We start from the raw sequence: 44,807 nt of genomic DNA on the forward strand, positions 1-44,807 counted from the left end.
GGAATCGTGACCGTGCGGTCGAACGACCACATCCGTTGAGAGTTCTCAAATGGCTGTGGCCACGCTTCGTCGAAAGAAGCCCAGTACGATGGGATCATCCTCCTCGGCCTCGTGATCGTCCTCGCCGAGCGCCTGGCCGAGGCGCTCGGCGAGAATCTCTTCGGCGTCGGCAGGCCGACGCGGATCCATCGGGCGCGGCTTCGCGTAGTTCATGCCGGCAGCTCGAAGCTTCCGGCTCAGGTGTGCTGGGTGGTACGTGACGCCGTAGCGGTCTTCGATGAGCGNGGATCCATCGGGCGCGGCTTCGCGTAGTTCATGCCGGCAGCTCGAAGCTTCCGGCTCAGGTGTGCTGGGTGGTACGTGACGCCGTAGCGGTCTTCGATGAGCGAATGAATCGCTCGCGGCGTCCACGGCTGGCCCTCTTCGAGGATGTCACAGAGTTCGTCGAACTGCTTGTTGGTGAGCTTCGGCGGCCGTCCGCCGCCGAAGCCCGGACGGAGGCCCTCGACGCCTCCTTCGTTCTACGCGCGTGCCCACCGCCGCGTCGTGGATCGGGAGATCCCGACGCGGTCGCCCGCTTCCTCGCGCGTATCGCCTGCGTAGAGATTCTTCACGTAGCAGAGCCGCCGGACGAGACGCGTCTCGTCCGCCTTCTGAGCGTCTGCAATCGCTCGATCAAGCTCACCTCCCGACAGATGCCTCACTAACAGACCACGCCGATTGTTCTTCATCACCGTAGAGAGGCGCTCTAAGGGGTCAACTCTTTCGCAGACCACTCGCGGACACCTACCTCTTCGACTCGTGGTTCGCCCACGACTCGGACCTGATCAAGCACGTCGAATCCTACGGCAAGGACTGGATCGGACCNGCGCGTCGATGCGCTGGAAGAGCGCATCGACAAAGTAGAGCGAGAGATCGACGAGGAAACGTACAAGATTTGGACGAGGACGCTACCGATCTCGAAGTTAGGTGAGGTACGACTGGTAATCGCCGAGAAAGTCACTGACAAGGACGAAGACAACCCGGTCAAGTACCTCGCAACGAACAAGATCGACGCTCCCTCTGGCCATCTCATTCGGAGCTATTCGTACAGGTGGCGAATCGAGACGTTCTTCGAGGACTCGAAGCAGGATCTCGGCCTTGGAGGCTGCGAGGTACGCGATTCTGAAGGTGCCAGTGACGACTGGCACCTTCAGATGCTGACCTACAGTCTCCTTCGCCTTGGTCCCGAATCGAGCGTCTCGGAGCGACTCGTCTCGAAAGCCTCGTCGCTCCGAGCGCAGCTCGAACACGGTCTCAAAGAGGCGATCTACAACATGTTTTCGTGGGTGCGCGACCAGCCAGATCACGATCTCGACGGACTGATGGAGGAAATCGACCATCTCTTCCTCCATTCTGAGGGGAGTTTATGAACGTGCAGAGCCGAGTCTCCTATTGAGAATCGTCAAGATCAATTTTGCCAATGTTTCCAGCACTATATCCTACAACACAAAATAAAAAATGATTCCATTTGTCGTCTGGTGTATGGATGTGTCATGCGACGACGAACCTTTCTGACCACACTGGGAACGACCGGCGCTGCGGCACTCTCCGGAGTCAGCGCAGCGACCGCTCAAGAACCGGTGGCGTCCGACGGAACGATACGGCCCCTCGTGTTCGACTCAACCGCGAGTCTCCTCAACGGAAACAAGGAACCCCTGACCGATGACTCGCTGATCGCGGTATGGGCTGAGTCCCCCGCCTACAACGGTGATGCGGACGGCAACGGCGATGCCGTCGTTTATCCCGATGATGTACCGATGCCGTTGATCACCAGCGATGACGGCGTTGTGGGTTTCGGCGCGCCGATCGGCCAGAGCGACACCGATTTCAACTACGGCAACGAGGAGTTCCTACTCAATATCCTCGATGTCGAGACTGACGGCCCGGCTGTCGTCTTCGACGAGGGGCACGGCCAGTTCTACGATGCCGAGAAATTCAGCGGGTTCATCGGCTACGCCGAAGCGAACGGGTATGAAATCGCTGCGACGACGGACATCGCTGCCGACCTCGCAGGAGCCGATGCGGCGATCATCACCTCGCCTGCGGACGCTTTCTCGGCCGCCGAACGCGACGCGCTCGCGGCGTTCGTCGCAAACGGGGGCGCACTGTTGCTGTTTGGTCAATCGGATTTCAACAACTACGACACGACGGCGAACCTCAACGCGATCGCCGACGCCATCGGCGCAAACTTCCGGTTCAACGACGACCAGGTGTACGATCCTGAGAACAACCTCTATGCACCCTTCGTACCGGTAACCTCGAAGTTCAACACGGCGTTCGACTACTTCGCAGACCGCGAAGGACTGGGCCTCGAACTCGATCCCTCGAAGACCTATACCGTCGAGGTGGTTGAGGTCACCGATGGCGACACGGTCGATGTCCGATTCGAGGGCGGTCAGGAGATAGCTATTCGGGTACTGGGAATCGACACGCCCGAGACCGGGAGTGCGACCAGTACCGAGCGTGCCGAGGAGTGGGAAGGCATCGAATCGTATGACTACCTCGAAGCCGCGGGCAATGCGGCCACCGCGTTCGCAAGGGGTGAACTGTCGTCCGGGGAGACCGTGGAACTCAGCTTCGACGCGAACGAACCCGTTCGCGACGAGTTCGGTCGCGTGCTTGGCTACCTCACGTACGACGCCGATGGTTCGGGGGATCGCGAGACGCTCTACAATCGACGGGTGATCGATGCAGGCCACGCCCGGGTGTATGATTCTGGGCTGGCTCGCCACGATGACTTCCTTGCTACAGAACTCAACGCCCGTGAAGTCGGTCGAAACGTGTGGTCCGCAAGTGATCCAGCGACCTCCGAGCCGATTCAGAACGATTCCGTCGAGGAACTCTTCGTCCCGCTGGCAGCCGCTATTGAAAGTACGAGTGGTGATCTGAGCGGGCGCGTACCCGTGCGTGCCGAGGCCACGGCCTCGATGCCGAACGCGCCGCTCGTCGCGGTTGATGACGACGCTGGGATCGCAATGGTCGGGTCATCGTTCGTCGATGAAACCTACGAAACTGCCGAGGGATATCCGGTCGATACGAGCGACTATGGCAATTACGTGTTCTTGACGCACTTGCTTTCACGGGCTGTAGCTGCCGCTGGCCGCGGACCACCCCTCCACGCCGGTCCTCCGGATCACGCTGGGCCTCCCGATACCCCTGGCAACGGTGGTCCTCCACCCCATGCAGGACCGCCAGATAACGCGGGACCGCCGGATCACGCAGGTCCGCCAGACAGGGATGACGCCACTGAGTACGGCGAGGCCCCGGTACTCATCGATGGCGGACACGGCCAGTTCGCCGCGAGCTACGCGCTTTCGGCCGAAGATGCCGCCTACTATCTGCGGTACCTCGAAGGGGTCGATATCGCGTTCGAGGGCGTCAATCAACCCGCGACGAGCTTCGGTGCCGAGCTACTCGGAAAGGCCCGATCGCTGTTAATCACTGCGCCCGCTGAGGCCTACACCGAGGCCGAACTCGATGCTGTGCGCACGTTCCGTGACGATGGCGGTGCCGTGGTCCTGCTCGGCGGGGCCGTCCCCGAGACGGCTCGGACGAATCTACACACGATCGCCGAAGCCCTTGGATCGGACCTCCGTCTTAGTGGTGCGGTGACCGACGCAACGAACAATCTGAACGGGAACCCGTCAGTCCCAATTACGTCGAACTTCGCGGAACGATTCAACCTGTTCGACGTCTACACTGGCGAGACGGAGTATGGAGGCAAGAAAAGTAACCCCGGTCGCAGCCGTGGACGGAATCCTGGCCGTCGTCCTGACCGTGGTCGTGGGAACGATCGCGGCCACTGAAACGGTCGTAGATCGTCTTCACCTGATAAGAACATCAATATCATCGACAGCGACATCGGAGGGTGCGTGGTCGTGAATGCCGCCGTCCGTCGTAACGAGCGTCCGCCCGGTCGACGCGGCGGCCGCGACGTGGCCGGCGTCGTAAACTGTGAGCGACGTGTTCCACGCCGTCTCATAGACGCGAGCAATCCCGCCGACATCCTGCAATGAGAGAAGCTCGATCTCATTGCGAAGGTCGGCTAGCTGTTCAACGAGGAGATCGGCGTCATCGCGTGAGAGACGCTGTTCGTGGGCGGCGATCCGGTAGAGGGTATTTGCGACCTCGAAGAATCCGAGTTCAAGCACGGCGTGTCCAAACGCCTGATCGTCTTCGCCATCGAGGAGAAGCTTCACGACGGCACTGGCATCGAGCAGAAATTCATCGCCCTCGCTCATCGAGCATCCTCGTCACGGCTCTTGCGAACGGCCGCAGCGATCTCGTCGTCCGAGAGGTCGACATCGAGTGCGCTGATGCGGTTGCGTCGCTCATCCATCCGTTGTCGTCGGCGACGGCGGACCTCCTCGGCGAGTGCCGACCGCATGACTTCACTCTTGTTCAGGTCGAGTTCGTCGGCCTGCTGCTTCAATTCGTCCGGAACTCGGATACTCACCGTTGTCATACTCTAGCCGTATGTACGAGGCGAGTATAGATAAATGTGTGCTACTCCGTGGCCGAATCGATCACATCCCGGCCGGCCTCGGGAAGATCACCCGCCTCGACGTCGCGCAGCCGATCGTCGAGCACCAACCGCTGACGTGGCCGGCCGATGTCGATCGGCACCTTCTCGGTCGTGAGTAGTCCCTGGTCTTCGAGTCGATTTTTCGTCCGCGAGAACGTGGCCTTGCTGGCGAGACCGACATCTTCACCCCACCGCGAGAGGTCGTAGTGCTGGAGTTCGTGTTTCGCGCCCGCGAGAAGGACCAACTCAACCTCGTCGAAGCGGTCATCATCGGTCGTCCTGTAGCCGTTGCTCCGGGTGGTCTCGACCGCATCGAGCATGGCCTGGTAGTCGGCCTCGACCGCGGGATCGATCTCGTCGCCGAGAGTTTCGTAGACCCGCGACCGTGGTGGCGTCCGAAGGTCGAAGGGTTCTGCGGTCTCCCATGCTTCACTACACCGCTCGCGCATGCTGTCGACGAACTCGGGGTCGTCGGTCGCTGGCCCGGCAGTTTGCTCGTCGGTCGACAGGATCGAAGCGACGGCATCCGCGGTCACCACCATCTGATTGGCGAAAGACCCGTCGGCCACCCGAAGTGAGAGCGTTTCAGCGGCGAGTAGATCCGCAGCGGTGCTGGCGAGGTGGAAATCTCGGCGGAGCCACTTCGCTACGGTTTCCGTCACGAGAAGGCGGACTGTCGGCGGATCGTCGAGGCCGGCGAGGGCGTTCACGAGTGCCGCCGCCGGTTCCTCGGCGAGACCGGCGGCGAACACGTCGCTGGATGTGGACGCATCCGCGAGGTGTGCTCGATAGACTTCCGCAGTCGTTGGCGCGACGTGAGAAGGCATTGTTGTATAGACCAGGCCGCCAGATCATTTACTTTTTGGATGCTTTCGGCAGAAACGGGACGCAGGAGAGCGATTCGCCTATCCGCCCCATCGCCGACAGCGTAGCCCGTCGCCGGGCGATAAGGGGTAGCCTTCCCAGCCCCGGCGAGTCAAGCTTCAGCAGGCTTCGGATCGCCATCGCCGGTGTCGCCCCATCGGAACGAAAGATCGACCTCTGTGGCTCCTTCTCGGAGGATGGGCTTCTTGCTCGCCCCCTCGGATACGAATTCGACAACTCCGAGCGATTCGAGTTCGTTTAGGTTTCGATGGACATCGCTGTAGTCGCGGTCAACGGCTGCCGCGGTCGCGCGGATGCTCGATGGCTGTTCGGTGGCGATCGCTTCGACGAGTTCGAGATTCGAGCGACGCATGAGACGCTCGACCTCGCCGAAGCTCTCGAAGTTGAGGATGAAGCGCTCGTCCTGTTCGATAGCTGCACCGGTCTCGCCGGCCTCAGCTCGGCGCAGACGCTCGCGGGCGGCCGCCCGGTGGTCGTCGGCCTCTCCGAACGTGATTTTGAGTGTGTTCTGGGTCATGGTTAGGGTAGATCCGTGATTTCATCCAGAAACCGATCCCGGAGTTCCAGCATCCCAGGGAAGTCGATTTCTTTGATGTCGTCGGGTGTATGCTGTTCGTGCCGGCCCGGCGTCCGGTTCTCGTTGTCATACCGAAGGATGGTGCCACGGTCATCAGTATAGCCGTAATGCAGCGCGTACCGGTAGCCACTCGGGAACTGAGAATCGTCCGTGCGGAGTATCTTCCGCCGGATTACCCGTGTTCCGTCACGCTCCTCCTCGTCTTCGATGACCGTGACCATCTCTACCCTATGGTACTATCCCCATCAGCATAAGACTATGGGCGTTCCCCCATCAAAGAGTCAGAGGGGTGCGGTGGAGTACCCCTGCTGCACCGCCTCGCGGCGCGTCGACGCTAATTTCTCCTCCAGGTAGGGCACGAGCGGTGTGAGCTCGCGAAGACGATTGTCGGCCTCGAACCCATCGCTCTCGGTCACTGCCGCCACCGAGCTTGTGGTGTCGCTCACGCGCTCGCCGTCGCACGGCTCAAACGCTGGTTCGGCGTCCGTGTCAGTATCCAAAATCGGATCGGTGCTCATGATTCAAGCCCCGCGTTGCTCGGCGAGATACGTCGCCGAATACTGGTACTCGGCCAACTTGTCCTCGTGGCGTTCGCGCCGCCTGCGCGCCTGCTCGCGCTCCTTGTCGGACATCTGCACCCACTTCCAGCAGTGGTGAAACGCGAGTGGGGACGTTCGGTGGTCGCACTCCGTACACCGTCCGCGGTGATCGGGCGGGAGTCGTGGGTGCTCAATCCGCTCGATCTCCTCGCTGCCGCACTCGGGGCACCGCGCCTCGGGAAGCGCCTCGATCTCCGGCTCTACCTCCGTAGGCCGGGACTCTCGCGCGGTCATCGATCGTCGACCTCCTGCGCGCCGACACTCTCTAAATCGCTCTCGCTGAACGTTCCCCACTCCCAGTCTCCGCGCGTCAGTGGTGACCGAACGCGCCCGTAGTAGACGGTTTCGGGCGTCTCGCGGTCGGTGGAAAACGCCTGCCACTCCCATCCCGGCGCACGTTCGGACACGAACACGGCGATTGGGTCGTCTTCGTCGTCGGTCATTGATCGCCACCGCCCTCGCCGGGAACGAACACGAGTTCGTCACCGTGGTCGCTGTACTTGTCGAGTCGCCACCCGTCGGCGTTCGCGGCGCGAACCAGCCGGAGTACCGTCACCATCGCGGGCGCTCCGTTGCGAATATGGATGCGGATACGCTTGCCGTCGTGATGCGGGCGCGGCTCGGATTCGACGGTGTAGCGGTCGCGGTCGGTGCGGTCGGCGGCGAAGTCGGGGAGTGCCTGCTGATCGTCGTCGGTCATCGGCCGCTCTCCAACTGCTGGCACTCTGTGCAGTGCTCGTTGGCGTTGTCCGACCGTTCGCTCGTGTATCGGATGTGTACGCCGCACGAGACACACCGCACGCGCTCGCGGTCAAGCGGTCCATTGTAGGCAATTGCACGCTCGGTGTGGACGCGCTCGGGAACCGGCGACTCGGGTTCGCAGGGGGCGCTGGCGATGGTGCCGCTGGTCGTGACCGATGCGTCGGATTCAAACCGTTGGGTTGCGTTTTCGATCATGGTTGTCTGCCCAAAAGACAGCCAGCCCGCGCGTTGTAGCGCGCGGGCACTTCCTTTCCGCTCGAAAGTGCCCCGAGGGGCCGGTCTGTCTCTACCTATGCGTTATAGAGCTATGGTGATAAAGCTACCGATTGCGTTATTGAGCAAAGGTTAAATGCGTGCCGGTCGTTGGTGTAGCCATGCCCGAAGACAGGGAATCGGAAAAACCTCGAAATAACGCCGGACAGTTCGTAAAAACCCGTTCACCGGACGATGTGTATAGTGCGATGGACCCAGCAGAGCCATACACGACCGGCGAGCTTGCCGACGCGCTCGGATGGCCCCAACGGTCAGTGTATCAGGCCCTCGATGACCTAGCCGATGATGGTGAGATACGGAAGAAAAAGACTGGCCCGCGACAAGCGATTTGGATTCGGCCGGGGGAATAATTATGAGCGCAGGACTCCGCCGAATCAGGTTGACTGAGAATCCTGATGGGTGGTGGACGGCCTATGACGAAGAGGCCGAGGCGGTCTCGCAGGGACCCACCCGTGAGGATGCCCTCGAAAATCTCGATGAAGCAGTCAAACTCATCGAAGAAGAGGACTATGGGCGTGAACCAACTGAGGAGGAACTGCGTGAGTGGGGTATCGATGTGGAGGAATACGGGACTGGCGGCGATCTCCCCGAGGTCCTGAAGTAGGTGGCTCGGTGTGGTCACACGCGATTTCTCCGGCTACGACGTGATGAAGGTCTTGGTCAACAAAGGGAATTTTGAACGGACACGGGTTCGTGGCGATCACGTGCGGCTCGAATGGGTCCATCCCGACGGTTCTGACGTTGAAACCCGCCATGTGACGGTTCCGCTCCATGACCGAGTTCGGGTCGGGACTCTCCGTCAGATAGCTGAGAATGCAGGCGCAAAGGAGTTCGATGCGTTCTGCCGATGGGTTGACCGCAATCGGTGACTTCAGAGTCGGTATCAGGAGTTAGTGACCGTCTTGTGGCTGTTTTCGATTTCATCGCGAACGATACGGCGTATCTCTGCTTCCGAGGGGCTGGTATCGTTCCGAGCGGCGGCGAGGTCTTCGCTCATCGCGGATAGCTGCTCTTGGAGAACTTCGATTTTCTCGTGAGCGGAGAGATCGTCGGCGGTCTCGAAGTTCTCGGGCGAGAGTGCTGGCGTGTCAACGTCGATATCGCGCGAGACGGCAATCGGCGTGAGCATCCGGCTGCGTGTTGCCTGTTGGATGCTCTCGACGTTCTTGGCGAGATGAGTCGCAAGGTGGCCCTGTGCGTACTCCGGGCCGTGAATGAGCGCTACCGTCTCGGGGCTCACAGTTCGGACGAACTCTAAAAGGCCGTGCTGGGCGGCGTGGCCACTCAACCCGTTGATCGTACTCACCCAGTCGGCAGGGATCGTCGCGCGGGTAACCGGCTTGCTCTTTCCGTCCTCCTCGACAGTTGTCCGCACGATGTTTGAGACAGAGGGCCAGTCGGTGCCGAGCGGTTCGCTGTCCACGGTATAGGTGAGTTCGTCCTTCTCAGCCTTGCGTTGGTCTTGGAGCACGCGCCCGGTGGTGTTCTGGGCCTGATAGCCGGTGAGAAAGACGTTCGCGGAGCCGAAGCGGGCGGCGAACTCGGTGAGATACCGCGGGGAGTTGCCACCAGTAAGCATCCCCGACGGCGCGATGATGATCGGGACCTTGCCACCCGAGCGGGCCGCGTCGGTGAGGATCGCCCGCCGGTCGCTGTCCGAGCTCGGAAAGGCGGTGCCGTCCGGCAGGAACGGTTTCGAGGTACCAGACTCGACGCGATTCACGATCGATTCGTCCATATAGCTTGCGTCGGTGGCGAACTCGTGGTAGATGTCGATCGCCTCCTGGGCCATGCCATCAACGACGAGTTGGACCCGATCTTGAATGTCGTCTGAGAGCGTGTGCAGCCGATTAGCGAACAGGAGCATGAGCATCTGGGCGCGACCGACTGCGAAGGTGGGGATAAGGACGGGTTCGCCGGACTGGACCGCACGCTTGGCTGCGTCGTAGAGGCTCGACTGTGCATCACTCATTGCGGTGTGGCTGTGGAGCGACCCGTAGGTGGATTCGAGGACGAGCAGATCGGCCTGCGGTGGTGCGGTGATGTCCGGGAGGTGGGGTGCGCGCCCGCCGAGGTCGCCCGAGAACACGGTGCGATAGCCGTTGGTCTGAAGCATCAACCATGCCGACCCGAGCAGGTGGCCGGCGTTGCCCATCTGGAATACCAGCGGGTCCTCGTCGGGGATGGGCGCGAGGGCTTCGACGCGGCCACCGCCGTACTCGACGGGTTCGAAGCGCTCGAATACGTCCTCGACGTGGCTCTCGACGTACTGCTGTTCTTCGCCCGCATGACGGCTTTCGCGGCGATGAATCTTCAACGAGTCTTCGAGCAACGTTTTGGCGATTTCGATGGTGGGTGGGGTGGCGATGATCGGCGCGTCGTCGGCGAGCAACCCGCGGGCTTCGAGGATTGGCAGGCCGCCGGAGTGATCGATGTGAGCGTGGGTGAGGAAGACTGCACCGATGCTACCGGGTTCCAGCCCACGAAAGTCGGGGAATGAGTCGCCGGTCCCCTGATTGAGTCCACAATCGACGAGGGTGGTGCTGAACTCGGTGTCGACCTGGTAGCAGCTCCGTCCGACCTCTCTCGCGCCGCCGCGGGGGGTGACAGCTATCGGGGTCTCGGTGTCGATCTCGATGTCGGCGTGTGCAAGCGGGTCGAACGTTTCGTCGGCGTCGGCCGGCAACCACGGCATTTCTTCGTTGACTCCGCTCATCGTTGTTCACCCACCTTGTGGTTGTTCACCTCGGCGATGATGAGACGTGCGCGCCGTTCACCGATTTCATCGATTGTCAGCAGGTCCTCGCGGGTGGCGTCGGCGAGGTCTGCGATCGTCTCGTAACCTTCGTCGGGGAGGCGGTGGGCGAGCGCTGGTCCGACGCCGTCGAGGCTGGTCAGATCGGGTGACTGCTCGCCGTTGCTGTCGCGCGCACACATTGCAAACGGCGGGCGGTCGCCGACTGGTACGCCCTCGTCTTCGTCGTGGTCGTCTGACTGTTCTGTCGTGGTGCGTGGTTGGTTGTTTGGCATGTTGATGCTTTTCGGTGTTGGTATTGCTATTGTTGAACGCCCCGAAGCCCTGTCGGTCGAAGATCGTGTTCGTGGTGGGTGGCGGACGCCTCCATCATCGTCGAATCCTTGGCCTCGACCATCGGGCCACAGATCGCACACTCGACACGAATGACGCCTTTCATCGGTCGGCTTGCTCGACGTGGATCGTGACGTTGCCGGTGTCGTAGTCGGCCTCGACAAGCTGGACCTCGTAGGCGTCTGCCTGGACGGCGGCGCGGTAGGTCCATTCGAGCGCGTGGCCGTCGTTCGTGAACTCCGGTCGGCCGTAGTCGCTCTCCCCGACGATTTTCCCGCGTACGACCTTGCTGTTGTAGAACACGGTCGAAATGTAGGGCGCGCTCTGGGTTTCGATCTGTGCCTCGGTGGTTTGTGGGACTGCGACCCGTCGGGGATCGTCGTCGACGAAGGCTTTCGCGCGCTCGACACTCCCGGCGATCTGGCGGGTGCGCTCGCCCGATAGAACATTCACGGGAACCGTGCGCTCGGCGTGGGCTTCCGAATACAGCACTTCCTCGTACGTCCGCGTTCCTCGAATAGCTTCGTCCCCGAGCGGTGCGTCCGCGAATGCGTCGGTGTCGCTCATAGGCCGTCCTCCTGGCGGGCTTGGCGGCGGGCGTCACGCTCGGCTTGCCGGGCGTCGGCGCGAACGTGCTCGTATTTGAGTTCGCAGGGGGTCGAACAGAACCGGCCGCTGAAGCCACCGCCGCCGCGGGGTTCGTTGCTGCACGAGAGGTTCCGACACTCGTCGCGGTCGGTCATTGATCGGCCTCCTCGGGTTTTGAGACGAGAATCGTTCCACGCGAGCGGCACCACGCGAGTCCGTATCCGTCGGAATCAAACGATACGGGATGAGTGTCGTCACACTGTGAGCACTCGTATGTTTGGCGTTCGCCGTGGCTCATGCTTCCTCCGTGGTGCTCTCGCCCGCGATCTCGAACGGGTAGAACGTCGCGTACGTACCGTCGGCGGAAGCGTCCTCGTTGACGAGGGTCGTCGAAGGGCCGGTCGACGCGTTGACGTGGATGACACCAGCAGGCCGGCCTTCGCCGCCGGGGAACGTCGCGGGAGCGAACTCGCACAGCGCCTTGATGATTCCGTTGCGGAACGCCGCCCCGTTCTCGCGCTCGTTCAGGTCGCGGTCAAACCGTGTTTCGTGGGTGTAACGGGAAAGCACCTGCTCGATCGAGAGGCCGTAGCGGTAGGTCGCGCTCGGCTCAGGGGCTTCGTCGGTGGGCGCGGTCGTGAACGTCTTCGGGTCGCCGTTGTCCCAGCGCGTGCGGGCTTCAACCGCGCCGTCCGCACGAACGACGAGCGCCCAGTCACCGACCGCGTGAACCGTCTCGCCGTCGGCTTCGCTGGTCGGTTGGTGGTCGGCAGGCGATGCGTCGGATTCAAGTCGTCGGGTTACGTTTTCGGTCATGGTTGTTCTCCACCGAGACAACCAGCCCGCGCGTTGTCGCGCGCGGGCACTTCCTTTCGTGAAAGTGCCCCGAGGGGCCGGTCTGTCTCTACTTCACCGTATGCACTACACCTACTTTAATGTTTTACTTCGGGGTTGTACTCTGAGTCTTACGTCGTTCGGTTTCGGTGCTCACAAGGCGCTGAAGCCGGTGGGATGGGCGTGGTGGTGCGCCACGCGACTGTGCTTGTCATAATAGTCCAGTTCCGAAGCCGCTGAGACCGCTGCTGTCGTCCGTACAGCGGTGCTCGTCTGGTCTTCTTTCGAGGGGGTGATCTCCTTGAACCGACGGGCTGGGTCGGGGGCAGTTAGTGACCGTGGTTGGGAAGTTCGGGATCGGCGAGCGCGAAGCCATCAATGCGGGCGTCGAAAGTGAGTGTGGCGGTTGCGACCACCTCGCCGGGTTCGTCGGCCTCGCCGTCGCCGGGCGGACCACAGTCTTCGCAGCTAACCCAGCGGAGCGACCACTTGTCTGTGTCGCGGACACGGGTCGCGTACACGACCACCGTATCAGGGTCTTTGTCGTCGAGGTCATGCTCGCGGTGACCGTCAGTCAGCCGCCGGTTGCACGAATCACACGCGGCGCTGCCACCGGGGCCACCGACGGGCGTGCCGGCGAGCATCGCCGGGGTGAGCGCGTCGTCTTCGTGGTCGTCCTCGACGCGGCCACCGTCGGCGAGCGCTCGGGGTGCCTCGTCGTCCGCAGCCGTGTTCGCGGTGGGTTCGTCGGCTCGGTCGTCACTGCCGGCGTGGGTTTCGGGGGCGTCGTCGTCGGATTCGTCGGTCTCAAATAGGCATTGGCTGGCGGCGCGTTCGCCCGTGAGTGTTTGCTGGTCGTCCTCGGTGTCGGCGAACAGCGAACCCTGCTCGCCCGCGTCGGCCGACGTGGCTTCCGGGCGATCGTCCACACCGAAGGTGGTAGCTTCGGGCTGGTCGATCTGGCTATCCCGCTCGCGGTGATCCACGTTCGCGCCGAACGCTTCCAGCGATGTTTCGATACTCTCCTCGGCGGCTTCGATGCCGTCCGTCTCGCCGTCCTCGCCGACCGAAAAAGCGTACTGCTGGGTGATGGTCGGGGTGTCGTCGCTCATGCTGCCAGGACCTCCTCGACGCGCTCTTTCTTGTCGGGGCTGATCCCGAGCTGGCCGATAGCTTCGATAGCGGACGCGCCGGGGTTGTTCGCGGCGAATTGTTCGACACGCTCGGCGAGCGTCTGACTGTCGTCGGTCTCTGTCTCGGTATCGGCGTCGGTGTCGTCGGTCTTGTCGCTCGATTCGACACGAACACCGTCAATGTCTGGGATTTCGCCGGTAACGAACGCGACTCGGTGGGCGTGTTTGCACCACGATCCGCGCTGGCCGTCGGGACACGTACACGATCCATCCGACGGGTCCACCGTGTAGGTGTTGCCCGACCCACTGAGCACCGTGTATTTGCCGTTGTCGCCGGCTGCTTCGACGTGGAAGAAGCTATCGAGCGCACGGGTAACACGCTTTGCGACCGCCTCAACACCGCGTCGTTCGTCGTCGGTACGTTCTTGACCGTTGGGTTCGTAGGCGTTCATGGTTTGTCCGTTGAAACAAACCGGCCCGCGCGGTCTGAACGCGCGGGCACTTTCCTCGTTGGAAAATGCCCCGAAGGGACCGGTCTGTCTCTACTTCATCGTATGCACTACACCCACTTTAATGCTTTGCTTCGGGGTTGTACTCTAAGCCTCATGTCTTGCAGTTTTGGCATTCACAAGCCGCTGAAACCGGTGAGTTGGGCGTGGTAGTGCGCCACGCGACTGTGCTTGTCATAATAGTCCATCGCCGAAGCCGCTAAGACCGCTGCTGTCGGCGGCTAATCACCGAACAGACAGAGGTTCGGTCACACAACGATCTTCCCGCCGCGTTCGTACCATTCCGCTTCGACTGGAATAACGGCGTCACAGTAGCCGCACCCAATAGTTCCGTCGTCGTGGTGCTCGAAGGTCTCCGAAGACGCGAGACACCACGGGCAACAGTCGTCCCCGCCACGTTGATCGGGTGGCGCGAGATTCGTCCTCGCGCTCGACGAAGAAGGCTGTTCGGTCGTGGGCGTGTCACTGAGTTCGTCGTCGTCGGTAAGCGTGGTTTGGTGCATGGGTGCCTCCGAAAGCGATCGAACCCGGACAGCTATCGCGCGCCCTCCCGTCGCCAACAGATACCGCACAGTCCGCGCGTGACCGACCGAGGCGCAGCCGGGTCGTCGTATGTGGTGTCGTCCGTTCCGCAAATCGCACAGTTCATCGGCCTACTCCTCGGGGTAGGCGATGCGTCCGGTCCACGTCCGCTGTGCGTCACGCGAATGGGCTTCACCGTCGACCCGGAACGAACCCGTCGCACCGCAGGACTGGCACTCGTAGAACTCCTCCCACTTCTGATTATTACTGTCCTCGGTCGCGGCGATCATGGCGACCTCGAAGCGCGACCCGCAGGACTGGCATTGTCGTTTCTCGCCTGCGCCCTCGACTTCATCGCTGTAGTGTGCGACCTCGTGGCCCCAATGATCGGCCTGGGGATGGTCGTGGTCGTGGTCCGTTTCGTCGGTCGTCTCGTCGGTTTCGATGACCGTGCCGCCGTCGGTGGCGATTTGCTGGCCGATCTCCGCCGCAGCTGCTACCGCGCTCGACCGCACGAGTGGGCGGGTTTCGATCTCGTCTTGATGGACACAATGGCCGTTGAACTTGTGGCCTTTGCAGGAACAGCGAACGACCTCACCCGCACCGTCGACGAACACCGAGTGGGCGCGGTCGGATTCGGGGCGCTTGACGTTGATAACGCCGTTGTGGCAAACCGTGGTTTTGAGGCCGATGCAACCGGATGTTTCTTGACCGCTGAGTTCGTTCGTCGTCATGGTTTGTCCGTTGAAACAAACCAGCCCGCGCGGTCTGAACGCGCGGGCACTTCCTTTCGTGAAAGTGCCCCGAGGAGCCGGTCTGTCTCTACTTCACCGTAAGAGCCCCATCCACTTTAATGTTTTCCTTCGGGTTTATACTCTGAGGCTCACGTCCCACGGTTTTGGTGCTCACAGTCCATCCAAGCGGCTGAGACGGGCGTGGTGAGACATCACGGACCGGCACTTGTCATAATAGTCCAGTTCCGAAGCCGCTGAGACCGCTGCTGTCGTCCGCACAATAACCTATATACTTCGGCTATAGCCCATAGGTTTCCACCAGAGGTTTTAACTCTATGGACGTTGTAGAGAGGGTATGGCATCAGACGAAGACGAAACACGAACCAACAAAGCCGGACGAGAAATGGACAGTGAAGGGCGCTTCGTGCAGAAATTCGACAAAGAGGACGTGATGAAAGTCTTCGATATGGTGGAAGGGCCGGCGATCGTGGCGGGCGACGTGGCCGAAGCATACGATTCGCAGGCTGAGACCGCACGGCGGCGGCTCCGCGAGTTGTACGCCGACGGTCGGGTGGACAAGCGCAAGGCGCGCAAGCGAGTGTTGTGGTGGCGTACGGACGAGGACGGGCCGGATGTGGCTGACGTACTCGCGGGGAACGATCCCGAGACGATCCTGAAACTCCTGTCGCTCAATCTCGGCGAAGCGATTACCGTGGGCGATACCGTCTACGAAAACGGCAGCCAACATCCTATCGAGGACTAAACCACTCCTCTTCTGTCCGGCAATAGTCCAAAACCGGGCAAAGGCTAACTTAGAGTATAAAGCCGAAGGTAAAATTTGAAGTGGGTGTAGTGCATGGTATAGATATGGCCGAGGAAGGCCGTGGGAGGTGAATCAGGAAAAATGCCAGAATGTGACCGATGTGGATTCTCACGCACGCAGTACGAAGGCGCTCGGTACTGGTCTGGAAGCTGGACCGAACGCAAGCAGGGCGGGCGTGAGGTGTATCACACTCTCTGCAACGACTGCCATCGGGAAGTCGTCAGAGGGAACTAGCGCACCGGGCGCTCAAATTTATTTCGGCGTTCGGCGCTGTATGCGCCATTCGATATTGGAGGAATCGTTATGCAGTCGGTGCAGGCGCTTCGAGCGTTTCGGTGTCGAGTTCACTTTTTTCCATCGTCACGCGCTCGACCACTGGCTCGCCACTTTCGAGGATGAACAGCCGGTCATGTACGAGGTTCCCGTCTTCATCGCGACCACGGGAACGGAATGCGAAGGCATTGGTGTCCCCGTCAGCGAAGTGCTGGACTCTCACCGTCCAATGGTTGTCCCATCGTTCGGTCGCTTCGGCTTTCAGCCGGTCGATCTTCGCATCGAGGCTCGACATAGCGATCTATTACGAGGTGAGATACCTATGCGTTACGGCGTTCATCGGCTTCGAATCGCTAACCAGACCTTACAGGTCGCGCGCCTGCACCGTCTTACGATCGTTGTCCTGCGCTCGCTGCGCGGCGTCTGCGAGCAGGTCTTGGACTTCGCTATCGAGAACGTCGTAGAAATCCGCCGACACGTTCTTGTCGTCCAGTGCATCCTTCACACCTGCTTTGACGATGGTATCTGCCATGCGTCCGCTCGAAGCGGGGATCGGTACTTGAACGTGTCTATTTTCGTGCGTCTCGGCAGCTCTGGCGTGCAGATTGGCCCGTAGCACCCTTGTACCGCAAGTTACTCCGTACTAAGAACTTAGTCCTCCGCATCGAGTTCTTAGGTCTGAGGCACAAGTATTTGGTGCTGAGTACCCCGTACTATTACGGTGCTAGGGCATACACTGGATGGCATGGGCATAATTTCAGAACAGATCGACCGCCTCGAACCGGCAATGCTCCAGTTCGGCGAAGCGCTCGGTGGATCGCCCGACTCGGTGAAAGACCTTCCATTCAGCGAAGAGGCCGACAAAGATGGGATGCCTGAAGCGTTGTACGTCCGCCATGACCAAGCGATGATCCACAACCTCACAGTCGCACTACTGAACGGCCACCACGTCGGTCTCATCAGTTCGTATGGCACGGGAAAGACCGCGCTCCGCGAGATCGTCCGGCGCGACCTCGGTGAGCATCCAGAGTTCGTCATTGGCTATCTCGACAACGCTCACGAGACGACGCCGCGCGGACTGTACGCCACGGTCATCCGGGCAGCGCTCGATGCGGATTATGACCTCGACGCTGACGAGTATCGCCAACTCCGCGAGGGTGTTCCGTGGGTCACTGACGAAGCGAAAGCAGCTGTCCGCGACCTCGCCGAACAGGTCGAAGCCGACGACCGAACACTCTCGCTCGTCGTTGACGAGATCGAGGACTTCCCGACCGAGTTGTTGCCAGTGCTCCAGACGGTCGCCGATGCTGGCGTCCGACTGTTCCTGATGGGGACGCCTGCGGGACAGGATCGCCTCGAAGAAGCCCGCGACACGCTCGACTCGCGAATTCGATACCACGAGGGTATCAAGCCGTTCGACCACGAGGATGTGGCCGAATACGCCGCGCGCTCACTCACGTATTTCCGCGGCGAGGAGTTCAACGGTCAGGGACCCTCGCCGTTCACCGAGGACGCTATCGAGGTGATCCACGAGCGGACGGACGGCAACCCGCGTGACGTGCGCCTCGAATGTGCTGATACGCTGGCGAAGGCGGCCATTGCGTGGCACCAAAACGAACATGATGTCGAGGACTTCCAGATCGACCGCCGACTCGTCACGAGTACGGTCACGTCTTAGGAGCAACATTTACCATGCCACAACACGCACTAAGAACTACGTGCTCCGTACTCCGCACTGAGTACGCGGTACTAATTCACGGCTCGACACCCTCCACGCTACAACAGGACCCACATCGATGACAGAAACCAACGACAGTGACACCGACACCGACGATAGCGGCGATCTCGGCGGCGTGCTTGGTGAGGTCGGCCTCGACTACGGGGACGATGAAGCCGGCGACACGCCGGAGAGCAACGAGACGGATTCTGAAGGCGAAGCCAGTGATTCTGATCCACCACAGGCGTCCGACGACTCAGCGGACGCTGACGAGCAATCGAGTGATGAATCGGAATCAGGATCGGGAGCGGACGATGGCCCGTTCGCACCGGACCCCGGAATGCAACTCACGAAATCGTTCGGGACGAAACTCACGCCGCCCGAAAAGGAGTTCATCGAGTTGTACGTCGAGTTCTCCGACGAGTATGACAACCCCGGCGCGTTCTTGCGTAAGTTCGTGAAGGAACTCCGCCGAGAGTACGGTGAAGAGGTGATGCGGCGAAAAGAAGCACTCGAAGAACTCAAAGGGGGATTCTGAAATGGGCCGGAGAGAGCGTCACCTGCGATACCGTGGGCGTTCGCGGCACCGACGACTTGCAGAATGGGGTCCCCGTGGCGTGCGCTGTCGGTCCGGAGATGTATATCATGTCCTCTGAACGCCGAAACCGTCGCCAATGCCACTCAAGAGGCAGGATCAAACAGCGCTCCGAGAGTGGCGGCGGACTGTGGGGGACCGTGCTCATTCCTCGTGCGCTCTCTCGGGGGCCAACCGACGGATAAGACAGCCATCACATACTCCGTACTCCGTACTCCGTACTCCGTACCCCGCACCGCGTGTTGCGTGCGTTCTCCCCCGTACTGCGTGCTCGGTTCTCCGCTATTTCGTACTGGTGTCTCGCTATCCCGTGCTGAGAACGGCGGACTGAGTGAGCGGTACGGAGATCGGCATACTCCGTCCTCGTCACGGCGTCCGTAGTGCTCTGCGTTCAGGTGGCGCGTGTGGCCGCCCAGTGCGCCGCTGTGGGTGCCCAGCGTGGAAACGGGTGTCCATCCCTCCATCTCGCTCTCTCGCCGTTTCTGGCCCCGCTGCTGGCGGAGATATGAGTCCCACGCTGCTATGGTGCTCTTGCCTTCCGACGACAGCCACTCCGCTGGCCCGGACCCCGAGCGTGCGTCCCCGTGCTGAGGACCCTGCTGCTGCCCTCCAACGATCTCCCCACCGCTGCTGACGACCGCTGCTCCGCTGGTGCTATGCCGACCCGCACCGCTGCCGCACTGGTGGGACCCCGGTTCTGCTGATACTGCCCGGACCCCGGCTTTGTCGTCACGTTACTGTGCTGTCGCACTGCTGTTTTTTCAGTGCTGTGCTGTGTCTCTCACCTGTTGGCCCCCCAGTCTGTCGTCACTCACCCGGCCCCGGCCATGCTGATACTGCTGGACATCCAGGACTCGCGGTACTCTCATCAACTCGCTGCTTCGCTCACTCGGCCCCCGGTCATGCTGACACACGCTTCCATCAGCGGTCAGTTGCTGCGCCACCTCGGCCCCCAGTCTGTCGTCACTCAATCACCATCACTCCATACTCAGTGTCTCGCCTGCCGGCCCCCGGTCTGTCGTCACACTCATCCATCATCGGTGTTCCACTCCCTGGCTTCTGCTCCTGCTGGCTCCTCAGCTGGCACCATCAGCATTCTGGCAGGTCCAGTCAGTGCTTGCTTCACTCGGCCGGGGTCCCCACGTCGTCGTCAGTCCTCAGTTCGTAGTTCTCAGTTCGTAGTTCGCAGTCCTCGGACACCCATGCTCAGTTCGTAGTGCGCGGCTCGCAGTTCGCAGTTCTCAGTCGCCAGTTTCCAGTCCGTAGTTCGGCGTACTCACACACGGGGTCCTCCGTTCTCCGCACTCCGTAACCCCACAAATCGTCTCACCACCGGGGGGTGGGGGTCCCCATGACGTTCCCTCGGGCCGGTCAGCTAAGTGCTTATAAGCGGGAGAGAATAAGAGTTCTAAGAGAATTAAGAGGAAAAGAATTAAGAGGTTCTAAGAGGATTACGGAGGTATGGGAAACGGCGCTCAGACAGACGCAGAAACTCTCGATGAACTCGTGGGACAGACGCGCGGCCCCCGCGCATCAATCATTGATGGCCTCCGTTTTTACGGCAATGAAACTAATGTGAAAAAACTCCGGGAATATGGCGATTTTCAGTCGGCCGCCTACCACCTTGACATACTTAAGGAACAAGGACTTATCAAAAAATCTGGAGAAGAATTTGTGGGTCGTGGAGGGTCGTCAACAGTATATCGTTTGACTAATCTTGGGCAGGAAGTCGCGGATGAACTTACTGATCCATCGGACCAGTCGGCAACGTTTTCGGAGATGGTAGGGCGGGTTGAACAGTTGGAAGACGAAATCGAGAACTTTCGGGAAGCCCACAATGAGATGGCTGACTTCGTTGAAAAGTTGGATGACGAGATAGAAGACCTCAAGCAGCAGTAGCGTCCCAGGATTCAGAGTCGGCTAACACGTTCTCCAGAATCACCGTCCTCAGAGGCGGGTTCAGAGTTGGTCTCAGCCTCGGCTTCCTCGACCTCTTCGGCGTCTTCGTCTGGGGCGCTCCCGCCGTCCGTCGCACGGGCGGCGGACTGGTCGCTCCCGTCGCTCGCATCCGGCGTGGTCGCGGTGTTTGAGTCCGGGGTGGCGGTCTGTTCTCTGCTTTTCTCGTTGCTCTCAACGTCGTCCGGCATGATAATCATGTCCGAGAGTGGTGTGTTTTCGGCGTCCTCCCGGTAGAGTTCGAGGTCGGCTGGCGAGAGCAGTTCTTTCTCCACCTCACCGTCCTCAGTCTCCGTTCTCGGCGGCCTTGGTACGGTGATGATGTCCCATTCCGCAGCGCTCGGGTCGCCACCGTCGAACTCGTATTCGGGGATGATTGGCGGCTTCACACCCCGATCGCCGTCGTCGGGATACGCGCTCGCATCGGTGTAGATGTCCGCCGCCGTATCGAAGCGTGCGTGGACGGTTCCGGCGTTGTCACGCAGGATGTACTGGCCGGTCTGCTCGTCGTACACCCACACGTTATCCTTCGCACCGGGGCGGGTGATCTCCTCGTCGTCGATCTTGAAGTAGTCCGGCGTGAGCGTGTAGAATCGTTTCTCACCGTCTTCGGAGTGCCCGTCCGTACAGCATGGCTCCTCGCCCGCAACCACATCGTGTAGATGCGCGGCGTCCTCGGGCCGACAGAGGAACAGACACCGATGGTTCTGGTTGTGGGCTTGGACGAGATTTGAGACCGTCTGCGACGGCTGTGAGTTGCCTGTCGAATGCTCAGATTCGATAAACGCATCACGGGTGCCTGCGAGCCGGTCGAGAATCGCGTGCTCTTCGCGGTAGGTAGTCACGCGCTCGGTGATCTGGTCGTGGGCGTCGGCGTCGAGATCGTCGAGGTAGAGTGCATCATCGAGCGTGGCGAGCGCGTCAGGCAGTGAGTCGCCGTCTTGATCGAGGATGTCGAACACGAAGCCCAGCTGCGTGAACGGGACATACGCCTCAACCATCGGGTCTTGGTGGTGTTTCCCACCAGCGGTAGTGCTATCGCCGACGTTCATGAAGCTCGTGTCGAGTGCTTTCACCTCGGTATGAGCTTCTTCGCCATCTTCGGATACCTGATCGCGGACGGCGATACATTCGTCGGCGACGTTCTGGTAGACCTTTCGCCACGCTTGTTGGGGCGTCTTGATGCTCTCGCCACCCGGTAGATACTGTCGGAGGCGGGAGATAGCATCTTCCACCGTCACAAACGCTGGCTCGTCATCCTGCCGGATTGACTCGTCGAAGGTAGCTTTGAGCGCACGCTGCCACACACGGCGGTCGTCCATGTCGAGTTCGTCGGGCAACGCGGGGCCGCTGATCTCGCCTGTGGTGCCAGTGTTGTGGAACGGCGACTCTTCTTTGAGTTCTTCCGCCGACTTGGGCACATCGCCGTAGCGCTCGACTGACCGGCGCTTCATCCCCTCAACATCAACCGCTCTCTCATCGTCAGCAACGATCTCCTGACGTGCGTCTCGCGCTGGCTGAAAGCCGTCAACTTTGTACGAATACGTCTTGTCCTCGTTGTTCGCTGTCCGCCAATATGTTCGCAGCCAGTGCTTATGACGGCCGACATCGGTCAGCGGGTCGGCGCTGTCGAACGAGTGATGGGATCTGATATACTGAGCGTCTTTCTCACCAGTACCATAGGAAACGGCGGTATCGACCTGATTCTGGAGCGCGTTTTTCAGTTCGTCATACAACTGGTTCGACGGGGCCTGGCACGCCAAGATCATGCGGAAGCCATACCCGCCGGAGATTGACAAGAGTTCGTGGACGTTTGTCAGCGGGGAAATCCCTTTATCGAACTCGTCCCACAGCAGATAGAAGCGTGGCGAATCGGGAAGCGTCCTCTTCGCCGTCGCAAACCGCCGCATCAACGGTGTGAGCATGAACCGGGTTTCGTTCTTTGAGAGATGCGGGTCAAGACGGAGTACGCATACCTTCCCCTCTCGGACGAACTCTTGAATGCTCGCTGTTGGATCACGGGCACACAGGAACTCGCGGAGGCCGGCGTGTTGGGTAAGGAGGTCAGTGCGGCCGGCCAAGGGTTCGAGGTCAGCGTCTTCCTTCTCAGCAATGCGTTGGGCGGCTTGACGGACGAATGCAATGCGTTCCTCATCCATCCATTGGCTGAACTGCTCTAGCCCTTCCGACGACGACACAGCGGCCGCGATATCCAACGGGGTGCAGGTCTCGCTCCGCTGTTTCGACAGGCCCGTGATGACCGTTCGGGTGATGCGGTCCATGAGAGCACCCCAATAACTCGTGTCCCCGCCGCCTGCCTCGGCGAATGAAGCAGCCCAATCCTCAGCAAGCGTCTGAATCGCCGACTCATACTCATTCGTTCCTGGTTCGGCATCGGTCGGGATCTCCAACAGGTTGAATCGCACCCGCTTCTCGAACTCGTCGCCCGTGTCGATGAATACGAAGTCCTCTTCGGGGCGGCCCTCGGGCCATTCCTCGATAAACCGATCTTCGTCCGACACTTCATCATCCTCGTCTTCTTTGGCCGTCGCAACGACGAGCGCACCATAGTCGCGGTCGAACACCTGCGACCCGACATTTGTCAACGTCGTTGTCTTCCCCTTCCGTGTCCCGCCGGTAAGCATCATGTGGGCGTCCAGATAATCCTCATAGACACCGACTTCCGTTCCATGCTTGCTGCCGAAACCAAGCCAGAACGGATCGCCCGGCCCGGAATTATCGAGCATTGCGACCTGCTTTTCCGCACGAGATGCTTCGCTCGACAACCCGACATCCTCGAAATCAAAGCGTGGGGTGCGTGGTGGGACGCCTTTGCCGGCCGACGAAAGCGAGTAATCGAACTCTGAGAGCGTCACATTGGCCGGCACCTGACAGACGCCGGCCAGCGTATCCGTCGAAAACACCATCCTTTGATCGGTGTACTCACGGCCTGCCGCCCGCTGGACCATTCGGTAGAGTTGCTTGCTCGACAGTGACGACGGCTCGAACCCCTGTTCGAACTCCGGCGCGTCGAACTCGCTGTACGTGCTGGCGACGTTCGCCACTCGGCGCTTAGCAACCTCCGGGTCGTCCGACACGGCGATGATGCGGATGCAGAAGTGATGGCCTCGCATTCCTTTCTGCGTGTCGAGCAGCTGCTCCTGTGGCGACCGATTCGCCCGCGGCTCCTCAGTGTTGCTACCGGTAAACCGATTCCCGTCCTCACGTTCGCGCTCACGCCGTTGGCGGCGGCGGTCGCGGCGGCGCTGTTTGTCGGTCATCCCGGCCTGCTGGAAGGGTTCGGCGATTTCTCTACCAATTTGTTCCCAATCCATCGAACTGTCGCCACTGTTGCCCTTGCCGGTCACGGAATCCGCTGTCTTGTCGATGCCGTACCACCAATTCAGGCGGTCCCATCGTGCATCGAACACGGCGGGCTTGATGATCGTCTGCACGAGCACGTCGCACGCGGCTTCGTGCGTCGACCCGACCATCTCACGGCCAATCGACTTGAATGGTGAGATGTCGAAGTAGTCACTATCATACCGGAAGTTCTTCACTGGACGCAGCCGGTCAACGTCGCTGGATTGGCGCAGTGAGAGCGTCGTGCCAGCCACATACCGACCAGTACGAGCATCGAGAAACGCTGAGTCGACCTCCTGCATATCGGATTCGTCATAGTAGCTCTCGAACTGTCGTTCTAAGAACTCAAAGCGCTCGCTCGACCGTGAGCCGACCCGCGGCTGCAACAACTCAGTATCATCGGAGTAGTGCAATTCAAACGCAAACGGAGCCGACCCATTCCGCAGGTCGAGCATCCCCGTCGTCGGGTCATGAAGCGAATTGAGGAGCTTTGCGCTACGAACCAACCCATCATCAGTGCCAGTATATGGACGGACTGTCTGGAGGCGTGCATCGCGTGAGCGCTCGTAGAGGTCTTCGGCGAGCATGTCGTCCACTTCGATGGTGGCGGGGCCGGAGTCGCCGAACGGGAGAATTGAGGACAGCCCCATCAGTTCTCACCTCCCTCGGCGGTGGGTGATCCCCGGACACTCACATGAGAGACGGTCCAGTAGGAGAATGCCACGAGAAGCACACCGCCGAGTATGGCAGTCCCCGCCTGCCGGAGTGGTGTCGCCGTGAGAGTCGCCATGATTGGGGCGGGGACCAGTGCTGGTCCAACAACCATGAGAGCGATACCGAGAAGCACGCGATCGAACGATTCGGGAGTGTGGGGATTCATTCGTTGTTACCTCGATCGAAAATCAGCGGACGATTTGCTATCGATCGTGAACTCGTGAGTGTCGTCGATTTCGTTGCTCATGGTTCTGGTTCTGGTTGCTGTTGGAGGTCGGTCGGCTCACTCTCGGCACTGCTCTCGTCGGTTTTCACTTCGTCTGGCGACGGGTTCTCTCCGTTCTCGGTGGTTTCGACGGCCCTGTTCTCGCTCTCGCCGAAGACATCGAGTGTTCGCCGTGTGGTGCTGAATGTGGTAGCCTCGGCAACACCCTCTCGGTAGGCTCGTTTCCCGACGAAGATCACGTCCCGATGGGAGAGTCCGTACACCCGGAGCACCGCGTAGGGCACAGCGATCGGGATCACGACCGTGACACCCACGGTGACGCCGAGTTGGAGCTGCCACGGCACCGAGAGTATCGCAGCCACGCCGGCCACCCCGTAAATTACGATAGCAACAGCAGCGCCGATAGCCAGCATCCCGGCTTGTCGGCCTCGTCGCCGAAGCGCCCGCCGTGTCTCGGAGTTCAACACAGAGTCAGTCTCGGCCATGTGGCGAGTCCCCTGATGGAGTGTTCGATTGCCCGGCAAGCGCCTCGTACTCGGTCCGAAACGCATCGAGCATCGCGGTTTCGAGGTCGGTGATCTCGTCACCGTATTCAAGCAGGGCATAGCCGCCGATCCGGCCGCCGCGTGGCGAGACGACCCCTGCAAACGTACCGTTGCAGAACACCGCCCACTGGCCCGGTTGAACAGTAATCGTGTTCCAACCGGGATAGGTGGTTTCGACCGTCCTCGAAGCATCGAGATCGGCGGCAACGAACCCCCACGTGTCGTCCGTCTCGAAGCGATATTCCCACGCACCGTCGTCGTTCAGGTGCTCGGATGCGGCCGGCTGCTCAGTCGCCTCATACGACACACCGATGGCCTCGCCGATCTGTTCGGCCAGAAGCGCGATTTCGGGGATCGCCGTTTCAGTCCCTTCGATGGTCGCGGTGTTCTCGCTTTTCCTTGGGCGGCTGGTCGTGGGTTCGGTCTCGGAATCCGCCATTAGATGCTCGCCTCCCGGTGATACTGCCACGTGGTGAACTTCGTCGTGAGCTTCGAGACGACGAACAACCCAGCGAACAGTGCCGTAAGCACACCGCACAACGCTGCCAACGAGATACCAAGACGATGCACGACTACCGGATGGGAACCGTACAACGTCCCATAGATCGTCACGAATGCGTAGCTGAGAATCGCCCATTTCAGCGCTCGACTACCCAACCGACGGAACACCCACTGGTGGCGTTGCTGCCGGTCGATTCGTCGCTCGTAGGATGCGCTGGACATCTCAATCATCACCTCCTGCCGTGCCGGCCACCGCACCCTCCGCCTGCTCGTCGACGAGACTGCTCGCGCTCTCGACGATTGTCGCGGCACGGGCACCGCCGATCCCCTTGACATCGGTCAGGGTGCTCTCGTTGGCGGTTGCCACGTCCTCGACTGTCTCGAAGCCCGCTTCACGGAGCATGTCGGCACGGTCGTCACCGATCTCCTGAATGTCCGTGAGCGCCGGCTGGCCGGACTCGTCGGCGGATACTTGCCCGGCTGTATCGGCACTCTCATCAGCGTCAGGACTATCCGAAGACTGCGCTTCCTCGGGCTGCTGTCCGTCGATCTCGGCGTTTTCGCGCTTGTCCGTTGCTTCTGGCGATTCAACGATCGATTTGGATCGACCAAGCGGTTCGGCCGCCTGTCGGCGGAGGAACGCGGCTTTGGTCACGTCAAGGCCCTCGACCTCTGCGAGCGCTGCGTTGTCGGCCTCGAAGAAATCCTCGACGCTCCCGTAGCCTGCTGCTCGAAGGTTGCCCGCCATTCGGACGGTAATGGTACCGTGAATGTCGGTCAATTCCGGGTCCTCGACCGCTTCGCTCTTGTCCTGGTCGTTGCGACCGACTGCTTCACTCACCGAGTCTTTCAGTCGGCTGGCGAACCCAGCCGATTCTTCGTCGGCCGGCCCATCACTCCCGATCTCGCTCTCGGCTGTGGCCGATTCATCACCGTCTGCTTCGTCGGCGGGCGTTTCACCCCGAGCCTGTTCGGGGCTGTCCGTGGCCGCGTCGGCGTCCGTGTTTGCCTCGGTCGGGGTCACGTCCACATCCGCTACATCGGTCGTGACCGTCGTCCCATCTGCGAGCTCGGTTCCGGTGTGGGACTGGTCGGTTCGTGACCCGTGTCCGGCGTCGTCCTGCCCGAGCCATGTCCACTCGGTCACGTCTTTGTCGTCTCGGTCCGTATAGTTGTGGAGATATGCGAGTGGGTCCGTCCCGTCCTCGGCCTCGGTCGGATCGTACTGGTTCACCGCAAATTCACGCGGCGTCAATTTGTCCGTGTAATCCACCGCAAGCCGGTAGCTCCCACCTTTCTGCAACGTCAGCAGCGCTTGGGCGGTCGGTTCACCCGTGGCCGCGTCCTCGACATGGCGCTGTTCTGCATCCGTCAAGTCAAATTCATCCGCCCACTCGTCATTCATCTCTTCGAGGTAGTGCCAGATTTTCACCGACATGAGATTCGTCAGCGTGCTCGCGTCGTCGGTCAACTGTCGCTCGCCCTCGTCGTTCTTCGTGAAGAACTCCTCGACCGACTGAGTGGCCGTTATCATCGAGAGATCGGAGTGCCGTGAGTGCCGATACGCCTGTTTCAGCGTTTCCAACGACGAACTGTTATGGAGCATATAGTGAAATTCATCCATCGCCAATGCCATCGGCTCGTCAATCTCCTTGGCTTGCTCCAGAACCGACGTGAGTAGTGGCCCCATCATCAACCCGGCCGTCACCTCGTTCTCGTAATTTTGGAGGTCCAGATACAGCACGTCGATGTTGTTGATGTCGATGCTGGTCTCTTCCGAGAGATGTTCGAACTCCCCACCCTCCTGAAGCGCCCCCGTGTGTTGATGGAGAATTTTGTCCGCTCTCTGTTCCATCCCGTCTACCGAGGTGTCCACGTCTTCGGCTCCGCTGAGGACGAATTCTTCAGGGTCATTTAACATCTCCAGAAGAATCGGGAACACGTCCTCTTTGAGGGTCGGACTGTCCCGATGGTGTGTGCTCGGGTCCTTGGTGATTTCACGGCGGCTGTAAGCTTCCTTGATTGCGTCCCGCCACGTATCCTGTACGTCCTCGAAGGGGAGGCTCTGGTACTCGTAGAAGCTCCGCACGAAGTCCATTGCCCGACGAATCGCATTCCGATACGGTCCTTCATCGCCGTCTTCATCCAAATCCTCCGGGGGAGTTTCCTCGATTTGGAGTGGGTTGATGCCGGTATTCGATCCGATTTTCACCGTCTGGCCGTCGAACAGCCACGTAAACCCGGCAAATTCCTGTTTCGGGTCGATGATGACCAGCGGCATCTCAGGATTTTTCATCTTCAGCCGCAGGAGCAGCCGCGTCAACGTCGTCGTCTTTCCACTCCCGATCGTGCCCCAGACCCCGACATTGAATCCCGTCTCACGGTTCTGGAGATCGAGGATGATCGGGTCGCCCGTATCCTCGTTCGTCCCGAGTTCGATACCGCCGGGTTCGATGAGATTGCTGGCCGTCCACGGCATGAGGCGGGCAAGCCCGTCGCCGGTCATTTTCGTCTGCCCGCCGAGGTAGTTCTTGCACGCGGGCGCAACCGTCTGATAGCCTTCCTTCGGGTGGTATTTCAGTTCCTTCGCAGCTGCCGACACGTCCTGCATCCGCGCCTGAATCCGCTCGATTGCCGTATCGAGTCTGTCGCGGTCGGGCGCGCGGACCTCGATGTAGGTGTGCGCTGTGTATAGCGAGTATTCGGATGCAGAGATCGTGTTCTGCGTGCGCTTCACATCAGCATATTCCTCGACCGCAGTATCCACGAAGTAATCAGGGATCCACTTGTTGCGTGCCAGACTCTTCACCCGCTGTTTGAGCGAGTCAGCCGAGTCGGCAAGCTCTTGGTTGGCGTTCCGCTTGTTCTCGCCCGAGAAGTGCGTCGTGAGCGTGACATCGACCTTCGGCATCTGGAACGAAACGATGTCATCAAAAAACCCGCGGCACGGTTTTGCGGGCCAATCGCGCACTTCCAGCGTCTTCGTGAAGTAGTCGCCGTCGATCTCGGCACACTCGTCGTGGAGTTTGAACGAGTCCGGGGCGAGCGCTGTCTTGTACCGCCACGCGAGTTCTTCGTCGTCAGCCGCGAGACCTACGAGTGCGTCTTCATTCAAGTCGGCCACTGAGTCGCTTTCTGTGGGCATTGTTCCACCGTCGGTCATCACGGTCCTGTTGTGGGCGAGATCAGCCGAGGTGCTGGTGTCTCCGAGATCCTGATGGCTCTCGTAAATCCGACGGACGGCCCCGACGACGCCACCGCTATCGTCAGCGATGACGAGAATCGGAACCCACCCACCCCCATCACTGAGCGGGTAGCCGTGGAGGTCGCCATAACGTGCAGCCTCATCGAGTTCGGCCAGCGCGACATCATACTCACAGGCGAACGAGCCGAACGCTTCGGCCTCGGCCTCGCGTAAGTGAACAGTGCGACCTTCCAATGGATGAGACACTGACTCGCCGACAGTCCGAACGAACATGCTGCGGAGACGGTCGAACTCCGCACGTGCTAGCGGGTCGTTCTCAGCAACCCACTGACTGAGGGCGTTGACTAGCTCTTCGTCGGGGCTGTGGTCGGTGATATCGGGTTCGTTGTTCATTGGGTATCACTCTCAGATTGCTGGTCGCTCGCTGGTGCATCCGCTTCGTGCATCTCAGATGTCTCATTCATTGACACCGCTCCGCCATCCGCCGTCGCGTGAATCGATGCCCCCGATGAGGGCGTCGATACCGGTGGTGAGCCGGCACGATCGCGGTTCGCAATATGGTGATAGCCTACGTCGTGTTCGGGGTCGCCTGCCTCCTCGCGTCCCGGTACGGGTGAGCCACGAATCGCGTCGGTGAACTCGTCGTGAGCGCGGACGTTCGTTCCACGATAGTAGTCCGCAATCACCTCGCTGAACTCCTCGGCAGGCAACGTGTTCGGGGTGAGACCGTCGATCCGATTCAGTTGCGTTTCGAGCTGGTCAGTCCGGCGTTCGAGTTTCCGAATGAGGGTGGCAGCGTGAGTGTCGGACCCATCGTGCTTCCAGAGCCGGTATTTCTTCACGAACCACCCGAAGCCCGTGATGCTACCGAGACCCCCCGTCTCGGACGATTGGTCGATGACCGCCTCACCCGGAACGATACTCACGATCAAATAGTGCTCTTGAATCCGGTTTGTCTTCTCGTTGAGATTGATGCCCGCCGCCCGCTCATCAGCAATATCAGCCAAAATCTGCTTCCGAACTGCCTTGGTCATCGCCTCCTCACCGCTCCCGCTCATCAACCGATCTGCTTCTGCCTGATACGCTTGCGCGCTGTCTTTCCACTGCGACCGCCGATGTGCGTAATCTGCCGTCCGCGTCGGCGAAACCCACTGAGCCCGATAGTCCACCGTCCCTTCAAACGCATTGGCGACCGCGCGCTCGGCCTTTCTCCGCGCTCCGTCGGATTCCAATCGGAGCGGGATCGCCTCGATCTCCATGCCGGCCATGTACCCCCCATCATCCCGCTTGATCGCGGACTTCCCACGAATCGGCTTCTCGTGCTCAACGAGCGCTTGTGTCGGCGCATACCCCTCCCAATCGAACACGTCGATGTCCTCAACCAACGCGCCAAGCAGGGCCAGCCAGTCGCGCACGACCGGCAGACGAGTGAATCGAGCGAGCAGTGCGTCATTCTTGGGCTGTTCGAGTCGGCTTTCGTCGGGATTACTGTCGTGGATCATCTCTCGTTGGTGTAGGTGTTTTGAAAGAACCGCCGAAAGGTAGCTACGTGGCTCCAAATCGTCAGGGGCGGCAAACGTGGCGAGCAACATGAGACCGGCGAGCGCGAAGCTCCCAGCGATGCCGTAGAGTTGGTCCGATCCAGAAAGATGATCGATCGATACTCGGAAACCCAGCATCGCCGGCAGCAACATGAGAATCAACCATTTCTTATCAATCCCCCAGAGTGTCGGGTCCTCAGTATAGCCAGCGAGAATCTTCTGTTCAGTGCCGGCGTCGGCAACTCGCTCGTGAATGCTGTTGATGAGGTCGCGTGGGTTTTGTTTCATGAATGTTAGTCAGCGAGTTTCGACTGCATCGTGGTTCGGTGCGGCCCGGAGCCATCCTGCTGCTCCTCCGAGAGATACGCCTCGTACTTCGCGTCGGCACTGTTCGGGTCACTGTGCTGGTTTTTGTCCAACTCCCGGACCTTCGCTGCGGTCGTCTCGGGGTTGCTCCCCGCGATTTTCTCGATGTCCGGTGAGGAATCCAGCGACCCCGATTCCGAAAGTCCCGACCGACTCTCACTGCTGGCTTCGATCGCTGCTTCAGCACGGTCGCCTGGACTCGTATTCCCGGTTGCGGTGGTATCGGCGGACGAACTGCCGCTGTCGTCAGCATCGTCACCGCCGATACCAAGCCGGCTCGCCGCGGCCGCTCCTGCCGATTTCGCTGCCCACGCCGCCGTTCCCGGTATCTGGATGAAGAAATACGTCTGAATGATCGGAACGATCACCGCAAGCCCGAACAACGCCAGCAACACGATCATCCCGCCAATCCCATTGGTCGGGTTAATATCGACAATGAGAGCGGCCTTGAGGAAGACTGCCATCGGAATGACCATCGTGAGGACGTTGACGTACTGCCAGAGACCCATGCTCGCGAACTGCTTGGCACGCTGCCACGGCGCGAGATACAAGATGAGTACCAGCACCGGGAACACGTAGGGGAAGAAGTACACGAGGGCAAGGTGCCGCACCGCAAGTTCGACACCCATTCCAAGCACCGACGAAAGGATTCCCCCCGACCCGACGAAGGACGCAGCAGCCGCTCCCACCGCGAGCTTGTCAATACTGGTCACTAATGATTTAAATTCTGCCGATGAGGGACGAAGCCACATCGTGATGTCGTTCACCACGCCGTGCATGAGCGTGATCGTCCCCCATGAAAACGCATACAAGAACAGAAACGTCACGAATTTCGTCATGAGATCAATGACACGGAACCGAGACATGAACGGGTTCACGGTCAACGAGAGACCGAGCACAACCACACCGATGCCGAGTATATAATTCAAGAGCGGATAGAGTCTGTCCATAAGAAGCTGTTCGTGTAACTGACGGTACGACTTATCCGATGAGATACCGAGAACCCGCCGCCAGCTATCGTCAGCTTGTCCCGACACTGTTGCGTTCGTCGCATTCGTCCCGTTCGTGCCGTTCGTCGTATTTGTCCCGTTGATCGGCTCTCCGAAAATCCCGTTCCAGCCATCGTTTTCGGGGACTGGTGTCGAAAAGGAGAGATTATAGACGGTTCCGAGGCTGTCCGCAGCGCCAGTTTTGAATGAGTCCCCCAACCGCTTCAGTTGCCTATCCGTGAGACTGTCAATCTTCGATAGCAAGGGACCATCGGTCGGATCACCATCGGTTGTGACTTCACTCGAAGCGTTTGAAGCGCTCAGTTGGTTTTCGATGATGTTCTTTGGTTTGGTGAACTCATTCGGTCCCATCGCCCCCCCGGAATTGAGGATGCTCTGGATGTTCCCAATCTTCCGGTTTTGTTCGAGTTGTGAGAGATCCCCGCTATTCAGCTCTTGGAGGTCTGAGCGAATCTCTTGTTTCTTGCTGTCTGAGAGATTCGCATACCCGAGATTCTGCCGTTTGAACTCCTGAATCGTCGCATTCACCGGGTCATCAGTCGAATTGCTGGTCGCGTTCGCACCGGCTGCCGACGTGTTCCCTGCGGTTGTGTTCCCGGCAGATCCGTTCGCTTGTGCGGCGACAATACCACTTCCCCCGATCATTCCGACGACGCCACTCATCACCAGCACGCCGACGAGCGCGAGAGCAACGACACGACGAACAGAAAGGCTACCGTCTTGCTCGGAACCGACTGTATCGGACATGAGTGTGGACAGTAAGAGTATCGGTCGGGCGATTACCCGCTGCCTCCACTGCCAGTGTCGCCAGCGCTACACGCGTCCGGGTTGATCGGGCTGTTCTGCCCAGCCAAATCAACCAGTGCCGGCCCCAAGACCAAGAAGACGGTACCAACGAGCACACCGCCGATCAGCGCGTTGCCGATACTGTTTGTCCCTCGGCCTGGGATCATTTTCATGATTCCAGCAGCGATCACCATCGAGAGAATGATCAGCCCGGCACTCCGCTGTATCAAATCGTGGATCGAGCCCAAAAACGACAATGGGCCGCCCTCACACCCTACCTGAGCGGCTGCCGGTCCGCCCATCATCGAAAGCAGAGTGAGCGACAGCAGCGACAGGCGTCTCTTGCGCGTGCTCGTCGCGCGCTTGCCAAGTCCTTCTAGGAAGGTGTAGGAGAGACCTGCGAGCGCTGCGGGCACCGGAGCCTCCCGATAGGCTAATTGAGTGAACGATGCGACACGGTTTTGGACCGACGTAAGTCGTGAATTCGACATGGGTGGTCTCTTTTTCGGGCACTCTCTCGTCTCGTGGTGCCGATACCGCCCCTCTCTCGTAATGCAGGATATGACCTGTGGAGGTGTGTATTTTAAATTACATTGGGAATATAACCCTTGGCGGGGCAGGTAATGACATTTGTGCAATTGAAATTAAAATACACAACGCACAGTTCACATCCTGCATCAGCAGAGAGACGACATATGTGCGAGACCGGAACTGATACCGAATCAGCATCCCTGGCAGACCTCGACCCCGACTTGACCCGTCTGTTTAGAAACCCCAACCGGACTTCACAAGAACTCGTTCGGACGATTTTTGGCCTCAAGCAAGGCGAGATACGCGCGTATTTCGCGCTCACTGCACAGCCTCATAGCTCTGCTAACCATCTTGCCGACGCGCTTGATCAGCACCGACGCTACGCCGCTCGATCGCTTCGCGGACTCCACGATGTTGATCTTGCTGAACGCGAGCAAGAAGTCCTCGATACTGGCGGGCAAGGCTACGTCTATGACCCTGTTCCCGTCGAACAGGTTCAACAGTATCTTCAAAACCAACTGAACGAGTGGGTTGAACACCTCCGCGCTGAAATCGAAACCCTCGACAGCGAAATCGAAGCCGAACTCGCGTGCGATGGCGGCTCAGACGAGTGTTCCTGTGCTTACGAAACCGAAGGCTGATCTATGTTTGAAATGCAACGACGCGCACGAGAGGATAGCGTCGAACTGTCGCGCGAAGACGTGGCGGAGTGGTATGCCGGCTTGCGAGACGCGGAACTCGTCCACTTCCGCGGATGGGACATCGAGAGCAAACCACAGTTTGCCCTCTCACCGACGGGGAAGCAAGTGTTCTGTCCGGCATGCGCTGCTCCTGCGGTGTCTGTCCGGGAATTTCTCACCGACGAATGGGTGCTGGAATGTAGCGGCTGCGAGGCGCTGTGGCCTGCCGGTGCCGACGCGGTGCGGGCGTTCGAGGCGTTTATAGAGGCTTCTGAGCAGTTTGTGTGACCTGATTTACTATGAACAGAAAAGGCCACGTCGGTATGACGCTCCTCGCGTTCGCGCCCGTCGCGCACGTGCTCGCGAGCGATGGGAAACTCCTGCTCGCCGTCCTGTGCTGGTTCGGGATTCAAGCCGTCGAACCCCTACCCGATCAAGATTTTCGCCTCCCGATGCTCACCCATCGCGGGGTGAGCCATTCACTGCTGGGCGTGTTCGTCGTTGGCGGGATTCTTGGCGGGGCTGGTTGGTTTCTCGGCGGACACGGGTTCAAGTTGCTGTATGACCTGCTCTCGACGTTCGTGGGCGTTTGGGACTGGCTTCTCGGGTTGCTGCCGGAGCTTTCAGCATCGATTCTCGCGGGCCTCGTGCCGAACATACCGCCGGACGAGATCGTTACGACGCTCCAGCAGCAGGCCGGAGGGAGTGTGGATCGATCGTCGTTCGCCATATTCGGGTTCTTCATCGGCGCATACGGCGTGCTCGCGCACCTGCTCGGCGACGTGATCACCGTTCGGGGTATTAAACCGTTTCTCCCGTTCTCGGGCTGGCGGTTCTCGGTCTCGTCTCTGCGGGCGGACAGTCCGGTTGCGAACGCCGGTCTGTTCGGAGTGGGTGTGCTCGCTATCGTCGTCGTACTGGTTGCGACCGTACCGGGGGCGATCCTCGGAGCGGGTACGCCTGCCGACCTCTCGCCTGTCGGTGTCGCTGGTGCTCAGGATTCCGGCGCGCACAACGGCTCGGTACAGATCAACGACACACGCACGAACCAGACACAAGTCGTCTTGGAGAGCGTGACGCTCCCGCAGAATGGATATATCGTCGCACAGACCGGCAACGACTCGGGAAATCAGTCGGGCACGGTTGTCGGACATACCCAATACGTCCGTAACGGAACCTTCGAGAACGTCATTCTTGAGCTGAATGAGACAGCTGATGCGTCGTCGAAGCTCTCTGTGACGCTCTATAACGACTCTACCGGCGATGAAACGCTGAATGTCACTGGTGGAATCGCGGACACTCCATACCGGACGGCGAACGGAACGCCAGTCCGGGATAGCGTGCAACTCGGGGCAAACGGTAGCGAGAGCATCGGCCAGAACCGGAACGCTACCACCACTAACGCGACGGTCGAACTCGATAGCACGAACAACACAACTGCGACGAACGTAACCATCACCGAAGCGACCCTTCCAGATGGAGGGTTCGTTGCTCTTCACGGTGAAGGATTCAACCAAAGCGGCACGCTCAGAGGCACCGAGATTGCCGCCTCGGGCTACCTCACACCCGGCACACACCGGAACCTCACTCTCCCGGTCGAGCAAGGCGTTCCGGGCAGTTCCAACGTCTCGCGGCTGAACGATACCAGGGCGAACCTCTCGCTAGTCGCCTACCGGGATACGGACAACAACGCTCAGTTCGGTTACACCGCCTCGAAGGGTCGCAACGACACGCCCTATGAAACGTCAGACGGCGGGCCAGTGTCCGATACGGGCACGGTTGTCCTTGAGAGTAACGTCGAAAGAGTGAATCAACAATCACAGCCAGCAGCAGCGACGTTCTCGTTTGCCGATCAACAGGTGCAACAGCGCGACGGTAACGCCTCTGTCGTCGTGCGGAACGTCTCGTTGGCAGAGGGCGGATTCATCGGAATACACACGGCGGACTTCTTGCCACCGACGCGACAGCCGATCGATAGCGGTCTCGGCCACTCACAGTATCTCACGGCCGGGAATCATTCGAACATCATCGTCCGGCTCCCGCCCGGTTCGTTAGCGGGCAATCAGACGCTCGTCGCGGTGCCGTATCTCGACACGAACGGCAACCAGCGCTACGATTACACCCGTAGTGGCGGCGAGACTGACTATGCGTATATCGAGCAGCAGAACAACTCAACCGTCCTCATCAACGAGACTGCTACCGTTCGCGTACCGCGTTCACTCCGGGCGACATCGCCGGCCTCGACCTCCTCGATCACCTCGACCACAGTCTCGGAAGAGCCGACTCAAACGGCGACGACCGATGGAAACGCGACCCGCGGTGCCGAAGGAGAGCAAAAAGGCCTCCTAAGCGGGTATTCGCTCCTCCAACTCCTTGGTGGCGCTCTCGTAATTGTGCTTGCACCAACCGTCATTAGACGACTGACGCGGGGGCGCTGATTCGATGGCGACAGCGACTGACTCGCCCGACAGCGACGGCACACGGTTGGGATCGCTCACTCGTCGTCAGTTCCTTGCGGGAGCGGCTGGCGCGGCGGCGGTGACGGCAGCACCCACCGCTCTCTCCTCCCCGGCGACTGCTGTCAGCATGGGAGAGAAGTCACCAACCGCCTATGGGGAAGCTCAGATCAGCCTTGACGGGTATCAAGAGCTTGCCTATTCCGAACGAATGCAACAACAGAAGGGGAATGACTTTCAGTTCTCCAAGAAAGTCGATGCAGTCAAAGATCTCGGCTGTGATCCGAACGGTGGCACACCCGTTCAGGACACGCTGAACAGCAAGATCGAGGACGGAATGCTCGTCGTGTTTCCCGGTGGGACATACGCGGCAACCGGCGAGATCAACCCTGGCGCTGACCGATACGGTATCGTCGGGGAGGGCTATCAGAACAGCAAAAAGCCGCCGAAGCTCGGGGAGAATAGCGTCGTTTTCACGGTCGAAACCAACCAACCGATCAAGCTGTTCAATTTCGGTGCCGCAGAAGCTCTTGTCGGAAATTTCGTCATCGATCAACGAAAGCGGGCCGCCCACGGAGGGGTAACAGCGCGCTCGTCTGGGAACGTCCGTGTCCGCGACGTTCGCACCGTCGGCGCACAGACGGCGGTCGGGAATGGCGATAGCACACCGTTTTTCTTTGAGCCGTTCGCTGAAGGCAAAGACTCGCTGATCGTCTTCGAGCGATGCATCGCCCGCGGCGGCGGAATCCCCGGCACGAAAAACACCGGCGCGTCTGCGGGTATCGGTATCTTCCAGCGAAACGGCGCAGCGGGGCGTATCGTACTCAAGGACTGTGTTATCGAGAACATGGCCGACAACGGCGTGTACGGTGCCCGAACGACAGCGGAGGTCATCGTTCTTGGCGGTCTCTACCGCAACAACGACGTGTCACAGGTGCGTGTGAACGGTGACGCGCAGGTTGATGGTGTGGACATCGTTATCGACGAGGAAAACTACACCGGCCTCAAGAGCAAGTCCTACGGGCGAGAGCGTGGGCCGGGCTGGCCGGCGACGAACGGCCTCAAACTCGAAACAGATTCTGCCGGTTCGGTGACTGCTGGAACGGTAGTGAGAAAATGCGACATCCGGGCGATCTCCGTTGCGGATGAAAGCAGCATCGGCGGACTGGTCAACTTCTTCGCCTCAGCGGGGGGCGCAACGCTCGATAACTGCCGATTGACGAACAACGTCCCCGGAACGACAGGCATCATCGCCAGCAACCCGAGCAACGCACCGAGTCAAGTGGGGATCACCGTCAAGAATTCGGTGATCCAGGGCAACGGCGCGGGCCAGAACGCAGCCGTGAATATCAGTAGTCGCCCCCGCTCCCTTGTGAAAAATACCTGTCTCAGCTATCCCGGTGCGAGTCGGGATGATATTAAGGGTGCAGGTACGTCCAACGTGAGTTTCGTCGAGTGTAAGAGCGGAAGCGGTCTCAAAGCCCCGCAGCAGGTCGGGAGTGAAGGGAATCTGAGTTCGCTGCCTGCTCCGAGCGTGAGCTACAACAGGTCTGGTGCTGCTGTCGGGAGCGGTTCTGGCGGAGGGCAGGAAGGGCCGAGAAAGGGCGTGCTTCTCGGGGTTGTGAATGGGTTTTTCATATTGCTACTCCTGCTGGTCGGGACGTTCGTGCTGTTCGTCGGAGGGATTCTCGGTGCGCTTGGTGCTCTCGTTTCGGTGATCGGCGGCGACTAGCGGACGGGCGTGTAGTATTGCCGCCGCCCATCCTCATCATGATAGACGAGTTCACCGTCGGGAAGGTGCCAGAGCACCGCTGCCGACCCAAGATCACCGATCGCGCTCGCGGAATTACCGAGTGCGATAACCGCTGCTGACGCGATGAGCCAGAGGTGCTGGCCGGCGACGAGCACGACGATGCTTGCTGCTGTCAGCCCTACCAGCGGCGTGAGCGTGATGGCGAGCGATTCACCGCGTGACTGGAACTCGCCATACGTGAGGATTTCCGGCGACCAACTCAGCGGGTGGTCGTACTGAATCCGGACTTTGGTTCGTAACCCGAACCACCGTCCAGCGAGCGCGTGCAGTGCTTCATGCCCGACGAGGAGAACGCCGAAGGTTCCAACGATCCACCCGAAGTAGGTCCCCCACTCACGGGCGGTATCCGGTTGGAGGACTTCTCGAATGATGCGGCCGATTGATCCGGGGCCATGCACACCAATGACGAGTGCGGGCACGCCGACGAACACGCCGACAAGCCAGAGATACAGCACTGCCGTGATGTACCACGGTTGGTTGTACTCGAGATCATGAAATCGATAGCCCTCGGGCGGCGTTGGCGGCCACTCATCCACTGTCATTGTCCTCCAAACGAGTCGACCATGGGATTTCACCCCGCCGAGAGAAACCCCGAACGGTCATCGATCAGTCTCAAAATCGGTGAGTCGCGTCGAGTGTGCTGAATCTGCGGTTTCGGGGGAGAGTGAGACGAACTCTAAGCCTTCGGTTGTCAACAATTCCTCGGCCCGCTGGGTTACTGACGGCGCGACCAAAATGCCCCTGACGGTCCTCTCGGCCGAAAGATCGCGTTCGAGTGCGTCGACGTAGCGGTTCAACTGTCCCGCGGCGTCGGGACCCACACGCCGACGTTTGAGTTCGACGATGGTCGGGGTGTCGTCGGCGTCTTTCCCGTAAATGTCGACTGCGCCGGCAGCGGTTTCGCGCTCGGTCATCTGGGGTTGAAATCCGGCTTCGAGCACGTCGGGGTCAGCGAGGATGCGCTGGCGAAGGTCTTCTTCGCTTCCTTCAAGTGAGAGATCGGAGGCGTCGTCCAGTTCGACGAGTGAGACTTGATCGAGTGTGTCGAACGTGATCGTGACCTCCTCATGCGGTGTCGTGCGGGTGCTCTCGACGATGAGCCGATCGTCGTCGAGACAGGCGGTGTGGGTACAGCCGGGTGGTTGCCAGTTGACCGGGGTGCGCTGCTCGTCGCGATGGACTAAGAGCGTGCCGTCGGATTTCAGAATGACTAATCGGTCGCCCGGCGGAAGGTGACTCGTTGCGCGCCCCTCGTAGTCAACCTCACATCGCCCGACGAGAGTCAGCATGCCACTCTGCTTGAACCCGGTTTCAAGCAGGTCAAGCGCGTCCTCAGACTCCGGAGCGGTGAGTGTGGAAACGGTCATGGCTGAGAGTGGGTTTCGCGGGCGTCACTCGTAACAGTCGAACGCGGTCTCACGGTAGGCTTGCTCTGTGTCATCGTGCTGGGCGTGCTCAACGGCCGCACGTGCTTCATCAAGCAACGAGCGGGTACGGGAGAGGTCGCCGCCGTGGAGCGCGTCGATCGCGTGCTGGCAGGCTTCGACCGCGTGATGGTGGATGTCGTCAGTCATACGTCAGTCTGGATGTATCGTGCGGCTTCGTCTGCGATCTGATCGACCGTTTCGGTAGTGATGCGCCCGAACTCGTCACGTAGCATCTCTTCTTTGAGCGTGACTGGGTTCCACGGTGACACGAAACTTTCACGCGGCAACCCACCCTCAGCGAACGCTGGCGAAATCGGGATTGCCCTCTCTCGGTGAGTCGTAGTCACGACGATACCGACGGATTCGTTGTCGGGGAATGGATGTCCAGTCGTCGCATCTGAAACAAGAACGAACGGCCGGATTGGTGTCTCACCGAACGGGTCAGTAGCTGTGACGACCGTGCCACGCGACGGGATCATCCCTCGTCCTCAGTGTCGGTGGGACTGTCGTGATCGGTGGGCGTCCATGCATCCTGTTCGGGGTCGAAGTCGTCGGCCCAATCGGGGTTTTGGGCGTACCAGTCATCATCGTAGGTGTCGGCAACCGACTGGAGTCCAGTACTGGCTGCTGAGACTGACGCAAGCCGGTCATCGTCAGCGATGATCCAGTAGCGGTCACGGTGACGGACGAGATCATGACTTTCGAGCCGTGAGAGAACTTTCCCAAGACTCCCGCGCTGAATCCCGGTCTCGTCGGCGAGTTCTGTCTGTGTATAGGCTGTTTCGGGGTGCTCCAGAAGGAACTGGAGAACCGTTCGGGGTTGCGTACTCGGCCCGAAGGGGATACTCTGGCTCGGTTCGTGCTCGAACTCGTCCCGACTGATCGGCATCTCGTATCGACCCCTCTATGTCATAGAAAGTCACAGATAGTCATAAAACTGTTGGGCTGGACTCGTTGGGCTGGTTAGCGGCGACTGAGACTGTGTGCTGTCTTGGTATACCGATCGGATTCGGCGAGTGCTCGTGGTTCATCGCGTCTCTCGATTCCAGCGATGCACCAGCGAATCACGATCTACCCACAGATCATCGGTTAGCTCCCGCTATCTGATGAGGGGCTCTTCTTCGTCGATCGTGGCGAACGAAGGACAGAGCGCTATGAAGGCCGCTGATAGCCAACTATCCGAGATGGCCTGTCGGGGGAATCTTTACGAAGACGGGAGTGATGCATGCTACTGTGACACAAGATACGATTCAGATCGACGACGATCCGGAATCGGAGACTGAGGCATTGGGGACACTGCCGAAACCGGGGGTCTACTGTGGCACGGAGTAGTTCGACAGCGGTGCCATCACGCTGCCTGAATTGTGGGTTCGAAGCTGCTGCCGGTAGTGATGAGTGGGACTCAATTGACTCGCCACCGCTGGGAACGATGACGCAGTGTCCCGACTGCGGAAGCACGAACGTGATGAACCGGGAGTAATCGATAGCGTCGTCGGTGAAGGCCGCAGCCGCTTTGTCAGCGTTGGTGTTGCTTGCTCGTTCTCGTCCCGTCAGCATCAGCCACCATCTCGATCCTCGTCGCAGATTGAATGCCGATTCCCACCCCTGATCCTGTTCTCAGTCCCGTTTCTGCGGACTGGATGTCGTCTAAGACGACGATTCGTGGCCGGTGGAGGGTGCCAGCAGATTCACTTTCACTCCTCTACCCGGATGTTTTTGGGTGTTAGTCGCCAACCGCAGGCGTCTCCCATCGAACACACATGGAGGCAGGACGATTCCAACTCATGCCCGATCTCCGTTCACACGCCGAAGACATCCACGACCAGTTCGCCGACCAGACCGATCTCACCGTCGACGAGGTCGAAGACCGCCTCGATACGCTCGTCACCGACTATCAGGTCCCCATCGACGAAGCTCGCCGGAGCGTCACCAGCACCTACTACGACGAGGTAGAGGTCGATCAGGACTCGCTCGACGACGCCAACGAACACCGTGAGCTCGACTCGATCCAGACCGCCGAAGAGTGGATCGACATTACCGCAAAGGTAGTCGAGCTGTGGGAGCCACGTAGCGATGCGATCGGCCAGGTCGGCCTGCTGGGCGATGCCAGTGGACGGATCAAGTTCACCGCGTGGGCGAAATCCGACCTCGACACGCTCGAAGAAGGCGAAGTCTACCACCTCGAGAACGTCGTCACCGACGAATACGAGGGCCAGTTCTCGGTCAAACTCAACCGCACCACCACGATCGAGCAGGCCGACGAAGAGATCGAAGTCGGCGACAACACTACCGAGATCGAGGGGGCGCTGGTCGACATGCAGAGCGGGAGTGGGCTGATCAAGCGGTGCCCCGACGACGACTGCACGCGGGTGCTCCAGAACGGCCGGTGCTCGGAGCACGGCGAGGTCGAAGGCGAGTTCGACCTTCGTGTGAAAGGCGTGATCGACGACGGGCGCGAGGTCCACGAGACCATCTTCAATCAGGAGATGACTGAAGAGCTCGCAGGCATCTCGCTCGACGAGGCGAAAGAACGTGCGATGGACGCGCTGGATACCTCCGTGGTCGCCGACGATATCAGCGAGACGATCCTCGGGAAATACTATCATATCGAGGGGCCAACCCTCGGTCGGTATGTCCTCGCCAACGAGTTCGAACAACTGGGTGCGCGCTCGGATGCTGAAAACGTCCTGATCACAGCGAGGTCGCTGTAGATGAGTTCGAATGGGAACGGTGCTGACGATGGAGATGCGGACACGAGCTCGTCCGGGAACTCAACAGCGCAGACAGGACGAGAGGTCGCCCGACGGGTGTTCGCGCGGGAGTTCAACGACGCGACCTATATGTTCAAAGAGTCCGACGACGAACTCGCGCCGAACTACACGTTGTTGCCGACGGGCGAGCGGGCGAATCGGTTGTCGCTCATCCCGACACATCGTAACACAGCAGTTTCTCGAACCAGTCGTCTGGTGAGTTGAGTTTCAGTCCGAGGAAGCCGAGGTATTTCTGGAGGTGGTGCTTCGAGACGCCTCTGAACTTCGCCAGCCACTGGCGAAGGNGAGTTGAGTTTCAGTCCGAGGAAGCCGAGGTATTTCTGGAGGTGGTGCTTCGAGACGCCTCTGAACTTCGCCAGCCACTGGCGAAGGAAGCTATGGCGGTTCTCACACGTGTTTGTGTGGGCATCACCGATTACGTAGGTATCGGAGTGGGTGACGGCCAGATGGCCGTCCACCCCCTCCTTGTCTTCGATGTCGTCGTAGATCGTGTAGCCGTCGGTGCAGAGAATGACGCTTCCGTCGCCGTATTNGACGGACGAGTGTCAACACTGGCGGTTTGTCTGATGCGAAGGTTCCGCGTCCCTTTTTTTGAGTCCGCGCTTGCGTGGATTTCCATCCTGGTTTTCGAGTCCTTTCTCACCAGCTGTGACGTAGACCTCGTCAGCTTCGCACACGTCGTAGAGGTCGAACTCGTCGATATCACCGCTGACGTCCTGGATTTTGTGGACAAAGTTGAGGACGGATTCGTAGTCTCGATCGAGGTCCCGAGCGATCTGAGCGGTCGGCTCAGATCGCATCTCCTTGACGATGTAGAACATCTCTTCGAGTCCGAAGCGATGTTGCCAGAAAATCGTCTTCGTGAGGTCGCTGAAGTAGGTCTCGCAGTGCTTGCACCAGTACTGCTGGGCGTCCTTGCCGGTCGTTCCGCGTTTGACGACGGCGTCATCTCCGCAATGGACACACGTCACCGTCTCGCCGAAGCGGGCGAGACGGAGACGTTCAAAGCATCGCTCACGCGGTGGAAGGAAGACCTGAGCTGACTCTTCGTCCATCGTTGGCCGATGTTTGATCCGCCAGCGGAATTGGCGTTACGATCTATCGAGATGAGCGTCGGTTGTTTTTCGTGGGGACGCTCACCGAGACCGAAGATGTCGGGTCCGATTCGGAATACTGGCAGGGTCGCGTGGTCGATCCGACAGGCACGTTTTACGCGTACGCTGGTCAGTATCAACCCGAGGCGGCGAACTCACTCCGGAAGATCGAGACGCCGGCGTACGTCGCGGTGGTGGGCAAACCCCGGAGCTACGAGACCGACGAGGGCGATACCAATGTCGCAGTCCGTCCGGAATCGATCAATCTGGTCGAAGAGACGATCCGGGACCGGTGGGTGGTCGACGCTGCTGAGAAGACGATCGACCGACTCCAGAGCTTCGATGCGGAAACCAACGACTACGCCCAGCTGGCGCGCGAGGAGTATGGTGGGGCGATCAGTGCCTATCAGGAGGGAGCGATTGCGGCGCTGGAAAGTCTCGACACCGCGGACGAACCTGCCGACGAAGACACGGGAGAGAGTGAAGCGTCACTCGGAACCGAAGCGGACCAACCGTAGCGCCCTTCGGAGGGAATTCAGTAATGCCATTCACACAGCTGCGAGCGGTGTTTGCGAGCGGGGACGAAGAAGAGCCGCCTGCGTACGAGTGTCTGTCGTGTGGAGCCTGTTTCAGGGTCCAACGCCAGGTCTGTCCCGAGTGTGGTGGGTACTCGATCGAACGGACGGACTGGGATCGATAGGAGTTCATCGATGAGTGACTTCGCTCGTCTCTCGCACTACCAGACCCTGCTCGCTGCTATAGGGTTAGCACGGATTTTCAGAGTTCTCACACCACAGGTTGTCGACTTGTTGAAATCGGCGTGCGAGATACAGGGCGCGTATCTTGCANTAGGGTTAGCACGGATTTTCAGAGTTCTCACACCACAGGTTGTCGACTTGTTGAAATCGGCGTGCGAGATACAGGGCGCGTATCTTGCAAGCACAATCGAGTGATTTCTGTTAGCGACGCTCGCATAGTGATCACGTAGATGGTGGCGTGATCTATTATATCGCGCACCCTCTATCTCCTCATTACGATCATGGACGAAGAGCATTCGCTTGAAGAACCCATCCGCACGACGATCTGTGATGTCGATGTGCAGTTCCGTATGACGTCAGCGAAGGACGATCGATCCATTTCCGATATGGCCGAAGGATCAGCAGATGAGATATTCGAGGATATGTTCACTGAAATGCACGAGGGCGATGTTTTCTTCGAGATCGGTGCTTACATTGGAATCTTCAGCTGTGTGATCGGACAAAAGTCTCCCGGGATTGGCATCGCCTGTTTCGAACCTCATCCCCATACACGGGAGACCCTAAAGAAGAATCTCCAGTTGAATG

At 59.9% G+C, this 44,807-nt stretch carries 52 protein-coding genes and 5 pseudogenes; 17 read left to right on the forward strand and 40 right to left on the reverse strand.

Annotated features, from left to right (window positions below; translation table 11 throughout):
- Window positions 1-45: 45 nt before the first annotated feature.
- From C450_RS23585 to C450_RS23600, 4 genes and pseudogenes are all read right to left on the reverse strand, one after another.
- Window positions 46-279, reverse strand: coding sequence for a winged helix-turn-helix domain-containing protein (locus C450_RS23585; protein ID WP_394324924.1), 234 nt, complete (start codon window positions 277-279; stop codon window positions 46-48).
- Window positions 237-395, reverse strand: coding sequence for a winged helix-turn-helix domain-containing protein (locus tag C450_RS23590; protein ID WP_394324925.1), 159 nt, complete (start codon window positions 393-395; stop codon window positions 237-239). The genes C450_RS23585 and C450_RS23590 overlap by 43 nt, the downstream gene beginning before the upstream one ends.
- Window positions 396-461: pseudogene (locus tag C450_RS23595) on the reverse strand (hypothetical protein); the annotation flags it as partial.
- Between the two features lie 60 nt (window positions 462-521).
- Window positions 522-731 (reverse strand): helix-turn-helix domain-containing protein, encoded by a 210-nt coding sequence (locus tag C450_RS23600; protein ID WP_080510358.1) that lies wholly within the window; start codon window positions 729-731, stop codon window positions 522-524.
- Window positions 732-778: 47 nt separating this feature from the next.
- Between C450_RS23600 and C450_RS20190 the strand changes: the two are divergent.
- Together C450_RS20190 and C450_RS20195 are read left to right on the forward strand one after the other, a co-directional pair.
- Window positions 779-1,412: pseudogene (locus C450_RS20190) on the forward strand (transposase); the annotation flags it as partial.
- Between the two features lie 123 nt (window positions 1,413-1,535).
- Entirely contained in the window at window positions 1,536-3,848 is a 2,313-nt protein-coding gene (locus C450_RS20195) for a thermonuclease family protein (protein WP_005047031.1), read from the forward strand.
- Window positions 3,849-3,866: 18 nt separating this feature from the next.
- On the opposite strand, the gene C450_RS20200 is transcribed toward C450_RS20195, so the two are convergent.
- From C450_RS20200 to C450_RS20245, 10 genes are all read right to left on the reverse strand, one after another.
- On the reverse strand, window positions 3,867-4,283 hold the full coding sequence (locus C450_RS20200) for a type II toxin-antitoxin system VapC family toxin (RefSeq protein WP_005047034.1): 417 nt from the start codon (window positions 4,281-4,283) through the stop codon (window positions 3,867-3,869).
- Window positions 4,280-4,507, reverse strand: coding sequence for a type II toxin-antitoxin system CcdA family antitoxin (locus tag C450_RS20205; RefSeq protein WP_005047037.1), 228 nt, complete (start codon window positions 4,505-4,507; stop codon window positions 4,280-4,282). Before C450_RS20205 ends, C450_RS20200 begins: the two co-directional genes overlap by 4 nt.
- Before the next feature lie 41 nt (window positions 4,508-4,548).
- Window positions 4,549-5,394, reverse strand: a complete 846-nt coding sequence (gene tbsP, locus C450_RS20210; RefSeq protein ID WP_005047038.1) for a transcriptional regulator TbsP — start codon at window positions 5,392-5,394, stop codon at window positions 4,549-4,551.
- Window positions 5,395-5,543: 149 nt separating this feature from the next.
- Window positions 5,544-5,969 (reverse strand): HVO_A0114 family putative DNA-binding protein, encoded by a 426-nt coding sequence (locus C450_RS20215; RefSeq protein ID WP_005047047.1) that lies wholly within the window; start codon window positions 5,967-5,969, stop codon window positions 5,544-5,546.
- Window positions 5,970-5,971: 2 nt separating this feature from the next.
- Window positions 5,972-6,250, reverse strand: a complete 279-nt coding sequence (locus C450_RS20220; protein ID WP_005047050.1) for a toxin-antitoxin system TumE family protein — start codon at window positions 6,248-6,250, stop codon at window positions 5,972-5,974.
- A 60-nt stretch (window positions 6,251-6,310) separates the two neighbouring features.
- On the reverse strand, window positions 6,311-6,547 hold the full coding sequence (locus C450_RS23120) for a hypothetical protein (protein ID WP_005047052.1): 237 nt from the start codon (window positions 6,545-6,547) through the stop codon (window positions 6,311-6,313).
- Between the two features lie 3 nt (window positions 6,548-6,550).
- The gene (locus C450_RS20230) at window positions 6,551-6,862 is read right to left on the reverse strand and encodes a hypothetical protein (protein ID WP_005047055.1); all 312 of its coding nucleotides are present in this window, start codon (window positions 6,860-6,862) and stop codon (window positions 6,551-6,553) included.
- Entirely contained in the window at window positions 6,859-7,071 is a 213-nt protein-coding gene (locus C450_RS20235; RefSeq protein WP_005047057.1) for a hypothetical protein, read from the reverse strand. The genes C450_RS20230 and C450_RS20235 overlap by 4 nt, the downstream gene beginning before the upstream one ends.
- Window positions 7,068-7,328: a hypothetical protein gene (locus C450_RS20240; RefSeq protein WP_005047058.1), complete on the reverse strand. Its 261-nt coding sequence runs from the start codon at window positions 7,326-7,328 to the stop codon at window positions 7,068-7,070. The genes C450_RS20235 and C450_RS20240 overlap by 4 nt, the downstream gene beginning before the upstream one ends.
- On the reverse strand, window positions 7,325-7,585 hold the full coding sequence (locus tag C450_RS20245) for a hypothetical protein (RefSeq protein WP_005047059.1): 261 nt from the start codon (window positions 7,583-7,585) through the stop codon (window positions 7,325-7,327). Before C450_RS20245 ends, C450_RS20240 begins: the two co-directional genes overlap by 4 nt.
- Window positions 7,586-8,042: 457 nt before the next feature.
- On the opposite strand from C450_RS20245, the gene C450_RS20255 reads away from it, so the two are divergent.
- Window positions 8,043-8,267 (forward strand): type II toxin-antitoxin system HicB family antitoxin, encoded by a 225-nt coding sequence (locus tag C450_RS20255; RefSeq protein WP_338035765.1) that lies wholly within the window; start codon window positions 8,043-8,045, stop codon window positions 8,265-8,267.
- 43 nt (window positions 8,268-8,310) lie between these two features.
- The gene (locus C450_RS21225; protein ID WP_080510363.1) at window positions 8,311-8,532 is read left to right on the forward strand and encodes a type II toxin-antitoxin system HicA family toxin; all 222 of its coding nucleotides are present in this window, start codon (window positions 8,311-8,313) and stop codon (window positions 8,530-8,532) included.
- A gap of 14 nt (window positions 8,533-8,546) precedes the next feature.
- Here the strand turns inward: C450_RS21225 and C450_RS20260 are convergent, their stop codons facing one another.
- From C450_RS20260 to C450_RS20300, 10 genes are all read right to left on the reverse strand, one after another.
- Window positions 8,547-10,379 carry an MBL fold metallo-hydrolase gene (locus C450_RS20260; protein ID WP_049910573.1) on the reverse strand — a complete coding sequence of 611 codons (1,833 nt, stop codon included), beginning with the start codon at window positions 10,377-10,379 and terminating at the stop codon, window positions 8,547-8,549.
- Window positions 10,376-10,693 carry a helix-hairpin-helix domain-containing protein gene (locus C450_RS20265; protein ID WP_005047080.1) on the reverse strand — a complete coding sequence of 106 codons (318 nt, stop codon included), beginning with the start codon at window positions 10,691-10,693 and terminating at the stop codon, window positions 10,376-10,378. Before C450_RS20265 ends, C450_RS20260 begins: the two co-directional genes overlap by 4 nt.
- A 26-nt stretch (window positions 10,694-10,719) precedes the next feature.
- A complete protein-coding gene (locus tag C450_RS22210) occupies window positions 10,720-10,857 on the reverse strand; it encodes a hypothetical protein (RefSeq protein WP_161606988.1) in 138 nt (45 codons plus the stop codon).
- Window positions 10,854-11,318, reverse strand: coding sequence for a hypothetical protein (locus C450_RS20270; RefSeq protein WP_005047082.1), 465 nt, complete (start codon window positions 11,316-11,318; stop codon window positions 10,854-10,856). Before C450_RS20270 ends, C450_RS22210 begins: the two co-directional genes overlap by 4 nt.
- On the reverse strand, window positions 11,315-11,494 hold the full coding sequence (locus tag C450_RS20275; RefSeq protein ID WP_049910575.1) for a hypothetical protein: 180 nt from the start codon (window positions 11,492-11,494) through the stop codon (window positions 11,315-11,317). Before C450_RS20275 ends, C450_RS20270 begins: the two co-directional genes overlap by 4 nt.
- Window positions 11,495-11,633: 139 nt before the next feature.
- Complete coding sequence (locus C450_RS20280; protein ID WP_005047084.1) at window positions 11,634-12,155, reverse strand: hypothetical protein; 522 nt, start codon at window positions 12,153-12,155, stop codon at window positions 11,634-11,636.
- Between the two features lie 347 nt (window positions 12,156-12,502).
- Window positions 12,503-13,285, reverse strand: a complete 783-nt coding sequence (locus tag C450_RS23125) for a hypothetical protein (RefSeq protein ID WP_005047086.1) — start codon at window positions 13,283-13,285, stop codon at window positions 12,503-12,505.
- Complete coding sequence (locus C450_RS20290; RefSeq protein WP_005047087.1) at window positions 13,282-13,758, reverse strand: SWIM zinc finger family protein; 477 nt, start codon at window positions 13,756-13,758, stop codon at window positions 13,282-13,284. Before C450_RS20290 ends, C450_RS23125 begins: the two co-directional genes overlap by 4 nt.
- A 305-nt stretch (window positions 13,759-14,063) precedes the next feature.
- A complete protein-coding gene (locus tag C450_RS20295; protein WP_005047088.1) occupies window positions 14,064-14,318 on the reverse strand; it encodes a hypothetical protein in 255 nt (84 codons plus the stop codon).
- A gap of 150 nt (window positions 14,319-14,468) precedes the next feature.
- On the reverse strand, window positions 14,469-15,071 hold the full coding sequence (locus C450_RS20300) for a hypothetical protein (RefSeq protein WP_005047090.1): 603 nt from the start codon (window positions 15,069-15,071) through the stop codon (window positions 14,469-14,471).
- Between the two features lie 355 nt (window positions 15,072-15,426).
- On the opposite strand from C450_RS20300, the gene C450_RS20305 reads away from it, so the two are divergent.
- Window positions 15,427-15,834 (forward strand): hypothetical protein, encoded by a 408-nt coding sequence (locus C450_RS20305; RefSeq protein WP_005047091.1) that lies wholly within the window; start codon window positions 15,427-15,429, stop codon window positions 15,832-15,834.
- A gap of 361 nt (window positions 15,835-16,195) precedes the next feature.
- Here the strand turns inward: C450_RS20305 and C450_RS20310 are convergent, their stop codons facing one another.
- Window positions 16,196-16,462 (reverse strand): hypothetical protein, encoded by a 267-nt coding sequence (locus tag C450_RS20310; protein ID WP_005047092.1) that lies wholly within the window; start codon window positions 16,460-16,462, stop codon window positions 16,196-16,198.
- A gap of 69 nt (window positions 16,463-16,531) precedes the next feature.
- Window positions 16,532-16,699 carry a hypothetical protein gene (locus tag C450_RS20315; RefSeq protein WP_005047093.1) on the reverse strand — a complete coding sequence of 56 codons (168 nt, stop codon included), beginning with the start codon at window positions 16,697-16,699 and terminating at the stop codon, window positions 16,532-16,534.
- Between the two features lie 213 nt (window positions 16,700-16,912).
- On the opposite strand from C450_RS20315, the gene C450_RS20320 reads away from it, so the two are divergent.
- The 3 genes from C450_RS20320 (at window position 16,913) to C450_RS20330 (ending at window position 20,378) form a co-directional block, all read left to right on the forward strand.
- Complete coding sequence (locus C450_RS20320; RefSeq protein ID WP_049910577.1) at window positions 16,913-17,845, forward strand: ATP-binding protein; 933 nt, start codon at window positions 16,913-16,915, stop codon at window positions 17,843-17,845.
- 118 nt (window positions 17,846-17,963) lie between these two features.
- Window positions 17,964-18,422 (forward strand): hypothetical protein, encoded by a 459-nt coding sequence (locus tag C450_RS20325; RefSeq protein ID WP_005047097.1) that lies wholly within the window; start codon window positions 17,964-17,966, stop codon window positions 18,420-18,422.
- Window positions 18,423-19,940: 1,518 nt separating this feature from the next.
- Window positions 19,941-20,378, forward strand: coding sequence for a hypothetical protein (locus C450_RS20330; protein ID WP_005047098.1), 438 nt, complete (start codon window positions 19,941-19,943; stop codon window positions 20,376-20,378).
- Window positions 20,379-20,389: 11 nt separating this feature from the next.
- Here the strand turns inward: C450_RS20330 and C450_RS20335 are convergent, their stop codons facing one another.
- From C450_RS20335 to C450_RS20375, 8 genes are all read right to left on the reverse strand, one after another.
- On the reverse strand, window positions 20,390-24,448 hold the full coding sequence (locus C450_RS20335; protein WP_005047100.1) for a hypothetical protein: 4,059 nt from the start codon (window positions 24,446-24,448) through the stop codon (window positions 20,390-20,392).
- A 307-nt stretch (window positions 24,449-24,755) separates the two neighbouring features.
- The gene (locus tag C450_RS20345; protein ID WP_152424567.1) at window positions 24,756-25,223 is read right to left on the reverse strand and encodes a hypothetical protein; all 468 of its coding nucleotides are present in this window, start codon (window positions 25,221-25,223) and stop codon (window positions 24,756-24,758) included.
- The gene (locus C450_RS20350; RefSeq protein WP_005047106.1) at window positions 25,210-25,722 is read right to left on the reverse strand and encodes a hypothetical protein; all 513 of its coding nucleotides are present in this window, start codon (window positions 25,720-25,722) and stop codon (window positions 25,210-25,212) included. Before C450_RS20350 ends, C450_RS20345 begins: the two co-directional genes overlap by 14 nt.
- The gene (locus C450_RS20355) at window positions 25,722-26,006 is read right to left on the reverse strand and encodes a hypothetical protein (RefSeq protein WP_152424568.1); all 285 of its coding nucleotides are present in this window, start codon (window positions 26,004-26,006) and stop codon (window positions 25,722-25,724) included. Before C450_RS20355 ends, C450_RS20350 begins: the two co-directional genes overlap by 1 nt.
- Before the next feature lies 1 nt (window position 26,007).
- Window positions 26,008-29,382, reverse strand: coding sequence for a helix-hairpin-helix domain-containing protein (locus C450_RS20360; protein WP_005047109.1), 3,375 nt, complete (start codon window positions 29,380-29,382; stop codon window positions 26,008-26,010).
- A complete protein-coding gene (locus C450_RS20365; RefSeq protein ID WP_005047110.1) occupies window positions 29,379-30,818 on the reverse strand; it encodes a hypothetical protein in 1,440 nt (479 codons plus the stop codon). The genes C450_RS20360 and C450_RS20365 overlap by 4 nt, the downstream gene beginning before the upstream one ends.
- Before the next feature lie 5 nt (window positions 30,819-30,823).
- Window positions 30,824-31,735: a hypothetical protein gene (locus C450_RS21940; protein ID WP_152424569.1), complete on the reverse strand. Its 912-nt coding sequence runs from the start codon at window positions 31,733-31,735 to the stop codon at window positions 30,824-30,826.
- Window positions 31,736-32,685: 950 nt separating this feature from the next.
- On the reverse strand, window positions 32,686-33,108 hold the full coding sequence (locus C450_RS20375; protein WP_005047113.1) for a hypothetical protein: 423 nt from the start codon (window positions 33,106-33,108) through the stop codon (window positions 32,686-32,688).
- Window positions 33,109-33,315: 207 nt separating this feature from the next.
- Here C450_RS20375 and C450_RS21235 point away from each other — a divergent pair, with 207 nt between their 5' ends.
- Genes C450_RS21235 through C450_RS20395 form a run of 4 tightly spaced genes read left to right on the forward strand, consistent with a single transcriptional unit; the run spans window position 33,316 to window position 38,091 of the window.
- Entirely contained in the window at window positions 33,316-33,864 is a 549-nt protein-coding gene (locus tag C450_RS21235) for a helix-turn-helix domain-containing protein (RefSeq protein WP_080510360.1), read from the forward strand.
- Between the two features lie 12 nt (window positions 33,865-33,876).
- Window positions 33,877-34,191, forward strand: a complete 315-nt coding sequence (locus tag C450_RS20385; RefSeq protein ID WP_152424570.1) for a hypothetical protein — start codon at window positions 33,877-33,879, stop codon at window positions 34,189-34,191.
- Window positions 34,192-34,202: 11 nt separating this feature from the next.
- Complete coding sequence (locus tag C450_RS20390) at window positions 34,203-36,341, forward strand: metal-dependent hydrolase (protein WP_080510361.1); 2,139 nt, start codon at window positions 34,203-34,205, stop codon at window positions 36,339-36,341.
- 4 nt (window positions 36,342-36,345) lie between these two features.
- Window positions 36,346-38,091 carry a hypothetical protein gene (locus C450_RS20395; RefSeq protein WP_241430446.1) on the forward strand — a complete coding sequence of 582 codons (1,746 nt, stop codon included), beginning with the start codon at window positions 36,346-36,348 and terminating at the stop codon, window positions 38,089-38,091.
- Here the strand turns inward: C450_RS20395 and C450_RS20400 are convergent.
- The 5 genes from C450_RS20400 to C450_RS20420 form a co-directional block, all read right to left on the reverse strand.
- Entirely contained in the window at window positions 38,088-38,714 is a 627-nt protein-coding gene (locus C450_RS20400; protein WP_005047123.1) for a DUF3267 domain-containing protein, read from the reverse strand. The genes C450_RS20395 and C450_RS20400 overlap by 4 nt on opposite strands.
- A 57-nt stretch (window positions 38,715-38,771) precedes the next feature.
- Window positions 38,772-39,539, reverse strand: coding sequence for an endonuclease NucS (nucS, locus tag C450_RS20405; RefSeq protein ID WP_005047130.1), 768 nt, complete (start codon window positions 39,537-39,539; stop codon window positions 38,772-38,774).
- A gap of 24 nt (window positions 39,540-39,563) precedes the next feature.
- Window positions 39,564-39,746, reverse strand: coding sequence for a hypothetical protein (locus tag C450_RS22255; RefSeq protein ID WP_049910580.1), 183 nt, complete (start codon window positions 39,744-39,746; stop codon window positions 39,564-39,566).
- Window positions 39,743-39,868, reverse strand: coding sequence for a hypothetical protein (locus tag C450_RS23320; protein ID WP_275039296.1), 126 nt, complete (start codon window positions 39,866-39,868; stop codon window positions 39,743-39,745). The genes C450_RS22255 and C450_RS23320 overlap by 4 nt, the downstream gene beginning before the upstream one ends.
- Window positions 39,869-40,074: 206 nt before the next feature.
- Window positions 40,075-40,488 carry a MarR family transcriptional regulator gene (locus tag C450_RS20420; protein ID WP_005047135.1) on the reverse strand — a complete coding sequence of 138 codons (414 nt, stop codon included), beginning with the start codon at window positions 40,486-40,488 and terminating at the stop codon, window positions 40,075-40,077.
- Between the two features lie 895 nt (window positions 40,489-41,383).
- On the opposite strand from C450_RS20420, the gene C450_RS20425 reads away from it, so the two are divergent.
- Window positions 41,384-42,310: a hypothetical protein gene (locus tag C450_RS20425; protein ID WP_005047138.1), complete on the forward strand. Its 927-nt coding sequence runs from the start codon at window positions 41,384-41,386 to the stop codon at window positions 42,308-42,310.
- Window positions 42,311-42,541, forward strand: a pseudogene (locus C450_RS20430) (RPA family protein); the annotation flags it as partial. It lies immediately after the preceding gene.
- Here the strand turns inward: C450_RS20430 and C450_RS20435 are convergent.
- Window positions 42,519-43,425: pseudogene (locus C450_RS20435) on the reverse strand (IS1/IS1595 family N-terminal zinc-binding domain-containing protein). The pseudogenes C450_RS20430 and C450_RS20435 overlap by 23 nt on opposite strands.
- A gap of 71 nt (window positions 43,426-43,496) precedes the next feature.
- On the opposite strand from C450_RS20435, the gene C450_RS20440 reads away from it, so the two are divergent.
- The 3 genes and pseudogenes from C450_RS20440 to C450_RS20450 all read left to right on the forward strand — a co-directional run.
- Window positions 43,497-43,982 (forward strand): hypothetical protein, encoded by a 486-nt coding sequence (locus tag C450_RS20440; protein WP_005047142.1) that lies wholly within the window; start codon window positions 43,497-43,499, stop codon window positions 43,980-43,982.
- 23 nt (window positions 43,983-44,005) lie between these two features.
- Window positions 44,006-44,164 carry a hypothetical protein gene (locus tag C450_RS22215; RefSeq protein ID WP_005047144.1) on the forward strand — a complete coding sequence of 53 codons (159 nt, stop codon included), beginning with the start codon at window positions 44,006-44,008 and terminating at the stop codon, window positions 44,162-44,164.
- A 339-nt stretch (window positions 44,165-44,503) separates the two neighbouring features.
- Window positions 44,504-44,807: pseudogene (locus C450_RS20450) on the forward strand (hypothetical protein); the annotation flags it as partial.

This window comes from Halococcus salifodinae DSM 8989, from assembly GCF_000336935.1.
Lineage (GTDB): Archaea > Halobacteriota > Halobacteria > Halobacteriales > Halococcaceae > Halococcus > Halococcus salifodinae.

Excerpts from the sequence above, each read along its gene's own strand:
- C450_RS23600 (WP_080510358.1), bottom strand. The coding sequence starts at position 731 with ATGAAGAACAATCGGCGTGGTCTGTTAGTGAGGCATCTGTCGGGAGGT.
- C450_RS20195 (WP_005047031.1), top strand. The coding sequence starts at position 1,536 with ATGCGACGACGAACCTTTCTGACCACACTGGGAACGACCGGCGCTGCG.
- C450_RS20200 (WP_005047034.1), bottom strand. The coding sequence starts at position 4,283 with ATGAGCGAGGGCGATGAATTTCTGCTCGATGCCAGTGCCGTCGTGAAG.
- C450_RS20205 (WP_005047037.1), bottom strand. The coding sequence starts at position 4,507 with ATGACAACGGTGAGTATCCGAGTTCCGGACGAATTGAAGCAGCAGGCC.
- tbsP (WP_005047038.1), bottom strand. The coding sequence starts at position 5,394 with ATGCCTTCTCACGTCGCGCCAACGACTGCGGAAGTCTATCGAGCACAC.
- C450_RS20215 (WP_005047047.1), bottom strand. The coding sequence starts at position 5,969 with ATGACCCAGAACACACTCAAAATCACGTTCGGAGAGGCCGACGACCAC.
- C450_RS20220 (WP_005047050.1), bottom strand. The coding sequence starts at position 6,250 with ATGGTCACGGTCATCGAAGACGAGGAGGAGCGTGACGGAACACGGGTA.
- C450_RS23120 (WP_005047052.1), bottom strand. The coding sequence starts at position 6,547 with ATGAGCACCGATCCGATTTTGGATACTGACACGGACGCCGAACCAGCG.
- C450_RS20230 (WP_005047055.1), bottom strand. The coding sequence starts at position 6,862 with ATGACCGCGCGAGAGTCCCGGCCTACGGAGGTAGAGCCGGAGATCGAG.
- C450_RS20235 (WP_005047057.1), bottom strand. The coding sequence starts at position 7,071 with ATGACCGACGACGAAGACGACCCAATCGCCGTGTTCGTGTCCGAACGT.
- C450_RS20240 (WP_005047058.1), bottom strand. The coding sequence starts at position 7,328 with ATGACCGACGACGATCAGCAGGCACTCCCCGACTTCGCCGCCGACCGC.
- C450_RS20245 (WP_005047059.1), bottom strand. The coding sequence starts at position 7,585 with ATGATCGAAAACGCAACCCAACGGTTTGAATCCGACGCATCGGTCACG.
- C450_RS21225 (WP_080510363.1), top strand. The coding sequence starts at position 8,311 with ATGAAGGTCTTGGTCAACAAAGGGAATTTTGAACGGACACGGGTTCGT.
- C450_RS20260 (WP_049910573.1), bottom strand. The coding sequence starts at position 10,379 with ATGAGCGGAGTCAACGAAGAAATGCCGTGGTTGCCGGCCGACGCCGAC.
- C450_RS20265 (WP_005047080.1), bottom strand. The coding sequence starts at position 10,693 with ATGCCAAACAACCAACCACGCACCACGACAGAACAGTCAGACGACCAC.
- C450_RS22210 (WP_161606988.1), bottom strand. The coding sequence starts at position 10,857 with ATGAAAGGCGTCATTCGTGTCGAGTGTGCGATCTGTGGCCCGATGGTC.
- C450_RS20270 (WP_005047082.1), bottom strand. The coding sequence starts at position 11,318 with ATGAGCGACACCGACGCATTCGCGGACGCACCGCTCGGGGACGAAGCT.
- C450_RS20275 (WP_049910575.1), bottom strand. The coding sequence starts at position 11,494 with ATGACCGACCGCGACGAGTGTCGGAACCTCTCGTGCAGCAACGAACCC.
- C450_RS20280 (WP_005047084.1), bottom strand. The coding sequence starts at position 12,155 with ATGACCGAAAACGTAACCCGACGACTTGAATCCGACGCATCGCCTGCC.
- C450_RS23125 (WP_005047086.1), bottom strand. The coding sequence starts at position 13,285 with ATGAGCGACGACACCCCGACCATCACCCAGCAGTACGCTTTTTCGGTC.
- C450_RS20290 (WP_005047087.1), bottom strand. The coding sequence starts at position 13,758 with ATGAACGCCTACGAACCCAACGGTCAAGAACGTACCGACGACGAACGA.
- C450_RS20295 (WP_005047088.1), bottom strand. The coding sequence starts at position 14,318 with ATGCACCAAACCACGCTTACCGACGACGACGAACTCAGTGACACGCCC.
- C450_RS20300 (WP_005047090.1), bottom strand. The coding sequence starts at position 15,071 with ATGACGACGAACGAACTCAGCGGTCAAGAAACATCCGGTTGCATCGGC.
- C450_RS20305 (WP_005047091.1), top strand. The coding sequence starts at position 15,427 with ATGGCATCAGACGAAGACGAAACACGAACCAACAAAGCCGGACGAGAA.
- C450_RS20310 (WP_005047092.1), bottom strand. The coding sequence starts at position 16,462 with ATGTCGAGCCTCGATGCGAAGATCGACCGGCTGAAAGCCGAAGCGACC.
- C450_RS20315 (WP_005047093.1), bottom strand. The coding sequence starts at position 16,699 with ATGGCAGATACCATCGTCAAAGCAGGTGTGAAGGATGCACTGGACGAC.
- C450_RS20320 (WP_049910577.1), top strand. The coding sequence starts at position 16,913 with ATGGGCATAATTTCAGAACAGATCGACCGCCTCGAACCGGCAATGCTC.
- C450_RS20325 (WP_005047097.1), top strand. The coding sequence starts at position 17,964 with ATGACAGAAACCAACGACAGTGACACCGACACCGACGATAGCGGCGAT.
- C450_RS20330 (WP_005047098.1), top strand. The coding sequence starts at position 19,941 with ATGGGAAACGGCGCTCAGACAGACGCAGAAACTCTCGATGAACTCGTG.
- C450_RS20335 (WP_005047100.1), bottom strand. The coding sequence starts at position 24,448 with ATGGGGCTGTCCTCAATTCTCCCGTTCGGCGACTCCGGCCCCGCCACC.
- C450_RS20345 (WP_152424567.1), bottom strand. The coding sequence starts at position 25,223 with ATGGCCGAGACTGACTCTGTGTTGAACTCCGAGACACGGCGGGCGCTT.
- C450_RS20350 (WP_005047106.1), bottom strand. The coding sequence starts at position 25,722 with ATGGCGGATTCCGAGACCGAACCCACGACCAGCCGCCCAAGGAAAAGC.
- C450_RS20355 (WP_152424568.1), bottom strand. The coding sequence starts at position 26,006 with ATGTCCAGCGCATCCTACGAGCGACGAATCGACCGGCAGCAACGCCAC.
- C450_RS20360 (WP_005047109.1), bottom strand. The coding sequence starts at position 29,382 with ATGAACAACGAACCCGATATCACCGACCACAGCCCCGACGAAGAGCTA.
- C450_RS20365 (WP_005047110.1), bottom strand. The coding sequence starts at position 30,818 with ATGAAACAAAACCCACGCGACCTCATCAACAGCATTCACGAGCGAGTT.
- C450_RS21940 (WP_152424569.1), bottom strand. The coding sequence starts at position 31,735 with ATGACGAAATTCGTGACGTTTCTGTTCTTGTATGCGTTTTCATGGGGG.
- C450_RS21235 (WP_080510360.1), top strand. The coding sequence starts at position 33,316 with ATGACATTTGTGCAATTGAAATTAAAATACACAACGCACAGTTCACAT.
- C450_RS20385 (WP_152424570.1), top strand. The coding sequence starts at position 33,877 with ATGCAACGACGCGCACGAGAGGATAGCGTCGAACTGTCGCGCGAAGAC.
- C450_RS20390 (WP_080510361.1), top strand. The coding sequence starts at position 34,203 with ATGAACAGAAAAGGCCACGTCGGTATGACGCTCCTCGCGTTCGCGCCC.
- C450_RS20395 (WP_241430446.1), top strand. The coding sequence starts at position 36,346 with ATGGCGACAGCGACTGACTCGCCCGACAGCGACGGCACACGGTTGGGA.
- C450_RS20400 (WP_005047123.1), bottom strand. The coding sequence starts at position 38,714 with ATGACAGTGGATGAGTGGCCGCCAACGCCGCCCGAGGGCTATCGATTT.
- nucS (WP_005047130.1), bottom strand. The coding sequence starts at position 39,539 with ATGACCGTTTCCACACTCACCGCTCCGGAGTCTGAGGACGCGCTTGAC.
- C450_RS22255 (WP_049910580.1), bottom strand. The coding sequence starts at position 39,746 with ATGACTGACGACATCCACCATCACGCGGTCGAAGCCTGCCAGCACGCG.
- C450_RS20420 (WP_005047135.1), bottom strand. The coding sequence starts at position 40,488 with ATGCCGATCAGTCGGGACGAGTTCGAGCACGAACCGAGCCAGAGTATC.
- C450_RS20425 (WP_005047138.1), top strand. The coding sequence starts at position 41,384 with ATGCCCGATCTCCGTTCACACGCCGAAGACATCCACGACCAGTTCGCC.
- C450_RS22215 (WP_005047144.1), top strand. The coding sequence starts at position 44,006 with ATGCCATTCACACAGCTGCGAGCGGTGTTTGCGAGCGGGGACGAAGAA.